The organism is Roseateles aquatilis, from assembly GCF_002205645.1.
Lineage (GTDB): Bacteria > Pseudomonadota > Gammaproteobacteria > Burkholderiales > Burkholderiaceae_C > Roseateles > Roseateles aquatilis.
This window is the reverse complement of record NZ_NIOF01000004.1, coordinates 57672-115342: the sequence shown is the minus strand read 5'-3', so window position 1 is coordinate 115342 and position 57671 is coordinate 57672. Positions and strand designations below refer to the sequence as shown.

At 71.9% G+C, this 57671-nt stretch carries 31 protein-coding genes and 2 pseudogenes (2 of these 33 cut by a window edge); 22 read left to right on the top strand and 11 right to left on the bottom strand.

Features of this window, described 5'->3' with window-relative positions; translation table 11 throughout:
- The 11 genes from CDN99_RS11070 to CDN99_RS11020 all read left to right on the top strand — a co-directional run.
- On the top strand, positions 1-974 hold the 3' portion of the coding sequence (locus CDN99_RS11070) for an LLM class flavin-dependent oxidoreductase (RefSeq protein ID WP_088384920.1). It extends 622 nt beyond the left edge of the window; the window shows 974 of its 1596 coding nt (coding positions 623-1596); its start codon lies beyond the left edge, outside the window; it ends in the stop codon at positions 972-974.
- Entirely contained in the window at positions 971-2047 is a 1077-nt protein-coding gene (locus tag CDN99_RS11065) for an aliphatic sulfonate ABC transporter substrate-binding protein (RefSeq protein WP_088384919.1), read from the top strand. The genes CDN99_RS11070 and CDN99_RS11065 overlap by 4 nt, the downstream gene beginning before the upstream one ends.
- A 7-nt stretch (positions 2048-2054) precedes the next feature.
- Positions 2055-3032 (top strand): ABC transporter permease, encoded by a 978-nt coding sequence (locus tag CDN99_RS11060; RefSeq protein ID WP_238139479.1) that lies wholly within the window; start codon positions 2055-2057, stop codon positions 3030-3032.
- Complete coding sequence (locus CDN99_RS11055; RefSeq protein ID WP_088385210.1) at positions 3029-3784, top strand: ABC transporter ATP-binding protein; 756 nt, start codon at positions 3029-3031, stop codon at positions 3782-3784. Before CDN99_RS11060 ends, CDN99_RS11055 begins: the two co-directional genes overlap by 4 nt.
- A 301-nt stretch (positions 3785-4085) precedes the next feature.
- Positions 4086-4646, top strand: coding sequence for an NADPH-dependent FMN reductase (ssuE, locus tag CDN99_RS11050; protein WP_088384918.1), 561 nt, complete (start codon positions 4086-4088; stop codon positions 4644-4646).
- 130 nt (positions 4647-4776) lie between these two features.
- The gene (locus tag CDN99_RS11045) at positions 4777-5769 is read left to right on the top strand and encodes a sulfonate ABC transporter substrate-binding protein (RefSeq protein ID WP_169727043.1); all 993 of its coding nucleotides are present in this window, start codon (positions 4777-4779) and stop codon (positions 5767-5769) included.
- Between the two features lie 76 nt (positions 5770-5845).
- Positions 5846-7027 (top strand): FMNH2-dependent alkanesulfonate monooxygenase, encoded by a 1182-nt coding sequence (ssuD, locus tag CDN99_RS11040; protein WP_088384916.1) that lies wholly within the window; start codon positions 5846-5848, stop codon positions 7025-7027.
- A 1-nt stretch (position 7028) separates the two neighbouring features.
- Entirely contained in the window at positions 7029-7823 is a 795-nt protein-coding gene (gene ssuC, locus CDN99_RS11035; RefSeq protein WP_088384915.1) for an aliphatic sulfonate ABC transporter permease SsuC, read from the top strand.
- Entirely contained in the window at positions 7823-8746 is a 924-nt protein-coding gene (locus CDN99_RS11030; protein ID WP_088384914.1) for an ATP-binding cassette domain-containing protein, read from the top strand. The genes ssuC and CDN99_RS11030 overlap by 1 nt, the downstream gene beginning before the upstream one ends.
- Positions 8747-8974: 228 nt before the next feature.
- Entirely contained in the window at positions 8975-10276 is a 1302-nt protein-coding gene (locus tag CDN99_RS11025) for an MgtC/SapB family protein (RefSeq protein WP_158218821.1), read from the top strand.
- A 264-nt stretch (positions 10277-10540) separates the two neighbouring features.
- Positions 10541-10909, top strand: a complete 369-nt coding sequence (locus CDN99_RS11020; protein WP_088384912.1) for a hypothetical protein — start codon at positions 10541-10543, stop codon at positions 10907-10909.
- 13 nt (positions 10910-10922) lie between these two features.
- On the opposite strand, the gene CDN99_RS11015 is transcribed toward CDN99_RS11020, so the two are convergent.
- The 8 genes and pseudogenes from CDN99_RS11015 to cydD form a co-directional block, all read right to left on the bottom strand.
- Positions 10923-11888, bottom strand: a complete 966-nt coding sequence (locus CDN99_RS11015) for a lysylphosphatidylglycerol synthase domain-containing protein (protein ID WP_238139478.1) — start codon at positions 11886-11888, stop codon at positions 10923-10925.
- Positions 11885-13177: a cardiolipin synthase ClsB gene (gene clsB, locus CDN99_RS11010; protein ID WP_088384910.1), complete on the bottom strand. Its 1293-nt coding sequence runs from the start codon at positions 13175-13177 to the stop codon at positions 11885-11887. Before clsB ends, CDN99_RS11015 begins: the two co-directional genes overlap by 4 nt.
- A complete protein-coding gene (locus tag CDN99_RS11005; protein WP_088384909.1) occupies positions 13174-13911 on the bottom strand; it encodes an endonuclease/exonuclease/phosphatase family protein in 738 nt (245 codons plus the stop codon). The genes clsB and CDN99_RS11005 overlap by 4 nt, the downstream gene beginning before the upstream one ends.
- 427 nt (positions 13912-14338) lie before the next feature.
- Positions 14339-14485, bottom strand: a complete 147-nt coding sequence (cydX, locus tag CDN99_RS11000) for a cytochrome bd-I oxidase subunit CydX (protein ID WP_088384908.1) — start codon at positions 14483-14485, stop codon at positions 14339-14341.
- Between the two features lie 116 nt (positions 14486-14601).
- Positions 14602-15756, bottom strand: coding sequence for a cytochrome d ubiquinol oxidase subunit II (gene cydB / locus CDN99_RS10995; protein ID WP_088384907.1), 1155 nt, complete (start codon positions 15754-15756; stop codon positions 14602-14604).
- Between the two features lie 40 nt (positions 15757-15796).
- The gene (locus tag CDN99_RS10990; protein WP_088384906.1) at positions 15797-17380 is read right to left on the bottom strand and encodes a cytochrome ubiquinol oxidase subunit I; all 1584 of its coding nucleotides are present in this window, start codon (positions 17378-17380) and stop codon (positions 15797-15799) included.
- A 213-nt stretch (positions 17381-17593) separates the two neighbouring features.
- Positions 17594-19270 (bottom strand): annotated as a pseudogene (locus tag CDN99_RS10985) (amino acid ABC transporter ATP-binding/permease protein); the annotation flags it as partial.
- A 267-nt stretch (positions 19271-19537) separates the two neighbouring features.
- Positions 19538-21166 (bottom strand): annotated as a pseudogene (gene cydD / locus CDN99_RS10980) (thiol reductant ABC exporter subunit CydD); the annotation flags it as partial.
- A gap of 504 nt (positions 21167-21670) precedes the next feature.
- Between cydD and CDN99_RS10975 the strand changes: the two are divergent.
- From CDN99_RS10975 to CDN99_RS10925, 10 genes are all read left to right on the top strand, one after another.
- Positions 21671-22192: a sigma-70 family RNA polymerase sigma factor gene (locus CDN99_RS10975; protein WP_158218820.1), complete on the top strand. Its 522-nt coding sequence runs from the start codon at positions 21671-21673 to the stop codon at positions 22190-22192.
- 158 nt (positions 22193-22350) lie between these two features.
- Positions 22351-22647 carry a FecR/PupR family sigma factor regulator gene (locus CDN99_RS10970; protein WP_088385207.1) on the top strand — a complete coding sequence of 99 codons (297 nt, stop codon included), beginning with the start codon at positions 22351-22353 and terminating at the stop codon, positions 22645-22647.
- Positions 22648-22814: 167 nt separating this feature from the next.
- Positions 22815-23087 carry an MbtH family protein gene (locus CDN99_RS10965; protein ID WP_088384904.1) on the top strand — a complete coding sequence of 91 codons (273 nt, stop codon included), beginning with the start codon at positions 22815-22817 and terminating at the stop codon, positions 23085-23087.
- Positions 23084-23848 (top strand): thioesterase II family protein, encoded by a 765-nt coding sequence (locus tag CDN99_RS10960; RefSeq protein WP_310732473.1) that lies wholly within the window; start codon positions 23084-23086, stop codon positions 23846-23848. Before CDN99_RS10965 ends, CDN99_RS10960 begins: the two co-directional genes overlap by 4 nt.
- Positions 23849-23986: 138 nt before the next feature.
- The gene (locus tag CDN99_RS10955; RefSeq protein WP_088384902.1) at positions 23987-24964 is read left to right on the top strand and encodes a TauD/TfdA family dioxygenase; all 978 of its coding nucleotides are present in this window, start codon (positions 23987-23989) and stop codon (positions 24962-24964) included.
- Between the two features lie 26 nt (positions 24965-24990).
- Positions 24991-30813 (top strand): non-ribosomal peptide synthetase, encoded by a 5823-nt coding sequence (locus tag CDN99_RS10950; RefSeq protein WP_141100736.1) that lies wholly within the window; start codon positions 24991-24993, stop codon positions 30811-30813.
- Positions 30813-35693: a type I polyketide synthase gene (locus CDN99_RS29260; protein ID WP_238139476.1), complete on the top strand. Its 4881-nt coding sequence runs from the start codon at positions 30813-30815 to the stop codon at positions 35691-35693. Before CDN99_RS10950 ends, CDN99_RS29260 begins: the two co-directional genes overlap by 1 nt.
- The gene (locus tag CDN99_RS10935; RefSeq protein WP_088384900.1) at positions 35690-39175 is read left to right on the top strand and encodes a non-ribosomal peptide synthetase; all 3486 of its coding nucleotides are present in this window, start codon (positions 35690-35692) and stop codon (positions 39173-39175) included. The genes CDN99_RS29260 and CDN99_RS10935 overlap by 4 nt, the downstream gene beginning before the upstream one ends.
- Positions 39175-47424, top strand: a complete 8250-nt coding sequence (locus CDN99_RS10930; protein ID WP_088384899.1) for a non-ribosomal peptide synthetase — start codon at positions 39175-39177, stop codon at positions 47422-47424. The genes CDN99_RS10935 and CDN99_RS10930 overlap by 1 nt, the downstream gene beginning before the upstream one ends.
- Positions 47425-47426: 2 nt before the next feature.
- Positions 47427-51707 (top strand): non-ribosomal peptide synthetase, encoded by a 4281-nt coding sequence (locus CDN99_RS10925; protein ID WP_088384898.1) that lies wholly within the window; start codon positions 47427-47429, stop codon positions 51705-51707.
- Between the two features lie 182 nt (positions 51708-51889).
- Here CDN99_RS10925 and CDN99_RS10920 read toward each other — a convergent pair whose 3' ends face one another.
- The 3 genes from CDN99_RS10920 to CDN99_RS10910 all read right to left on the bottom strand — a co-directional run bounded on the left by CDN99_RS10920 (position 51890) and on the right by CDN99_RS10910 (position 56671).
- Positions 51890-54124 (bottom strand): TonB-dependent siderophore receptor, encoded by a 2235-nt coding sequence (locus CDN99_RS10920; protein WP_088384897.1) that lies wholly within the window; start codon positions 54122-54124, stop codon positions 51890-51892.
- 122 nt (positions 54125-54246) lie between these two features.
- On the bottom strand, positions 54247-55527 hold the full coding sequence (locus CDN99_RS10915; RefSeq protein ID WP_088385205.1) for a lysine N(6)-hydroxylase/L-ornithine N(5)-oxygenase family protein: 1281 nt from the start codon (positions 55525-55527) through the stop codon (positions 54247-54249).
- Positions 55528-55534: 7 nt separating this feature from the next.
- On the bottom strand, positions 55535-56671 hold the full coding sequence (locus CDN99_RS10910) for a GNAT family N-acetyltransferase (protein ID WP_238139475.1): 1137 nt from the start codon (positions 56669-56671) through the stop codon (positions 55535-55537).
- 234 nt (positions 56672-56905) lie between these two features.
- Between CDN99_RS10910 and CDN99_RS10905 the strand changes: the two genes are divergently transcribed.
- Positions 56906-57671: the 5' portion of a penicillin acylase family protein gene (locus tag CDN99_RS10905; RefSeq protein WP_238139474.1), read on the top strand. The gene runs 1976 nt beyond the window's last position; only the first 766 of its 2742 coding nucleotides appear in the window; it begins with the start codon at positions 56906-56908; its stop codon lies off the right edge, out of view.

The following is a 57671-nucleotide window of genomic DNA, read 5'->3' as shown; positions in this document are numbered from 1 at the left end:
CCAAGGTCCATCCGATCCGTCATCAGGGCGAGCACTACCGCGTGCCGGGCCCGCACCTGTGCGAGCCCTCGCCGCAGCGCACCCCGGTGCTGTTCCAGGCCGGTACGTCCAGCCGCGGCCGGGCCTTCGCGGGCCGCCACGCCGAATGCATCTTCGTCAGCGGGCCCAGCGTCGCCGTGGTGAAGGGCTACGTGGACGGGCTGCGCGGCGCGGCGCGCGAGGCGGGCCGATCGCCCGACGACGTACTGATCTACGGTCAGGCGCTGATCGTCACCGCGCCCACGCGCGAGGAGGCGCTGGCCAAGCACGAGGACCTGAAGCGGCATGTCGACATCGACGCCGCGCTGACCTTGCTGTCGGGGTGGACCGGCGTCGACTTCAGCCGCCATCCGCTGGACGCCACCATCGACTACCTCGACACGCAGGCCGGCCGCAGCGCGCTGGCCTCGTTCAGCAGCGCCGATCCGACGCGGCGCTGGACGGTCGGCGAGGCGGCGGCCTTCATCGGTCTGGGCGGGCGCGGTCCCGTGTTCATCGGCGATCCGGCGGAGATCGCCGATCAGTTGATCGCGTGGCTGGACGCGACCGGGCTGGACGGCTTCAACCTGACCTACGCGCTGGCGCACGAAACCTTCCGCGACGTCGTTGATCTCGTCGTGCCGGAACTGCGTCGGCGTGGGCGCTATCGCGAGGCAGCGACCGCCGACGACGGGCCGCGGACCTTGCGCCATCGACTGTTCGGCGAAGGCGACGGGCTCAAGGCCACGCACGCCGGACGACGGGTCACGCTGAGCACGCCCGACGGCGGGGCCGAGGTCGTCACGGTCGCGGCGTTGTCCACCGTCGCTGGCGGGGCCGCGGCCTCGACTGCCGTCGAGACCGCGGTTCTGCTCGATCCCGATCCGGCGTCGGCGTCGCCTTCCTCTCCCACCTTGTTTTCCCTATCCATCCCGTTGACGGAGCCCGTTGCATGACCGACCAGAAGAACGAATCGACCCGCAGGACGAGCTCGCCGAGCGCGGTGCATGCGGCGCATGCGACGACGTCCGCACGGCCCAGCCGCCGCGACGCGCTGATCCTCGGTGCCGGCGTGGCCGCCGGATGGACGGGCCTGGTCGGCGCGGCCAACGCGCAGACATCGAAGGACGCGCCGAAGGAGGTGCGCCTGGACTACGCGTATTACTCGCCGACCAGTCTGGTGCTGCGCCGCTTCGGCTGGCTGGAGGAGGACCTGGCCAAGGACGGCATCGGCGTGCGCTGGGTGCTCAGCGCCGGCAGCAATCGCGCGCTCGAATACCTGAACGCGGGCAGCATCGACATCGGCTCCACCGCCGGGCTGGCGGCGCTGCTGGCGCGCGCGAACGGCAATCCGATCCGCGCGCCCTACATCTTCTCGCGGCCCGAGTGGACGGCGCTGGTCGTGCGCGGGGACTCCGGCATCCGCTCGCTGGCGGACCTGAAGGGCAAGAAGGTCGCCGCGACCAAGGGCACCGATCCCTACCTCTTCCTGCTGCGCGCGTTGCACACGGCCGGGCTCAAGCGCGCCGACATCGAGCATGTCGGCCTGCAGCACGCCGACGGCCGCGCGGCGCTGGAGCAGGGCCGCGTCGACGCCTGGGCCGGGCTGGATCCGCTGATGGCGGCAAGCGAGCTCGACGCCGGATCGCGGCTGCTGTACCGCAACGTCGGCTTCAACACCTACGGCTTCCTCAACGTGCGAGAGGACTTCCTGGCGCGCCATCCCCGCGAGGTGCAACGCGTGATCCTGGCCTATGAGCGGGCGCGCCAATGGACGATCGCCCATCCGTCGGACGCCGCGAAGATCCTGTCCGAGGAGGCCAAGGTCAGCCTGCCGGTGGCCTTGCTGCAGGTCAAGCTGCGCACCGATTTTTCCCAGCCCCGGCCGTCCGACGAGCACGTCAAGGCGCTGCAGGCGGCCGCGCCCATCCTGACCGCCGAGCAGTTGGTCAGGCCCGGCGTGGACCTGAACCGCGCGATCGCGGAGCTGGTTGACACACGCTTCGCGGCGGGGCTGGTGAAGGCCTGATGCCACCATGACCGCGAATCACGATCTGATCGCGCGCGCGATCGCCTCGACCCGGGTGCCGCGAGACCCGTGGATGCCGAAGGGCGGCGCAGTGCCGAAGCCGGCGTCCGGTATCGCGGCGGCGCGCTGCGACTGCGCCTCGGCGCCCGGCGTCGACGTCGACGTCGCGGCTTCGCCCTTCCGGCACGGCGCGCGGCGCGCGGCCGCGAGCGCACCGTGGCGCCTGCCGACATGGCTGTTGGGCGCGGCGCTCCCGGTCGCGACGCTCGCGCTGGCCGAGGCCGCGGTGCGGCTGGGCTGGATCGCGCCGAATCTGCTGCCGGCGCCGAGTGACGTCGCGGAGGCGCTCACGCAGATGGTGCGCGACGGCGTGCTGGCGCAGCACATCGTGGCGAGCACCTTGCGGGTGGCGGCGGGTTTTGCGCTGGGCGCCGCGCTCGCGGTGCTGCTGGGCGCGCTGGTGGGGCTGTCCGGCTTCGCCGCGGCGCTGTTGACGCCCAGCTTCCAGGCGCTGCGGGCCATCCCGTCGCTGGCGTGGGTGCCGTTGCTGCTGCTGTGGCTGGGGATCGACGAGGCGTCCAAGGTCGCGCTGATCGCGATCGGCGCGTTCTTTCCGGTCTACATGGGGGTCTCGGCGGGCTTCCGGGACGTGGATCGCAAGTTGGTCGAGGTCGCCCGCCTGCGCGGCCTGGGCCGCGTCGCGCTGGCACGGCGCGTGTTGTTGCCCGCCGCGTTGCCCTCGGTGCTGACGGGCTTGCGCAACGGCTTGAGCCTGGCGTGGATGTTCATGGTCGCGGCGGAGCTGATCGCCGCGAGCCGAGGGCTCGGTTACCTGCTCACCGACGGCAGGGAAACGGGACGGGCCGACCTCGTGATGGCGGCCATTGTGTTGCTGGCGGTGCTGGGCAAGCTCAGCGACGGTGCGATGGCGGCGGTGGAACGACGCGCGCTGAGATGGCGCGACAGCTTCGGGGGCGCGACATGAGCTTGCTGGACGTAAGCGTGAGGACCAAGCGCTTCGGCGGCGAAGGGCAGGGCGGCGAGGCGCGCGAGGGTGCGGCGCCGGTGCTGTCGGACGTCCGCTTCCAACTGGCGGTGGGCGAAGTGCTCGGCCTGGTCGGCGCGAGCGGCTGCGGCAAGAGCACGCTGCTGCGCATCGTGGCCGGGCTGGATCCTGACTTCGACGGCGAGGTGCGGCTCGACGGGCGCACTCGACATGGACCGGACCGCGACATCGGCGTCGTCTTCCAGGAGCCGCGACTGTTTCCCTGGCTGACCGTGGCCGAGAACGTCGGCTTCGACCTCGGGCAGGGACACGACGAGCGATGGGTCGAGACGCTGCTCGACGAAGTCGGCCTGCGCGGCCTCGGTGACGCCTTGCCGCGCCAGCTGTCGGGCGGCCAGGCGCAACGCGCCGCGATCGCGCGGGCGCTGTACACGAAGCCGCGCGTGCTGTTGCTGGACGAGCCGTTCTCCGCGCTCGACGCCTTCACGCGCATGCGCCTGCAGGACCTGGTGCGCGAGGTCGCGCGGGCGCACCACACCAGCCTGCTGCTGGTGACGCACGACGTCGAGGAAGCGGTGCTGCTCTCGGACCGCGTGCTGGTGCTCGGCGCCGCGCCGGGGCGTGTGGTGCGACGCATCGACGTGCCGCTGGTGCACCCGAGAGGACGAGGCAGCGCCGCCGTGGCGGACCTGCGAGGCGAGGTGCTGCGCGAACTCGAACGGCAGCAATAGAGATTGCGACGACGGCGACGATGCAACGAAGGTCTTGATCGAACCTCGATGGTGACCAGGGCGGCGGGACCCGGGGCCGCCTGACCGACTTTGGGACTTAGGAGGGCAGGCGGCCCCGGGTTCCGCTGACCGTGCTCGGTGATTGCGCTCGCCGGTCGTGCTAGGTGATGCGCTCGTCGATGGTGCTCGGTGACCGACGTCGATAGCCATAAACCACCTAAGCAACGGCGAAGTTCTTCGTTCGGCACGGAAGGGGCGCTTCGCAGAATGGGGCGATTCCTGCTTCCCCTCAAACGTCGCCATGTCCGTCCTCCTGATCGCCGCCAGTCCCAGCCAGCGGTCCCGTTCCGGGGCCTTGCTGGGCGCCGCCGCCGAGCGTCTTCACCACCATGGCCTGCCGGCGCGCACGCTGCGGTTGCGCGACTTGCCGGCGCAGCCCTTGCTGCACGCGGACTTCGAGGATCCCGTGCTGAAGGAGGCGCTTGCCGCGGTGGCCCAGGCGCGTGTGATCGTGCTGTCGACGCCGATCTACAAGGCCGCGTACAGCGGCTTGTTGAAGGTCTTCCTGGACTTGCTGCCGCAGGACGGCCTGACGGGAAAGACCGTGTGGACGCTGGCCACGGGTGGCAGCCTCGCGCATTTGCTGGCGCTGGACTACGGCCTGCTTCCGGTGCTCTCGGCGCTGGGCGTACGCGCCCATGTCGACGGTGTCTATGCCGCTGACGCGCAGATCGCCAAGGACGCGGACGGTGAGTACCGCATCGGCGAGGACATCGCCCGGCGCTTGTCCACCGGCGCGTCGCAAGTGCTGGAGCGCGTGCCGCGTCCCGAGCCGGCCGTGCGTCCCGCGCTGGTCCTCTGAGGTCCGCGCGAATCCCGCCCCGGCTTCAATCCCGGCCCCGCCCGAGTTCAGCCCGAATTCAACCCAACATCAACCCGACAGCAACCCGCCGCCCGCACCCGCGCGCGTCACCTTCGAAGGATCGCCGACCGTGAACTTCCGACTCCAACGCCGCCATTCCCTGGCCATCGCCGCCGCCGCGCTGACGTTCCTCTCCGGCGCGTGCGGCCTGATCGGCGCGGCACGGGCACAGACGCCCGCCGCGCCGACGGAGATCCGCATCGGCTTCCAGAAATACGGCACCCTGACCGTGCTCAAGGCCAAGGGCGATCTGGAGAAGCGCCTCGCGCCGCTGGGCGTGACCGTGAAGTGGAACGAGTTTCCCGCCGGGCCGCAGTTGCTCGAAGGCCTGAACGTCGGCTCCATCGACTTCGGCACCGTCGGCGAGGCGCCGCCGATCTTCGCGCAGGCGGCCGGCGCCGATTTCGTCTACGTCGCCAACCAGCCGCCCGCGCCTGCCGCCGAGGCGCTGGTCGTGCCCAAGGACTCGACCATCCGCACGCTCGCCGACCTGAAGGGCAAGAAGGTCGCGCTCAACAAGGGCTCCAACGTCCACTACCTGCTGGTCAAGCTGCTGGAGAAGCAGGGCCTGAAGTACGGCGACATTCAGGTCGTCTACCTGCCGCCGGCGGACGCGCGCGCCGCCTTCGAGCGCGGCGCGGTCGACGCGTGGGTGATCTGGGATCCGTTCCTGGCCGCGGCCGAGCGGCAACTCGGTGTGCGCGTCCTGGCCGACGGCAAGGGCGTGGTCGCGAATCACCAGTTCTATCTGGCCGCGCGCGCCTACGCGGACAAACATCCGCAGGTCGTGCAGGCGATCGTCGATGAACTGGCGCGACTGGACCGCTGGTCCGAGGGCAACACCAAGGCCGTCGCGACGCTGCTGGCGCCGCAGATCGGCCTGGACCTGGCCACCACCGAGCTGGCGGCCGGTCGTTTCTCCTACGGCATCCAGCCCATCACGCCGGCGATCGCCGCCGAGCAGCAAAAGATCGCCGACGCCTTCCACGAGCTCAAGCTGATCCCCAAGCCGATCCGCATCGCCGACGCGCTGCCCAAGTCGGTCCGCACCGCGGCCAGGTGATCGCTTCCTGAAGTCCCGGCGCCGCCTTCGGGCCGCGCCGAGCCCGCCCCGCTTCCTCCGTCAGACAAGCCTCCCCATGAAGATCCTCTGGTTCATCCCCACCCATGGCGACTCGCGTTACCTCGGCACCTCCAAGGGCGCGCGCGTGGCCGACTTCGACTATTACCGGCAAGTCGCGATCGCCGCGGACAGCCTCGGCTACGAGGGCGTGCTGCTGCCCACGGGCCGCAGTTGCGAGGACAGCTGGATCGTGGCGGCCAGCCTGATCGAGGCCACGCGCCGGCTGAAGTTCCTCGTCGCGTTGCGGCCCGGGCTGGTGCAGCCGGTGCAGTCGGCGCGCATGGCGGCGACGCTGGACCGGCTCTCCGGCGGGCGGCTGCTGGTCAACCTGGTGACCGGCGGCGACCCCGACGAGCTGGCCGGGGACGGGCTGTTCCTCCCGCACGCGGAGCGGTATGCGCTGTCGGAGGAGTTCCTGCGGGTCTGGCGCGACGTGCTGTCCGCCAGCCACGACGGCGAGGCCATCGACTTCGACGGCGAGCAACTGCGCGTGAAGGGCGGCAAGCTGCTCTATCCGCCGGTGAGCCGGCCCTATCCGCCGGTGTTCTTCGGTGGGTCCTCGGACCCGGCGCTGGCGCTGGCCGCCGAGCAGGTGGACACCTACCTGACCTGGGGCGAGCCGCCGGAGGCCGTCGCCGGGAAGATCGGCGCAGTGCGCGCCCTGGCCGAGACCCGCGGCCGCAAGCTCGAATACGGCATCCGCCTGCACGTCATCGTGCGCGAGACCGAGGAAGAGGCCTGGGCCGCCGCCGGCGATCTGGTGCGGCACCTGGACGAGGACGTCGTCGCCGCGGCGCAGGCCAAGTTCGCGTCCATGGACTCGGTCGGGCAACGGCGCATGGCGGAGCTGCACGGCGGCCGTTTCGACAAGCGGGACATCCGCGCGGGGCTGGAGATCTCGCCCAACCTGTGGGCGGGCGTGGGCCTGGTGCGCGGCGGCGCCGGCACGGCGCTGGTGGGCGATCCGCAGCAGGTCGCGGACCGCATCAAGGCGTATGCCGAGCTGGGTCTGGAGTATTTCGTGCTCAGCGGCTACCCGCATCTGGAAGAGGCCTACCGCTTCGCCGAGCTCGTCTTCCCGCTGCTGCCGCTGGACGTGCGCGAGAAGCTGAGCTCGCCCAGGCTGACCGGGCCGTTCGGAGAGATCGTCGCCAACAACTATGTGCCGGGGCCGGCCAAGCTGGCCGCCGCGAGCTGAGATGAGCGGCGCGAGCCATTCTTCGAGGCGCCTGCCGGGTTCCGTCGCGGCGCTGCTGCCGTGGGTGGTGCCCACGCTGGTGCTGGCGATCTGGCAATTGAGCGCGCAGGCCGGCTGGCTGTCGACCCGCGTGTTGCCGGCACCCACCGCGGTGGCGCAGGCGGCGTGGAACCTGGCGGTCTCGGGCGAGCTCTGGCGGCATCTGGCCGTCAGCACCGGCCGGGCCTTCCTGGGCTTCGCCGTGGGCGGTGGGCTCGGCCTGCTGTTGGGGCTACTGACCGGCTCGCAGCGCTGGGCCGAGACGGCGCTGGACACGACGCTGCAGATGCTGCGCAACATCCCGCCGCTGGCGCTGATCCCGCTGGTGATCCTGTGGTTCGGCATCGACGAGACGGCCAAGCTGTTCCTGGTCGCGCTGGGCGTGTTCTTCCCGGTCTACCTCAACACCTTCCACGGCATCCGCGGCGTGGACCGCGACCTGATCGAGATGGCGCGGTCCTACGGGCTGAACGGTTGGGCGCTGTACCGGCGCGTGATCCTGCCGGGGGCGACGGCGTCCATCCTGGTGGGACTGCGCTTTTCGCTCGGACTGATGTGGGTGTTGCTGATCGTGGCGGAGACCATCTCCGCGCAGAGCGGCATCGGCTACATGACGATGAACGCGCGGGAGTTCCTGCAGACGGATGTGGTGCTGGTGGGCATCCTCATCTATGCGCTGCTGGGCAAGCTGGCCGACGTCGCGGCGCAGGCGCTGGAGCGCGCCTGGCTGCGCTGGCATCCGGGGTACCAGACATGATGAGCGTGACCGAGATCGACGTCCTGGGCGAATGGCAGGATTCGCAGAACTCGCGGGAGTCGCAGGCCTCCCGACCCTTGCGACCCGCCGTGCCGTCGCCCGCCCGCCGTGCCGCGTCCGCCGTGCTGCGGGAGGCCGTGCCGACAGGGCCGGGTGGACAGGCCGTGCGCCTGGACGGGCTGTCCAAGTCCTTCGGGGAGCGCCAGGTGCTGCATGGCATCGACCTGCGGGTCGGTGCCGGCGAGTTCGTCGCGGTGATCGGCCGCAGCGGCTGCGGCAAGAGCACGCTGCTGCGCTTGCTGGCCGGGCTGGACGCGCCGAGCGCGGGCCGGCTGGAGGCGGGCGACGCAGCCGACCTGCGCTTCATGTTCCAGGACGCGCGGCTGCTGCCGTGGGCGCGGGTGCTGGACAACGTCGCGCTCGGCCTGGACGGGCCGCAGGCGCGGGACCAGGCGCTGGAGGCGCTGGCGCAGGTGGGCCTGGCGGATCGCGCGCTGGAGTGGCCGGCGCGCCTGTCCGGCGGGCAGCGGCAGCGGGTCGCGCTGGCGCGGGCGTTGGTGCACGCGCCGCGGCTGCTGCTGCTGGACGAGCCGCTCGGCGCGCTGGACGCACTGACGCGCATCGACATGCAGCGCCTGATCGAGACGTTGTGGGCGCGCCATCGGTTCACCGCGTTGCTGGTCACGCATGACGTGGCGGAAGCCGTCGCGCTGGCTGACCGCGTGCTGCTGATCGAGGACGGGCGGCTGGCACTGGACCTGCGCATCGATCTGCCGCGGCCGCGACGCCGCGATGCCGCCTTCGCGGCACTGGAGCAGCAGTTGCTCGACCGCGTGCTGAAGACGCCGGGACAGGAGACGCATGACCCGACCCCGCGCGTGCCGCTGGCGGTGCCGGCGCCGATGCTGCGCTGGGCGGTCTGAGCGATCGGGTCGAACGATCGGGTCGAGCGGTTGATCTGAACGGTCGATCTGAGCGATGGTCGGACCGGCGCCTGCGTTCGAGGCGGACTTCCACCCAGACCGCCGCGCCGACGTCGCCGGGATGGCACCGTGGGCTCCGTCGGTGCAGGTGGCGCAAGTGGCGCGGCGATGCCGGGCATGGGCTTGAGCCTCGCCCCTGCCTTGCGTTACCCTGAATCGATGACATCGATGGTGACCCCGCTTCCGAACGCGGAATGGCCTTATCTTGAGATCCTCGTCCGCCTCGCGCTGGCGCTGTCCCTGGGGCTGCTGCTCGGGCTGGAGCGCGAGCGGCGCGGCAAGGAAGCGGGGCTGCGGACCTTCGGCTTCATCGCGTTGCTGGGCGCGCTGGGCGGCTCGCTGGGCGAGAACTACGCGCTGCTGAGCCTGCTGCTGGCCGCGGGCCTGGCCGTCCCGCTCAACGTGCACACGCTGCGCGCGGGCGTCGGGCCGGAGCTGACGACCTCCGCGGCGATGCTGGTGACCTGCATGGCGGGCATCCTGTGCGGCCTGGGCCACACGGTGACGCCGGCGGCGGTGATGGTCAGCACGACGGCGCTGCTGGCGTGGAAGGAGCGGCTGTCGGGTCTGTCGATGGGACTGTCGGAGGGCGAGGTGCGTTCCGCACTGCTGCTCGCCATCCTGGCCATCGTCATCTATCCGGCGTTGCCCACCGGCGCGGTCGGTCCCTGGCACCTGATCGAGCCGCGCGCCGCGTGGGTCACGGTGATTCTTATCGCCAGCATCGGCTTCGTGAATTACATCCTGTGGAAGCTGTACGGCAGCAAGGGCTCCGAGCTGTCGGCCTTCTTCGGCGGGCTGGTCAACAGCAACTTCACCGTCGTGGAGATGGCCACGCGGGTGCGCGAGACGCAGGGCCGTTTCGCCGAGGGCGCCTATCGGGCCGTGCTGGTGGCGGTGGCCGCGATGGTGATGCGCAACGGGGTGCTGCTGCTGATACTGACGCCGCTGGCCTTCGTCAACGCCGCCGCGGCCTTCCTGCTGATGGTGGCGGGGGCGGCGGGTTTCGTCCTGCTGAGCCTGCTGCACCGGCGCGGCATCGCGGCGGACGACGTGTCCGACATCAAGCTGGAGCTGCCGTTCTCGCTGCCCGTGGCGTTGCGCTACGGGCTGCTGTTCCTGGCGCTGCACGTGGTGGGCCGGTTGATGCAGCGGGAGTTCGGCGAGTCCGGCTTCTACCTCGTCACCATCGTCGGCGGCCTGCTGTCGAGCGCCAGCGCCGTGGCCGCCGCGGCCAGCATGGCCGCGCAAGGCGCGATCGGTTTCGACGTCGCGGCCAACGGCGCGGTGCTGGCGTCGTTGACCAGCCTGGCGTTCAGCCTGTCCTTCATCGTCCGCACCGGTCACCCCAAGCTGATCGCGCGGCTGGCGCTGGCGATGATCGCGATCGCGGCGTTCGGCGGGCTCGGCATCATGGTGCGCGAGCTGGTCGCGCCGCTGGTGATCCGTCTGCTGCCGCCGGGCGGCTGAGCCGGCCCGGCGACCGCGTCCCCTATTGCCCACGCGTGACGTTCGCCGTATCGTCCAACCCCGGCAGGCGCCCACGGCGCCGCCGATAAGAACGAGCCGGACGAACCGGCGCCAGGGAGGATCAGCATCGAGCGCCGCCACCGGCCCGTCCGGGCCAGGTGCGTGAGCTGGGTCGTGCGAGGGAAACTTCCGGTGTCGGGCAGGGCGGCTCGCCCATCGATCGCTCGTCGCCCGCGTGGCGACGGACTTCACCGGAACAGCTTCATGCGACTCTCGATCCGTTTCGCCAGACGCGCCGCGCTGGCCCTTCTCGTCGTCTCCAACACCGCGATGGCAGATCCCCAGTGGTGCACGGGCAAGGTGCAGCGGGTGCTGCACGAGGTCAACGGCGCGGTGTCCGTCTTCATGTCGTATCGCAATGACTGGACTTACCTGTGCAGTACCGAGAGCGTCCGGGGAGGCGTGCCCGTCGCCGTGTGCAAGAGTTGGCTGGCGTCCTCACAGCTCGCGATCAGCACCAACATGACGGCGGTGGTCCAGTACCCGGAAGCGCCGGCCTGCCACCTGCTCCCGAGCTACAACAACGCGCCCGCGCCCAGCTACTTCCAACTGGTGTCCCCGACGGTCCAGTGAGACGCCTGGCGCGTCACCGCCTTGCCTTCGCCTCCAGCACGAAGTAGGCCCCCGTGGCCACCATCAGCGGGGCGAGGTAGTACAGCGCCCGATACGCGATCAACGCCGCGAGCACCTTGCCGGGCCCCAGCGTGGGGCCCAGCAGCCCCACGAACACGGCCTCCAGCACCCCCAACCCCGCGGGCACGTGGGTGACGACGCCGGCCACCGCCGCGACCAGCAGCACGGCCAGCGTCTCCGGGTAGGTCGCGCCTTGCCGCAACAGCACCCACAACACCGCGCCCATCGTCAACCAGTTGGCCGACGAGATCACCAGTTGCATCAACGCGAGCCGGAAGCTGGGCAGGAAGAATTCGTGGCCGCGCAGCGTCGCCTCGCGCCGGGTGGCGAAGGCGCACAGCGCGAGGTAACCGCCGACCAGCACCCACATCAGCGCGCCCAGCCCGCGCAGTGCGGCGGCGCCGACCTGCCAGTCGGCCGGCGGAGACAGCTCGCCCAGCAGGAACAGACCGCCCGCCAGCACGCCGTAGCCCAGCCAGTTGGACGCCATGCTGAGCGCGAGGATCTGCGTCGGCACCGGTTGCGCGAGACCCTCGCGCGCATACAGCCGCAGCCGCATCGCGACGGCGCCGACCAGCGAGCCGAGGTTGAGGTTGAACGCGTAGCTGATGAACGTGATCAGCATCACCCGGCGCGTGGGGACCCGATGGCCGGTCCAGCGCTTGCCGATCAGGTCGTAGCCGCTGTAGATCAGATGGCTGAGCACGCACAGCGCCGCGGCGCCCACGAGCACGTCGACCGGCATGCCGCGCAGCGCGGCGATGACCTCGGGCCATTCGATCTTGCGTCCGGCCCACGCCAGCAGCGCGAGCACGGCGATGCCGAACAGCGCGCCCAGCCATCGGCCCCAGCGATGCCGGCTCGCGGAAAACGAGGCCGGAGCCGCCGGAGCGACGGGGGAGCCCGGCGCGGCGCTCAATCGACGGCCTTTCCGCTCAAGGGGTCGATCTGCCACTGCCAGGCCTGCGCCGGCGGCGATTGCGGCGCGCTGACCAGCACCGGCGTCTCCGCCACCGGCATGACCGGCTGCGTCATCCGGGGCAGGCGCGCGAGCCAGCGCGGGAAGTGCCGCATCACGTGGAAGACCACCGCGCCGACGCCCAGCCGCCACCACCAGCGATGCATCGTCGTGTCCTCCAGCTTCAGCTTGCGGCAGCGGTCCCGCATCAACGGCTGCAGCTTGTCGCGCAGCGCGCGATTGAAATCGGCGTCCTCGATGATCAGGTTGGCTTCCAGGTTCAGCGACAGGCTCAGCGGATCCAGGTTGCTGGAGCCCACCGTCGCCCAGGCGTCGTCCACCAGCGCGACCTTGCCGTGCATCGGCCGCTCGCAGTACTCGTGGATGTGGACCCCCGACCGCATCAGCTGCCCATAGACCATCCGCGCCGCCCACCTTGCCCAGGCGATGTCCGGCTGGCCCTGCAGGATCAGGTGGACGTCCACGCCGCGCCGCGCGGCGCGCTGCATGCTGCGCAGCAACAGGAAGCCGGGGAAGAAGTAGGCGTTGGCGATGATCACCTCGCGCCGGGCCGCGTGCAGGGCGAGCCGGTACATGCGCTCGATGTCGTCGCGGTGCCGGTGGTTATCACGCGTGACCACGACGGCCTTGGCCCGCTCGGCGTGCGCAGGCGTCGTGACGCGCGCGCCCCGAGCGGCATTCTTCGTCGCGCCGCGCAGGGACCACCAATGGCGGGGCGCGGCGTGCTCGACGATCTCGCTGGTGACGCGCCGCAACTGGTCCACCGCCGGGCCGTGCACGCGCACCGCGTAGTCCTGCTTGGCCTCGGGCCCGAAGTCGATCAGGTGATCGGCCGAGAAGTTGATGCCGCCGATGAAGCCGACCTCGCCGTCGACGACGACGATCTTGCGATGCAGCCGCCGGAACGGCCGCAGCCGACGCGAGAGCCGCGGCGGCGGATCGAAGACGTGGATGCGCACGCCCGCGTCGATCAGGCCGCGCACGAACGGCTCCGACAGTTCCGGCGAGCCGAAGCCGTCCACCGTCATGTCGACCCGCACGCCGCGCCGCGCCGCCGCCATCAGCACCTCGCGCAGGGCCAGCCCGACCTTGTCCTCGAAGAGGATGAAGGTCTCGACCCGGACCTCGTGACGCGCCGCCTCGATCGCGGCGAAGACGGCCGGGAAGTACTCCTCGCCGTTCTCGAGCAGTTCGAGGCGGTTGCCGTCGGTCCAGTCGGGGCGCTTCACAGCGAGATCTCCGCCGCCAGCGGCGCATGGTCGGACAGGTGCGACCAGGGCCGGCGCGGCAGCACGATCGGATGCTGGACCGTCGCCCCGCGCACATAGATGCGATCCAGCGCCAGCAGCGGCAACCGCGCCGGGAAGGTCCGCGCCGCGGCGCCGTAAGCCTTCACGAAGACCTCGGCCAGGCCTGCGCAGCGGCTCAGCATGTGGTGGGCGCGCTGGCGCCAGTCGTTGAAGTCGCCGGCGACGATCACCGGCTCGTCGCCGGGGATGCCGTCGATGAGCTGGCACAGGCGCTGGACCTGCCGCTGGCGGTGCGATTCCCGCAGCCCCAGGTGCACGCAGATGGCGTGCAGCGGGCGTCCATCGGCCAGCCGCAGCACGCTGTGCAGCATGCCGCGGCGCTCGGGCCCCTCGATCGAGACGTCGTGGTTGGTGTGATGGGTGATCGCGAACTTGGACAGCAACGCGTTGCCGTGATGTCCCTGCGGATAGACCGCGTTGCGGCCGTACGCGAAGTCGCTCCACAGGCTGTCGGCCAGGAATTCGTAATGGGGCGTTCGCGGCCAGCTCGGGATGCGGGTGGCGTGCAGTTCATGCTCGCCCAGCACTTCCTGCAGGAAGACCACGTCGGCGGACACCGCCCGGACCGCTTCCCGCAGCTCGTGCAGGATGAAGCGGCGATTGAAGAAGCCGAAGCCCTTGTGGAGGTTGACGGTCAGGACGGTGATTTTCATGGCCTGCCGGAGTGGCAAGCCTTGTGCCCGCACGCCCGGTCGATAGCCGACCGCTATGAGCGGTGGCGCCGACCGGCGGCGGACCTCACGCGGTCACAGGTCTTCGGAGTTCAGCATCATCGGTCCGACGCACAGGACCATGAAGGTGAGGGCGAACGCCCCCACCAGAATCGCGCCGATCACTTCAAGCATGGACTGCTCCTGGTGGCGGGGCCGCAAGGCCGTTGCTGCGATGCCCGACGCCCCGGGCGCTGAGCCCGAAACGTCGGGAGGAGCGATCAATACTAGTCCCGTCCGCCCGCCCGCATCAATCGCGAGAACCGGTGACCCACCATCGGTTCGGGGGATTCCGGGCCCCCGGTTGCGGAAAGTTGCCGGGCGTGCTGCGGTTGTGGTGTCCGGAATGCGGACATTCGGATGCGCCCCCTCAGCGGGGGTGTCGGGCGCCCGGGTCGGATAACGGCGGCGGCGCGCGCTTGTGCGCCTCGTCGTCCATCAGCTCGAACCACATCGCGTTCAGTACCGCGAAGCCGGCGGCCAGCGGCAGGCCCAGGAGCCAGGCGAAGTACCACATGAGAAGTCCTCTCTCCGGTCAGGGACCGGCATGTTGAATCCAGGCCGCGACCCGCGGGCGGGTCGCGGCGCGCCGCCACCGCGCGGCTACTCGGCGTGACCGCGCGACGGCCGCGATCAATACGCGTGGTCGCCGTGCGTGATGTCGCGCGGCCGGACCTTGCCCCAGATGACGCTGTAGACCCAGGCGGTGTAGATCAGGATCAGGGGCACGAAGACCACCGCGCAGACCAGCATGATGAACAGCGTCAGGTGGCTGGACGACGCGTCCCACACCGTCAGCGCCGACGCCAGGTGCGTCGACGACGGCACGATGAACGGGAACATCGAGGCGCCCACGCTCAGGATGATCCCCGCGATGGACAGGCCGCTGAAGATCAGCGTCAGGCCCTCCCAGCGCGCCCGCAGGCCGACGAAGGCCAGCAGCGCCCCGGCGAAGCCCAGCACCGGTGCCAGCAGCGTCCACGGGTGGTTGGCGTAGTTGGTCAGCCAGCCGCCCGCGATGCCCGCCTGCACCGTCTTGGCCAGCGGATTGGACGGCCCGTTGGGCAGGTGCGTGCTGGTCCACTGGTAGCCGGTCACGTACTTCCAGATCAGCAGGCCGGCCAGCGCGTACAGCACGATGGTGACCAGCGCCGCGACGCTCGCCGCGCCGCGCGCGCGGGCGGCCACCGCGCCCTCGGTCTTGAGCGCCAGCCAGGCGCCGCCGTGCATCACCAGCATCGCCACCGAGACCAGCCCGCACAGCACCGCGAACGGGTTCAGCAGGCCCAGGAAACTGCCCTCGTAGGTCATGCGCATGTCCGGCGAGAAGTTGAACGGCACGCCCTGCAGCACGTTGCCGATCGCCACGCCGAAGATCAGCGACGGCACGAAACCGCCGATGAACAGGCACCAGTCCCAGGTGGCGCGCCAGGCCGGGCTCTCCTTCTTGCTGCGGTACTTGAAGCCGACCGGCCGCAGGATCAGCGCGAGGAGCGCCGCGAACATCGCCAGGTAGAAGCCCGAGAAGGACATCGCGTAGATGTGCGGCCAGGCCGCGAAGATGGCGCCGCCGCCCAGCACCAGCCAGACCTGGTTGCCCTCCCAGATCGGGCCGATGGTGTTGATGACGATGCGCCGCTCGACGTCCTCCCGGGCGACGAAAGGCAGCAGCGTGCCCACGCCCAGGTCGAAGCCGTCGGTGACGGCGAAGCCGATCAGCAGGATGCCCAGCAGCAGCCACCAGATGACGCGCAAGACGTCGTAGTCCAAGAGCGTGTGAAGAATCATGAGTTGCTCCGCGAGTTGCGTGAAGTCAGGCGCACCGCGCTCAGACGGCGCGGACCTTGCCGATCAGCGGCACGTCGGCGCCGTCGCCGTGGACCGGCTCGGGCTGCGGCCCTTTGCGGATCGCGGCCAGCATCAGCTTCATCTCCACCACGATCAGCACCGTGTAGAGCGCCACGAAACCCAGCAGCGTGAACAGCACGGTCTCGATGCCCAGGTTGGAGACGGCCACCGCGGTCGGCAGCACGCCCTCGACCGCCCAGGGCTGGCGCCCCAGCTCGGCGACGATCCAGCCGCACTCCGCCGCGATCCAGGGCAGCGGGATGGACCACACCGCCACCTTCAGCAGCCACGGGTGCGCGTCCAGCTTGCGGCGCGCCGAGAGCACGAAGAAGGTGCCCGTCAGCACGATGAAGAACAGCCCCAGCCCGACCATCACGCGGAAGGACCAGTACAGCGGCGCGACCTGCGGCACCGTGTCCCAGGCGGCCTTGGCGATCTGCTCCTCGGTGGCCAGGCGCGGATCGTCGACGTAGCGCTTGAGCAGCAGCGCGTAGCCCAGCGACGGGCTCAGGCCGTCGAAGGTCCGGGTCAACGCCGCCGACGCCGCCGCGCCCGGCGGCAGCGAGCGGATCTGCTGCAGCGCGTCGTAGGCGCGCTGGCCCTCGCGGATGCGGCGCTCGGCGAGCTTGACCAGGTCCAGGATGCCGGGAATCTCCTCGGTCAGCGAGCGCGTGCCGATCAGGCCCATCACCCATGGGATCTGGATCGCGTAATGGGTCTCGCGCGCCGCCTGGTCGGGGAAGCCGAAGGCGGTGAAGGGCGCGGGCGCGGGCTCGGTGTGCCACATCGCCTCGATGGCGGCGAGCTTCATCTTCTGGTGCTCGGAGGACAGGTAGCCGCTCTCGTCGCCCAGCACCACCACCGACAGCGAGGACGCGAGCCCGAACGATGCCGCCACCGTCATCGAGCGCCGCGCCAGGTCGATGTGGCGTCCCTTGAGCAGGTACCAGGCCGAGACCCCCAGCACGAAGATCGACGCGACGACATACCCGGCCGACACGGTGTGCACGAACTTGGCCTGCGCGACCGGGTTGAACAGCACCTGGGCGAAGTCGCTGACCTCCATCCGCAGCGTCTGCGGGTTGAGCCGCGCGCCGACCGGGTTCTGCATCCAGCCGTTGGCGATCAGGATCCACAGCGCCGAGAAGTTGGTGCCCAGCGCGGTCAACCAGGTCACGATGCAGTGCGCCACGCGCGACATGCGGTCCCAGCCGAAGAAGAACATGCCGACGAAGGTGGCTTCGAGGAAGAAGGCCATCAGGCCCTCGATCGCGAGCGGCGCGCCGAAGATGTCGCCGACATAGTGGCTGTAGTAGCTCCAGTTCATGCCGAACTGGAATTCCATCACCAGGCCGGTGGAGACACCCAGCGCGAAGTTGATGCCGAACAGCACCCCCCAGAACTTGGTCATCTGCCGCCAGATGGGCCGTCCGGTCATCACGTAGACGGTCTCCATGATGGCCAGCAGGATGGACAGTCCGAGCGTCAGCGGCACGAACAGGAAGTGATAGAGCGCGGTCATCGCGAACTGCAGTCGGGATAAACCGACGATGTCCAGGTCCATGTTGAGATCCTCCTGGTGATGTGATGGATGTGATGCGAGACGGGGTCAGGTCTTGGCGAGGGCGGAAACGGGGTCGGGCGCGCGGTGGGGCGCGGCGACGCGGCCGGGCTCCAGGGCGGCAGCTGAAACGGGCTCGACAACAGGTTCGGCGACGGCACCGGAACGAGGCGTGGCAACGGCATCCGGCGCGGGCGCGCACGCGGGATCGATGCGATCGGCGCGCAACGCCCGCAGTGCCCGATCGAAGGCGGGCGTGCCGCGGCGCAGATCGGCGACGAGCCGGCCGTGTTCGAGCTGGAGCAGCCGGTCGGCCAGCTCGGCCTCGCGGCGCAGATGGGTGGCGATCAGCAGCGTGCGATCGCCGGCATGGCGGCGCAGTCGCGCCAGCACGTCGCGCGCGACGTCGGCGTCCAGGGCCTCGGTGGGCTCGTCCAGCAGCCACAGCCGGGTCGGTCGCAACAGCAGGCGGGCCAGCGACAGGCGACGCGCCTGGCCGCCGGACAGCCCCAGCCCGCCTTCGCCCAGCGGCGTGTCCAGTCCGTGCGCGAAGCGCGACACGTCGCGGCCGAGGCCGCAGGCGTGCAGGACGTCGAGCAGGCGCTCGTCCGACGCGTCGAGGTCGGCGAGCCGCAGGTTCTCCGCCAGACTGTCCTGGAACAGCTCGGTCCGCTGCGTGAGCCAGGTGCAGGGCAGGGCGCTCGCGGCGCCCGAGGCGGGACGCAGTTCGCCGGCGACCAGCGCGAGCAGCGTGGACTTGCCGGCGCCGCTGGGGCCGATCACGGCGACCCGTTCACCGCGGCGGATGCACAGGTCCAGCGCGCCTAGGACGACGCGCGAGGACTCGTCGTGCGCGGCGCTCGCCCCGACGAGGTCGATCGCGAGGCCCTCGTCGGGACGCGGCACCGCGGGCGCGGTGTCCGCATCCGCCGCGTCCACGTCGTCATCCCTGAGCCGCGGTGACAGACGACGAGCGGCCAGCGCGCCACGGCCCGCTTCGATCGCGCCGCGGCGCAGCGCCGCGAAAGGCTCCATCGCCGCCAGCGCGACGAGCAGCGCGAGCGCCGCCGAGGGGACGTCGATCAGGCCGCGCGCCACCAGCGCTCCCGCGGCCAGCAGCACGCCGGACAGCGTCAGGCTGCCCGCGGCGGTGAAGGCGCCCCCCGCGTGGACTTCCAGCCGCTGCAGCGCCCGGTCCGCCTTGGCGAGCCGGGCGTCGGTGCCGCGCAGCGCCGCGCATTGCGCCGGAAGGCGGCCGGCCATCGCCAGATCGGTCTGCCCGGCGACGAGATCGACGGCGCGCTCGCGCAAGCGCTCCAGCGCGACGGCGCGCCGCAGCGCCAGCGGTCGCGCGCGTCGCGCCACGTGCATCGTCACCGCGGCGCCGACGATCAACAGCCCGGTGGCGACGGCGATGCCCAGCCACGGGTTGAGCGCGCCCAGCAGTGCCCCGGTGAGCAACGCCGCGCCCGCGGCCGAGGCGACGGGCACGGCCACGCGCAGGTAGAGCGATTCCAGCGCGTCGATGTCCGCCGTCAGCCGGAACAACAGCCGTGCCGGACGGCGCAGCAGCGCGCGCGCCGCGCCGGGGCGGGCCCAGCGCCGGAACAGTCGCTCCCGCAGCGCAGCGAGCACCGCCAGCGTGGCGTCGTGCGTGACGACGCGTTCACCGTAGCGCCCGGCGGTCCGCGCCAGCGCGAGCAGCCGCACGCCCGCGCTCGGCAGGAAGACATTGAAGGCGAGGGCGCCGGCGGTCAGCCCGGCCAGGCCCGCCGCGGCGATGAACCAGCCGGAGAGGCCCAGCAGCGCGATGCCGGCGAGGACCGTCAGCAGCGCCAGCAAGGCGCCCAGCAGCAGGCGGCGACCGGCGGTGCGGGAGAACAGCGCCACGATGGCGCCGAGATCGCCGGAGCGCCTGCGCGTGGGGCGGCCCTGGCGACCGGTGTGACCGGGGCGATCAGCGTGATCACGGCGATCAGGCGGCTCGGGGGGGGCGCGATCGAGGTGCTCGCCCTGGCGGGCCTGCCGGCCTTGTTCCCCGAGAAGCGTCATGCGATGCGCCGCCGCCGGCGCGGCGGTGGTTGATCGTCGCGCGAGCGGACTCGGGAGGGGAGTCGCGGTTGGGCTGGCGGTTGGACTGGCGATCGGGCTCGCCGTCGGCAGCGCGATGGCGCGATCCAGTCGCGCGATCAAGGCGGCATCGTGCGTCGCCACGATCAGGGTGCGGCCCGTCGCCAGGTGGAGCAGCGCATCGGCGACGCGCTCGGCGGTCTCCGGGTCGAGGTGGGCGGTGGGTTCGTCGACCAGCAGCAGGCCCGCGTCGCGATGCGCCGCCGCGCGCGCGAGCGCCAACCGGACCTGCTCGCCGCCGGACAGGCCCGTGCCGCGCTCACCGAGGGCGTCGTCCAGCGAGGCGTTGGTCACCGCGTCCAGCGCCGCGACCCGCAGCGCCGCGACCACATCGTCGCGGTTCACGCCGGGCCGGTCCATCGCCACGTTGCGCCGCACCGAGCCGGCGAAGACATGCGGTTGTTGGCCGATCCACGCCATGCGTGCCCGCAGCGCGGCCGCGTTGCCGGGGGTCAGGCGTGCACCGCCGATGTGCAGTGCGCCGTCGGTCGCCGGGACCAGTCCGGCCAGCAGCGCGAGCAACGTCGTCTTGCCCGCGCCGCTGGCGCCGACGAGCGCGACGTGTTCGCCCGCGCGGATGTCGAGATCGAGGCCGGCGAAGACGTCGTGCTCGGTCCCATGACGGAAATGGAGGCCGCGAATCGACACGTCGACGGCGCGCGCCGGCTCGATGCGATCCGGGGCGCCGTGGCCCGATGGCTCGTGAGGGGCGTCGTCCAGCGCGCCGGGCAGCGACGGGCCGTCGCGGTGGAGCTGTCCGATGAGCGCCATCGCGGCCTCGCCCGCCGCCTTGTCGTGCCAGACGGCGGCGAGCTCGCGCAGCGGCTCGAAGAACGCCGGCGCGAGCATCAGGATGAACAGGCCCTCGCCCAGGCTCAGCCGGCCGGACCAGGTGCCCCAGGGCAACGGCCCCAGCAGATGGAAGCCGACGTAGACCGCCGTCAACGCCACCGCGAGCGCGGAGAACAGCTCCAGCGCCGCCGAGGACAGGAACGCGATGCGCAGCACGCGCATGCCGCGCTGCCGGAGCGACTCCGCCGACGCGCGCAGGCGACGCGCGGTGATCTCGGTCGCGTCGAGCGAGCGGATCGTCGACAGGCCGCGCAGGCGGTCGAGCAGGAAGGCATTCATCTGGCCGAGCTCGACCATCTGCGCCTGACTGGCGGCCTTCGCGCGCCAGCCGATCAGGGCCATGAAGAGCGGGATCAGCGGCATCGCCAGGACCAGGATCAGCGCCGCGACCCAGGACAGGCCCAGCACCACCAGCGCGATCAGCGGCGGCACCAGCATCACGCGCCACTGTGCGCCGCGGTACCGCGCGAGCCAGGGCACCACGGCCTCGGCCTGCTCGGCCAGGACGCTGGCGGCGAGGCCGGACGCGGGCCGGTCGCGATCCAGCGGCGAGCGGCCGGCCAGCGCGGCGGCGGTGGCCAGGCGGAGTTCGGTGACGAAGTCGCGGGCGCGGTCGAAGACGCGCCGGGCGCCCCAGCCGTCCAGCACCGCGCGCAGCAGGCCGAGCACGGCGATACCGACGGCCGGCATCACGACGCCGCGCAGGCCGCCGCCATCGGCCAGTCGCTGCACGGCCATTGCCAGCAGCGCGGCTTGCGGCACCCACAGCAACGACGAGGCGCCCTGCGCGAACGCGCCGACCCCCATCGCGGGCAAGCGACCGGATGTGCTGGCGCTGGCACTGGCTTTCACGCGTCGACCTCCACGGGGGTGGCGAGGTGAGGACCTGGGGCAGGGGGCAGGCGGGGCGCGATCCGATGGACGGTCGGATCGCCAACGCGCGAGGGCCGGATATCGGAGGAGTCAAGACCCGGCACCGCGCGGCTGCGGCCGATTGTGGGCGAAAAATTTGGAGAGGCAAACATCGGCGTGGGCGAAGCGGGCTGCGGAGAATTTTGCGTGGCGGCCCGCCACTGCCCGAGCCGGAGCGTCGAATCCGTCAAAAGCGGTGCCGCGCGTTGTGCGCAGAGAGCGCCAGCACCGAACCGGCCGTCGTGTGCGTGTCCTCGGTGTGAAGCCCCTCTTGCGGCCATTGACGAGTCACGTGGGGCGGTTGTCGTGCTACATAATGAGAATGATTCCTATTATTGAAAAAAGACTCGGGAAGCCAACAAGGGGGTTTCAGGGATGCCATGCCCAGAGGACGAGAACATGGTCGCGGAAGCCGAACGATGCGACCTCACTGAAATATTCGTCACGAATCGACAGCGGCTGCGCCGCATTGCGTCGTCCATTGTTCAGAGCACGTCCGGCGCCGACGACGTGCTGCAGGACGCCTACCTGAAGCTGCTGGGCGCGCAGACCGCGGTGGAGGTCAAGCAGCCGCTGGCGTACTGCTGCCAGATCGTGCGCAACATGGCGCGTGACCACTTGCGGCGCCTGAGCTTCGAGTCCGGCCTGATGGCGCTGGAGGAAGAGGGCCAGTACGTGCCCGCGACCCACGGGCAGCCGGAGCTGCAGGCGATGCGGCGTCAGAACCTCGCGATCCTCAGCGACGCGCTGGACGAGGTGCCGGTGCGCACGCGCATCGCGTACGAGATGTACATCGTGCGCGGCATGACGCAGCGAGACATCGGCAAGGCGCTGGAAGTTTCGGTGGGGCTGGTGAACGCGCTCATCGCCGAAGCCGGCGAGGTATTGACGCGGCAGCGGCACCTGATGACCTGGGATTGACCGTACCCCGTTCAACAAGTCAGCGGAGTTACCATCGATCGGTCTTGTCCCGACCATTTGTGTAGCTTCGTGATCGTCCTCCCCCCTTGTCGAGATGGCCGGCCCCTTGCGCAGGATGCCGGCCGTTGCCCGTGCGCCCCGATGTGGGCGGCTCGGTCATGAACGGACCTGCGATCCCCCGCGGTCGTGGCGACGATCCCTTGTGGCGGACCGCCTGGGGGTGGCTGTGCCGCGCGCACGATGGCCCGTTGAGCGACGCCGAGCAGGCCGGGTTCCGCGCCTGGCTCCATGAAGACGCCGCGCATCGCCAGTGCTACGACGAAGCCTTGAAGCTGTGGGCCGAGGCCTCCCTCGTGCCGACGATCCACGTCGACCCGGACCCCGACGTGCCGCTGGACCTGGACGCGCTGCGCCAGGCCTTCCACGGCCGGGGCGGCTCGTCCTCGGAGGCCTGATCCGCGCCGCTCGCCGCGCGGCCGATCGCGCCGCGCATCGGATCGAACGCCGCTGTTGAACATCCCCGGGCGCTCGTTCGTCATGGACGGATGAGCAGCCTGGCCGAGGACCCCGTGGTCCGACGCGACTTCGCTGGCTGCTCGCTGTTCACAGAACGGGGAGCCCCATGTCCAGCAGTTGTTTCGATCGCGATGGCGAGATCTTCATCGTCCTCGTCAACCACGAGGACCAGTATTCGATCTGGCCGCATTGGAAGCCGGTGCCCGGCGGTTGGCAGGCCGTCGAAGGCGTGAAGGGCGACAAGCAGGCCGTCACCGAATTCGTCGACAGGACCTGGACCGACATGCGTCCGCGCTCGTTGCGCGAATGGATGGCGGCGCAGTCCGGTGCCGCCGAAGGCCAAGGCGGCCATGGCGGCGAGGGCGTCGTCGCGCCGTGACGTCGCCGGCCGTACCTTCCCCCATCGACCTGCTGCTGCTGCCCTGCGCGGGTGCCAGCGCGACGATGTACCTGCGCTGGCGCCGCAGCCTGCCGGCCTGGATCCGCCTGGTGCCGCTGGAGCTGCCCGGCCGAGGGGCTCGCCATGGCGAGCCGTTCGTCGAGGACTACGACGTGCTGGTGGGCCAGCTGTGCGATGCCGTCGATGCGCCGGCGGTCGCGCCGACGGGGCGATACGTCCTGCTCGGGCACAGCATGGGCGCGCTGCTGGCCCACGGTCTGGCACGGCGCCTGCGCGAGCGGTCGCGACCGCTGCCGGACGCGCTGATCGTGAGCGCGAGCGCCGCGCCCGCGATGCGCGAATCTATCCGCTTCCAGGGCCCGCTGGACGACGCCTCGCTGATCGCCGACCTGCGCCGCCAGGGCGGCACGCCGGACGCGGTGTTCGAGAACCCCGAACTGCTCCGCATGACGCTGGACGCGCTGGCCGCCGATTACCGCGTATGTGCGAGCTTCCGGCACGAGGCCCCGGGCGTGCCGCTGCCGATGCCCGTGCACGTGCTGGCCGGACGCGCCGATGCGATTCCGCCCGCCAGCCTCGCCGCCTGGGCGGCCGAAACCACGGGGCGCTTCACGCTCGACTGGTTCGACGGCGGCCACTTCTTCATCCGCCAGCAGGAGTCGCTGGTGCTGGCCGCGCTGGAGCGCGCGCTCCGGCCCCTGGCATCGGGAGCGAGCCATGCGGGCGTCGTCGCTGCCTGAATTCATGGCGCCGCGCGTCGACGTCTTCCAGCCCGACCTGGACCCGGGTGCGCCGACCGCGCGCCGATCGCCGGCGCCCGCCGGTCGTGCCGCCTCCCTCGCGTGGCGGGACCTGTCGCCTCTCAAGGAAGTTGTTGCATGAATGCAGGAATGGGAACTCTCGATCGCCGCGGTCCGGCGGGATCGCTGCTGCCGGTGCTGATCGCGCCGGCCTCGCCTGGCGAGCCGCTGATGGACGCGCTGGCGCGGCGCCGCGCGGAGATCGACGCGGCGCTGGCCACGGTGGGCGGCGTGCTGCTGCGGGGCTTCGACGTGGCGGACGCGGCGGCGTTCCGCGCCTTCGCCGCGGGCTTCGGCCATCCGCTGCTGTCCTACGAATTCGGCTCCACGCCGCGCTCGGAGGTCGGCGGCGGCGTCTACACCTCGACGGAGTACCCCGCGCATCAATCGATCCCGCTGCACAACGAGCAGGCCTACACGCGGGAGTGGCCGATGAAGATCTGGTTCCACTGCGTCACCGCGGCGCCCGAGGGCGGCGACACGCCGATCGCCGACAGCCGCGCCATCCACCGCCGCATGCCCGCGGCCATCCTCGATCGCTTCGCGCCGGGGATCCTGTACGTGCGCAACTACGGCGACTTCGACGTGCCGTGGCAGAAGGTCTTCAACACCGCCGATCGGGCCGATGTCGAGCGCTTCTGCCGCGATGCCGGCATCCGCTGGGCGTGGAAGCCCGACGGCGGCCTGCGCACCTCGCAGCTGTGCCAGGCGGTGGAGACGCACCCGGTCACTGGCGAGAAGGTCTGGTTCAACCAGGCCCACCTGTTCCATCGCTCCAACCTGCCGGCGGAGGTGCGCGAATCGCTGGAGGACCTGCTCGGCGAAGAGAACCTGCCGCGGGACACCTTCTTCGCCGACGGCTCGCCGATTCCTGACGGCGTGCTCGACGAGGTGCGGGCCGTGCTGGACGAGGAGACGGTGTCCTTCACCTGGCGGGCCGGCGACGTGCTGATGCTGGACAACATGCTGGCGGCGCACGCGCGCGGCCCGTTCCGCGGCCCGCGCAAGGTCATCGTCGCGATGGCCGAGCCCCACGGCAATCAAGGCCGCTTCTGAGACCGACCGCGATGACAGGACCGCACATGAACCAGCCCTCCGTCGCGACGGATTTCCCGCCGCACTTCGTCGCCCATCTGCGCGCGCTCGCCGAGCGGCGTCCCGAGGACATCGCGCTGATCGCGATCCGTGATCGGGAGGGGCGCGAGGAAGACATCGGCGTCGGCTACGCCGCGCTCGACCGGCGCGTCCGCGCGCTGGCGGCGACGCTGCAACGGCGCTTCGACGCTGGTGACCGGGCATTGATCCTCCTCGAGAACGGCGATCACTACGTCGTCGCTTTCCTGGCCTGTCTCTACGCCGGCATCATCGCGGTCCCGGCCTTCCCGCCGGAAAGCACCCGCCCGCAACACCTGGCGCGTCTGCAAGGCATGGCGGCGGATTCGCAGGCGCGCTGCGTCCTCACGACACGCGACCTGGCCGACCGCTTCGGCGCTACGTTGTGCGAGCTGTCGGGCATCGACACGGAAGCCGCGGTCGCGGGCGGCGGCGGCAGGGACGGCCGGAGCAAGGTCGACGGCAATGCCGATATCGACGTTGATGCCGACGCCGACGCCGACGCCGACACCGATGGCGATGGCGATACCGATGGCGACAGTGCCGCGATCGCCAAGGTCGTCGCTCGGATCGAGGTCGTGGCGGTGGACGAGTTCGACCACGCTGGCGAGGATGCCGCCGCGCGCTGGCGCGTCCACGCGCCGCGCGGCGGCGACATCGCCTTCCTGCAGTACACCTCCGGATCGACGTCGGCGCCCAAGGGCGTGATGGTGAGTCACGACAGCCTGATGGCCAACGAGCGCGCCATCGAGGAAGGCCTGTCGGTCGGCCCCGACGACGTATTCGTGACCTGGCTGCCGCTGTTCCACGACATGGGCCTGATCGGCGGCATGCTGCAGCCGCTGCATCGCGGCATCAAGCTGGTGCTGATGCCGACACGGCTGATGCTGGAGCGGCCGGTGCGGTGGCTGCAGGCGCTCTCACGCCATCGCGGCACGATCAGCGGCGGCCCGGACTTCGCGTTCCGGCTCTGCGTCGACCGCGTGCGCGACACGCAACTGCAGACGCTGGACCTGTCGAGCTGGCGGTTGGCCTTCTCCGGCGCGGAACCGGTGCGTCACGACACGCTGCGGGCCTTCGTCGACCGCTTCGCGCCGGCCGGTTTCTCCGCGGCGGCGCCTTATCCCTGTTACGGCCTGGCGGAAGCGACGCTGTTCGTCACCGGCGGCACGCGCGGCGAAGGGTTGGTCGCGACCGCCTTCGATGCCGAGGCCTTGGCGCGGGGGCGGGCCGAGCCGCATGCGGGCGGCACGCGGCTGGTGGCCTGCGGCCGGGCGCCCACGGCGCATGGGGTGCTGATCGTGGACGCCGCGTCGGGCGCCGCCTTGCCACCGGGCCGGGTAGGCGAGATCTGGGCGTCGGGCCCCAGCATCGCATCGGGGTACTGGCAGAAACCGAGGGCGAGCGCCGAGACCTTCGTCGAGCGCGACGGCCGGCGCTGGCTGCGCACCGGCGATCTCGGTTTCGAGCACGACGGGCGGCTGTACGTGGCCGGGCGTCTGAAGGACATGATCATCGTGCGCGGCCACAACGTCTATCCGCAGGACGTCGAGCGCGCGGTGGAGGCCGGCGTGGAGGCCGTGCGCAAGGGCCGCGTGGCGGCCTTCCGGGTCGAGGTCGACGGCGTGGAGGGCATCGGCGTCGCGGCCGAGGTCTCGCGCGGACTGCAGAAGCTCGTGACGCCGCAGGCCCTGTCCGACCTGCTGTGCGAGGTCGTCGTCGCGCAGGCCGGCGAGGCGCCGCTGGCGATCGCCTTGCTTCAGCCGGGCGGACTGCCCAAGACGTCGAGCGGCAAATTGCAGCGGGCCGCGTGCCGGCAGGGCTGGACCCAGCGATCGCTGGAGGCTTACGCGCTGTTCGAGCGCGGGCAGCCGTTGATGAGCGCTGAACCCCAAGGCGTCTGGCGCACGGACGCGGGTTTCACGTCCGGCGCTGACGCGGGCGCCGATCCCGGCCTGGACGCGGGACAGGGCGCGGGAGCGGCGGCTCCTGCGGCAGCGTTGGACGCGCCGCTCGACGAAACCACCGCGGCCCTGGTGGCGTTGTGGCGAGATGTGCTCGGCCTCGCGCCGACGCGCCCTTGCGGCGCGGACTCCCATTTCTTCGCCCTCGGCGGCAACTCGCTGCTGGCGGTGCAACTGGCCGCGCGCATCGGGCAGCAATGGCGGATCGATTTCCCGGCGCGCCAGGTGTTCGAGCACGCACGGTTGCGGGCGCAGGTCGAGGCGATCCGCGCCGCCGCGCCGGTCGCGCACGAGACCGCCACCATCGTGGCGCTGGCGCCGGCAGTGCGCCGGGGGCCGCTGCCGTTGTCCTCCGCCCAGCGGCAGCACTACTTCCTCTGGCAGCTGGATCCGGGCAGCAGCGCCTATCACGTGCCGTGCGTGCTGCGCATCGACGGCGATGTCGATCCGGAGCGTCTGCGGCGCGCCTTCGCCAGGCTGCTGGCGCGGCACGACGTCTTGCGCTCGGTGTTCCGTGTCCGCGAGGACGGGGAGATCGAGCAATCGGTCGAGGCAGGCGCGACCGCGGCGCTGCATTGCATCGGCCTCGCGGATGTGGACGGTGCCGACCGCGAGGATCGCGCCCGTCGGATCGTCACGCGGCTGATCGCGGAGCCCTTCGACCTCGCGCGCGGTCCGCTGGTGCGCGCGGTGCTGGTGAAGCTATCCGGGCGGGATCACCTGCTGGCCCTGGTCGTGCATCACATCGCCGTGGACGGTGCCTCGATGCAGATGCTCATGGACGAGCTGGCCGCGCGCTACGGGAGCCCCTGCGGCGACTCGGACGTCTCGCCACCCTCGCCGCTCCAGTACGCCGACTACGCCGTCTGGCAGCGCGAAGCCGTGGACCCGGCGCGCGAGGCGCTGCAGATGGCCTTCTGGCGCGACCAACTGCGCACGGCCGGCGGAGAGCCCGCGCCAGACTTGGTCCTCCCGACGGACCATCCACGCTCCCGACACCAGCGTCAGCACGCGGACTCGATCGAGGTCGAGCTGCCGGCGGACATCGTCGCCCGCCTGCGCGCCCAGGCCGGCGCCGAGGGCACGACGCTCTTCATGAGCCTGCTGGCCGGCTTCCAGGTGCTGCTGCACCGCTACACCGGGCAGCGCGAGATCCGCGTCGGCGCCCCCTTCGCGAATCGGCCGCTGCCGCAGTTGCAGGACATGGTGGGCTGCTTCGTCAACACGCTGGTGCTGCGCGCCGACATCGACGGCGGCGATTGCCTGGACGCGGTGGTCCGCCAGGTGCGGCAGGTTGTGCTGGAGGCGCAGGCCCATCAGGGGGTGCCGCTGGATCGTCTGATGCGGGAGCTGCAGCCGCAGCGCGGCCTCGACGCGCAGTCGCCGTTCCAGGTCGTGTTCAACCACTTGCAGGTCAGCCACGATCGCGCGGAGCGCCAGACCGGCTGGTCGATCGCGGAAGTCGCGGTGCTGCCCGAGCACGCGCAATTCGAGCTCGTGCTCGAAACGCGCGAGATCGCGGACGGTGCCGTGCGGGCGCGGCTGGTCTGGTCGAGCGAGCGCTTCGAGGCGGCGACCATGGCCCGACTGGTCGGGCATTACCTGGCGGTGTTGCGCGCGCTGTCCGACCGACCGGACCTGGCGGTGCGGGACGTCGACCTGATCGGCGCGCAGGAGCGCGACACGCTGCACCGCTGGGGTGGCAACCCCGACGCCCGCCGCGACGCGCAGCCGGTGCATCGCCTGTTCGAGCGCCACGCGGCGGCGCGACCCGATGCGCCGGCCTTGCTCTTCGGCGACGAGGTCGTCCCCTATGGCGACCTCAACCGCCGGGCCAACCGGCTGGCGCGGCGCCTGCGGTCGCTGGGCGTGGGGTCGGAGGTCCAGGTCGGCATCGCGATGGATCGATCGCCCGAGCTGATCGTGGCCCTGCTGGCAGTACTCAAGGCCGGGGGGGCCTATGTGCCACTGGAGCCGTCGCACCCCGCCGCGCGCCTGCGGTCGATGATCGAGGACAGCGGCATGCGCCTGCTGTTGACGCAGAGGGGGCAGGCGAAGCGGCTGCTGGCCGGGCACGCCGCGCGGGTGCTCGTGCTCGACGAGGCCGATGTCGCGCGGCAGCCTGGGGCCGGGATCGACGGTGAGCCCCACGCGGAGCTGGATGCCGGGCTCGACGCTGGCCTGGAGGTCGAGCTGGAGGCCCAGCCGGACGTCGACGTTGACCTCGACCAGGCGCTGGACCTGGATCTAGACCTCGCCGTCGATCCGGGCCAGCTGGCCTACGTCATCTACACCTCCGGCTCCACCGGCGCGCCCAAGGGCGTCGCGGTGGCGCACGGTCCGTTCGCGATGCATTGCGTGGAGACGGCCACGCTCTACGAGATGGGGCCGCACTCGCGCGAGCTGCACTTCCTGTCCTTCGCCTTCGACGGCGCGCACGAGCGCCTGTTCACCGCGCTGGGCTGTGGGGCCTCGTTGGTGCTGAGGGACGGCGCGCTCTGGTCGCCGCGCGACACGCTCGGCGCCATCGGTCGGCATGGCGTCACCAACGGCGGCTTCCCGGCGGTCTATCTGCAGGAGCTCGCGCATGCCGCCGCGGGGCCGGGCGGGGCGCCCGCCGTCCACCTGTACTCCTTCGGCGGCGAGGCGATGCCGAGGGAAGGGCTGGAGCTGGCGCAACGCCACCTCGGCGCGAAGGTCCTGATCAACGGCTACGGCCCGACGGAGACCGTCGTGACGCCCACGCTGTGGAAGGCCCGCACCGACGAGCCGCTGCCCACCGCTGCCTACGCGCCCATCGGCCGGCCCGTCGGCGACCGCAAGGCGCTGGTGCTCGATGCCGGGCTCGACCTGCTGCCGCAAGGCCTGGTGGGGGAGCTCTACCTGGGCGGCAGCGGCCTCGCGCGTGGCTATCCGGCGCGCGGCGGGCTGACCGCCGAACGCTTCGTCGCGGATCCCTTCGATGCCGCCGGTGGTCGCCTCTATCGCACCGGGGACCTGGTGCGCTGGAACGCGCAAGGGCAATTGGAGTACCTCGGCCGGGCGGACCAGCAGATCAAGATCCGCGGCTTCCGCATCGAGCCTGGCGAGGTGGAGGCGGCGCTGCTGGCGCAGCCCGGCGTGCGCCAGGCCGCGGTGGTGGTCCGCGCGGGTCCGGGCGGACCGCGCCTGCTGGGCTACGTCGCGCCGCGGCCTGGGCAGGCGTTGCACGCCGCGGCGCTGCGCGAGCGGCTCGCGGATCGCCTGCCCGACTACATGGTGCCCGCGGCCGTCGTCGTGCTGGAGGCGCTGCCCGTCAACGTCAACGGCAAGGTGGACCGGTCGGCGCTGCCCGAGCCGCGGGCCGTCGACGGCGGGCGTGGCGCGAGCGGCGAGGGCCACGCCGTCCGCATGGGCGGCGGTGCGACCTCCGACGGTGCCGGCGAGAACGATGCGACCTCCGACGACCTTGAACGGCAACTGTCGCTCGTGCTCGCCGAGGTGCTGGGCGTCGCGCACGTGGGGCTCACCGACAACTTCTTCGATCTGGGCGGTCATTCGCTGCTGCTGATCCGGCTGCACCGTCTGCTGGAAGACCGATTGCATGCGGGCCTGAGCGTGGTGGACCTGTTCCGCCATCCCAACGTCGAAGCCCTGGCGCGGCGCATCCGGCAAGACCGGGCCGCCCGCGACGGCAATCACTCCCCGAGCGCCGGAAGTGGCAGCCCCACGGATGAACGCGCCGATGCGGCCGTGCCTCTCCTGGCCGCTCCCATCGACGACGCCGACCACCGGCGCCGCGCCGCGCTGCTGCAGCGACGCAAGCGCCTCGCCGAAAGGACCCACTGATGCATTCGAACGCTGATCCGCTGAACGGTCAGGACCACGGCCTGGAGATCGCTGTCGTCGGCATGGCCGGACGTTTCCCCGACGCCCCCGACATCGAGACCTTCTGGCGCAACCTGCGCGACGGTGTCGAATCGGTGCGGTGCTACGACGACGAGGAACTGCGTCGGCGCGGTGTCCCCGAGGCGCTGCTGAGCGATCCGCACTACGTGAAGGCCGGCGTGCCGCTGGCCGACATGGCGCTTTTCGATGCCGAGTTCTTCGGCTACACGCCGCGCGACGCCGAGACGCTGGATCCGCAGCATCGCGTCTTCCTCGAATGCGCCTGGGCGGCGCTGGAGCACGCCGGGTACGACGCGCAGCGCCAGGACGGGCGCGTGGGCGTGTACGCCGGCTGCGGCGCGGCGACCTACCTGATGCGGCACCTGCTGCCGCGCGAGCGGCTCGCGCAGGGCGGGCAGATCGCCGATCTGCTGGGGCTGCTCGGCGGCAACATGGCGGACGCGCTGTGCACGCGCGTGGCCTACAAGCTCGATCTGCGCGGACCGGCGGTGACGATCCAGACGGCCTGCTCGACCTCGCTGGCGGCGGTGCACGGCGCCGTGCAGGCGCTGCTGGGCCATGAATGCGACATGGCGCTGGCGGGCGGTGTGTCGCTGAACCTGTTGCAGACGGCCGGTTATCGCCATCAGCCGGGCGCGATCTTCTCGCCCGACGGCCATTGCCGCGCCTTCGACGCCGAGGCGGCCGGCACGGTGCTGGGCAGCGGCGCCGGCGTGGTGGTGCTCAAGCGGCTGGAGGACGCCTGGCGCGACGGCGACACCATCCATGCGGTGATCAAGGGCAGCGCCGCCAACAATGACGGCGCGGACAAGGTCGGCTTCACCGCGCCCGGCGTGAGCGGCCAGACGGCGGTGATCCGCGCGGCGCAGGCGGTGGCCGGCGTCGCGGCGCGCAGCATCGGCTACGTCGAGGCGCACGGCACCGGCACCGCCCTGGGCGATCCGATCGAGATCGAGGCCCTCACCGCCGCCTTCCGCGGCGACGGCGACGCGTCGCGCCCCGGCGAGCCGTGGTGCGCCATCGGCTCGGTCAAGACCAACGTCGGCCACCTCGACGCCGCCGCCGGCGTGACGGGCCTGATCAAGACGGTGCTGGCGCTGCGTCACCGGACCTTGCCGCCCAGCCTGCACTTCGAGCGGCCCAACCCGCGCATCGATTTCGAGCGCAGCCCGTTCCGCGTCAACACCGAAACTCGTCCGTGGCCGCGAGGCGGGACGCCGCGTCGCGCGGGCGTCAGCGCCTTCGGCATCGGCGGGACCAATGTGCACGTCGTGCTGGAGGAGGCTCCCGACGCCGCGCCGCGCGATGACGCCACGCCGGGCGATGACCTCAGGTCGCGTGATGGCCCCTGGCCGGAGGATGACGCCGCGCCGCGCGACGACGCCGTGCTGTCCGGCGCCTGGCAGGTGCTGCCGCTTTCCGCCCGCGACGAGACGGCGCTTTCCGAGCAACGCACCCGCCTGGCCGCCTGGCTGCGCGATCATCCCGAGCAGCCGCTGGCCGACGTGGCCCACACGCTGCGCCATGGCCGGCGCGTCTTCCCGTGGCGCGCCGCCGCCGTGGCCGATGGACACGGCCTCGCGGCGGATCTGCTCGACGCGCCGGGGCCCGGCGCGCGGGCGGGGCGAGCGCCGGAGGTGGTCTTCCTGTTCCCTGGCGGCGGCACGCAGCATGTGCGGATGGGGCAGGCGCTGTACCGGCGAAGCGACTTCTTCCGCGCCGAACTCGACGCCTGCCTGGACCTGCTGCGCCAGCGCGGCGGCCCGGACCTGCGGGAGGTGCTGTTCCCCGCGTCCGGCGCCGAGGCTGCCGCCACGGCGGGGCTCTCGCGGATGTCGATGGCGCAGCCGGCGCTGTTCGTCGTCGGGTACGCGCTGGCGAAGTGGTGGATGCACCTGGGCGTGACACCGGCGCTGATGCTGGGTCACAGCCTCGGGGAATACGTGGCCGCCTGCCTGGCCGGTGTCTTCGGCCTGGGGGACGCGCTGCAGGTCGTGGCGACGCGAGGCCGGTTGATGGAAAGCGTCGCGGGCGGCGCGATGATCGCCGTGCCGCTGCCCGAGGCGGAGCTGCGACCGTTCCTCGACGATGGCTGCGACCTGGCGGCGGTGAACGGCGAATCGCTGTGCGTGCTGGCCGGGCCGGTCGACGCCATCGACCGCGCCGAGCGCGCGCTGGCCGTGCATTGCCTGCCGCGCCGGCTGCATATCCAGGTGGCGTCGCATTCCGCGATGGTTGAGCCCATCGTGGCGGAACTGGAGCGCGCCATCGCCGCCGTGCCGCGGCAGGCGCCGTCGATCCCGTTCGTGTCCAACGTCACCGGCCGTCCGATCACGGCGGAGGAGGCGTGTGATCCCGCGTACTGGGGCCGGCACTTGCGCGGCGCCGTGCGCTTCGCCGACGGCCTGACGACCGTGCTGGGCACGCCGGGCCGCGTGCTGCTGGACATCGGCCCCGGCGAGACGCTCGCCGGGCTGGCCCGCCTGCATCCGGACCGCGCGTCGGCCGCGGGCATCTGGTCGTGCCAGGCGCACCCGCAGCAGCCCGAGCGCGACGAGCGCCAACTGGCCCTGGCAGTGGCCGGGGCGTGGACCGCGGGCGTCGATGTCGATTGGAACGCGCTGCAGCCCGCGGCCGGCCGCCGGCGCGTGCCGCTGCCGACCTATCCGTTCCAGCGCCGACGTCATTGGGTCGAGGCGCCGGACGCGTCCACGGACGAGGCTCCGGGTCCGTCGGCCGGCGTGGCGCCGACCCACGCGGCCGCGGAGGACGGGCTCTACCTGCCCGATTGGGAGCGTCAATCGCTGCCCGCGATCGCGACCGCGATGTCTGCGACCACCACGAGGTCCGCGATGCTCAAGGCCACCACGGCCACCACGGCCACCACGGCCACCACGGCCACCACGGCCACCGCGATGCCCGCAACGAGCGCGGTGTCCGGGAAGACCGCGATGTCGACGACGACCGAGACGGCCGTCGCGCCGCGCGATGGCGTGGCGCTCGTGCTGGCCAACGCCGACGCCACCGCCACACAGCTCGTCGATGCGCTCGTCGCGCGGCTGACGGGGCAGGGCTGGCAGGTCGTGCGCGCGGTGCCGGGCCGTGAGTTCGCGCATGCCGAGCCGGGCGTCTATCAGCTGCGCGCCGACCGCGTGGAAGACATCGCGGCCCTGCTGGTCGCCCTCGGCGACAGGGGGCCGGTGATGCGGGTGTTCCACCTCGGCGGCCTGGGGCCGCGCATCGCGCCGGGCACGGGGGACGATGCCTATTTCGGTCTGCTCGCCCTGTTGCAGGCGCTGGAGGGGGCGCCGGCGTCCCATGGCGCCGAGGCTCGGCCCGTGGTGGCGGTCGTCGCCGACGGACTGGGGGACGTGTCCGGCTGCGAGGCTCTGGCGCCGGGCAAGGCGACGCTGCTGGGCCTGGCCAAGGTGGCGGGCCAGGAGTATCCCGGACTCGATTGCCGCGTGATCGACGCGCCGCGCGTGGCGAGCGCCGCGGCGGCCGTCGCGCTGGCAGCGGCGCTGGCAGCGGCGCTGGTGGACGAGGCCGATCGTGGCCGCGACTTCCTCGTCGCGTTGCGCGGCGCGCAGCGCTGGGTCCGACGCTACCGGCCCGTGCCGGCGGACCTGCCTCGCCACGAGCGCCTGCGCCGAGGCGGCACCTACCTGATCACCGGCGGCATGGGCGCGGTGGGCCTGGCCCTGGCGCGCTATCTGGCCGGCACGTGGGGCGCGCGGCTGGTGCTGCTGGGACGCACGCCGCTGCCGCCGCGATCGGACTGGCCCGCGTTGGCCGAGGCCGCGGATCAGCCTGCGACCTTGCGCCGCACGCTGCGCCAACTGCTGGACCTGGAAGCCGCGGGTGCCGAGGTGATGACGGTGGTGGCGGACGTGCTCGTCGCCGCCGAGCTGCAGGCGGCGCTGGCGCGGGCACACGCGCGCTTCGGCCCCGTCCACGGCGTCGTGCACGCGGTCGTGCATCCGGGGCGCGGCCTGATCGGCCGGCGCGCACGCGCGGACGTCGAGGCCGCCTGGGCATCGAAGATCGCCGGGACGGACTGCGTGCTGCGCGCGGTGGCCGGCGAGCCGCTGGACTTCGTGATGCTCTGCTCCTCGGTGGCCGCGCTGATCGGCGGCCTGAGCCGCAGTGACTACGCCGCGGCCAATGCCGGCATGGACGCGCTGGCGGCGGCCCGTCGACGCGAGACGGGCTTGCCGGTCGTCTCCGTCAACTGGGACGCCTGGCGCGACGTCGGCGTGGCCGTCGACCTGGACCTGCCGGGCGGTGTCGGGCTGGACGAGGCCGGCGGCGTGCGCGCCTTCGAGCGCATCCTGCTCGGTCCGGACCTGCCGCAGGTGGTGGTGTCCACCACGCCGCTGGAGGCACGGCTCGGGCCCCTCGACCAGGGCCTGCTCGCCGCGCTGGAGGAACTGCCCGCGACCACCGCAGCCACCGCCGTCGGCCAGCCGCGTCCGGTGCTGCCCACGCCGTACGTGGCGCCGGACGGCGTGCTGCAGGAAGGGCTGTCGGCGATCTGGACCGAGATGCTGGGCATCGCGCCGCTCGGCGTCGACGACAGCCTGTTCGACCTGGGCGGCGACTCGCTGCTGGCCATCCGCCTGCTGTCGCGGGTGCGCAAGGTCTATGGCGTCGAGCTGCATCCGGCCGACTTCTTCCGCGCCCCCACGATCGCCCGCCAGGCCGACGAGATCGAACGTCGCCTGCTGGACGAGATCGAACAGACGGACCCACTGGGCCTGACGCCGGACGCGGACGGCGCGATGTCCGGCTCCCCCGACTCCTTGAGCGTTGCGACATGAACAGTCCCTCCGACCTTTCCCAACGCCGCGCGCGGCTGTCCGACGCGCAACTGCAGCGGCTGCGGCAACGCATGGCCGGCACGGCGGCGCCGAATGACCCGTCGAACGCGACATCAATCGCGACGTCGACCGCCACGGCGGCCGGCGCGACCGGCATCGCGCGCGGTACCGACCCCACCGGCCCCGCCACGCCCGCCCAGCGCGGCCAGTGGTTCCTGTGGCGCATGAATCCCGACAGCACCGCGTATCACGTGGGCGGCGGCCTGAGGCTCGCGGGAACGCTCGATGTCGCCGCGCTGCGTCGGGCGCTGGCGCAGGTGATCGACCGCCACGATGCGCTGCGCACCGTCTTTCACTCAGGCGACGGGGGGGACGACACGTTGACCCAACGGGTACGGCCGGCGATGCCGCTGGACCTGCCGTGCCTCGACCTGAGCGGCCTCGACGCCGATGCGCGCGAGGTCCGGCGGCGGCAGGCCGTGCGGGAGGTTTGCACCTCGGCGTTCGACCTGGAGCGAGGGCCGCTGCTGCGCGCCGTGCTGTTGAAGACCGAGCCGGCGGCGCACGACCTGCTGTTGTGCCTGCATCACGCGATCTCGGACGCGTGGTCGGTCGAGCTGATCCTGGCGGAACTGCCCGCGCTGTACGTGGCGGCCCTGCGCGGCCAGGACGTCGATCTGGCGCCGCCCGAGATCCGTTTCGTGGACTTCGCGCGCTGGCAGCGGCAATGGCTGGACGGCGCGCAGGGCGAGCGCCAGCTTGCCTACTGGCGCGACCGTCTCGACCCCGAATCACCGCCGCTGTCGCTGCCGACGGACCATCCGCGCGGCGCCCCGGACGGCCCTCCTGCGGCCGTATCGCTGACCTTGCCCGCCGAGCTCGTCGTCGGTCTGCGCGAGACCGCGCGGCGCCACGGTGGCACGCTGTTCATGGTGCTGGCCGCGGCCTTTCACGCGCTGCTGTTCCGCCACACCGGACAGGCGGAGATCCGCTCCGGTCTGCCCGTGGCCAACCGCAACCGGCCCGAGGTCGCGCGCGTGGTCGGCTTCTTCGTCAACACGGTGGTGCTGCGCAGCGAGGTCGGACCGCGCATGACCCTGACCGAGCTGCTGCGGCAGATGCAGGAGACGGTGCTAGGCGCACTGGCGCATCAGGAGCTGCCGTTCGAGCGCCTGGTCGAGGTGCTCAAGCCGTCCCGGGCGGCCGGCGCGACGCCGCTGTTCCAGGTGCTGTTCAATCATTTGCGCCTGGACGAGCACGCGGCGCCGGCCTGGCCGGGCCTGGCGGTGCGGCGTGTCGACTTCGGCGAGCGCAGCGCGCCGTTCGAGCTGACGCTGGAAACGGCCGAGTCGGGCGACGGCCAGGTGCAGGCGTGGTTCCGGTATGCCAGCGCGTTGTACGAGCGCGCCACGATCGAGCGGATGGCCGGGCATTACCTGGCGCTGCTGCGGGCCTTGCACGAGGCGCCGGAAACGGCCGTGGGCGACGTGGCGCTGCTGGACGCCGATGAGGAACGCCAGCTCGCGCGATGGAGCCGCCGCGAGGACCTCGTCGTCACGGACCTGATCCACCAGCGCTTCGAGGCGCAAGTCCGGCAGCGGCCCGATGCGACGGCCCTGGCGCTGGGACAGGAACGCATCAGCTACGCGGCGCTCGACCGCGCGGCCAATCGGCTGGCGCATCGGCTGCGGCGGCTGGGCGTAGGCCCAGAGACCCGCGTCGGGCTTGCGGCGGGGCGGTCGCTCGCGATGGTCGTGGGCATGCTGGCGACCCTGAAGGCGGGCGGCGCCTACGTGCCGCTCGATCCGGCCTATCCCGCGGATCGACTCGGCTTCATGGCACAGGACAGCGGCATGGCCCTGCTGCTGTGCGACGACGATCACCCCGCGTTGGCCGAAGTCCACGTGCCGCGTGTCGACTTGCGCGTCGATCTGCCCGGCGACGACCGCGAGCGCGGCGAGGACTTCGCCGACGAGTCGAGCCGCGCCCCGAGCGTCGCGCTGCGACCGGATCACCTGGCCTACGTGATCTACACCTCCGGCTCGACCGGTCGACCCAAGGGCGCGCAGCTCACGCACCGCAACGTGCTGCGGCTGCTCGACGCCAGCGCCGGCCACTTCGACTTCGGCCCGGACGACGTGTGGACGCTGTTCCATTCCTACGCCTTCGACTTCTCGGTGTGGGAGCTGTTCGGGCCGCTGTGCACCGGGGGACGCGTCGTCATCGTGCCGCACCTCGTCAGCCGCTCGCCGCGCGAGTTCCTGACATTGCTGCGCGAGCATCGCGTGACGGTGCTCAACCAGACACCTTCCGCCTTCAAGCAACTGATGCACGTGGCGGTGCAGTCGGGGCCGGTGGACGCGCCGGCCGAGGCGGCGCTCGACGGGCAAGACCTGGCCCTGCGGCTGGTGATCTTCGGCGGCGAGGCTCTGGAGCCGCGCAGCCTGCGGCCCTGGGCCGATCGCTTCGGGCTGGAACACCCTCGGCTGGTCAACATGTACGGCATCACGGAAACCACGGTGCACGTGACCTGCCGTCCGCTCGACGCGTCGGACCTGGAGGACGGCGGCAGCCCGATGGGGCGGGCGTTGCCCGACCTCGGCCTGCGGCTGCTGGACAGCGAGCTGCGACCGGTGCCCATCGGCGTGCCGGGCGAGCTCCACGTGAGCGGCGCCGGCCTGGCGCGGGGTTACCTGCACCGGCCCGGTCTGACCGCCTCGCGATTCATCGCCGATCCCGACGACGCGGCGGGCGGCCGGCTGTACCGCACCGGCGACCTGGCGCGTTGGCGCGCCGACGGTGACATCGACTATCTCGGCCGCATCGACGAGCAGGTCAAGATCCGCGGCTTCCGGATCGAGCTGGGCGAGATCGAAGCCCGGCTCACGGCCTTGCCCGAGGTCCGTGAAGCGACGGTGCAGGTCGCCAACGGCGCGGGCGGGGCGCGCCTGGTCGCCTTCGTCAGCGCGCGCGGGGGCCTGGCCATCGATCCCGAAGCGCTGCGTCGCCGGCTTGCCGCCGACTTGCCCGAGCACATGCTGCCGTCGTCCGTGCAGGTGCTGGATGCGCTGCCGTTGAACGCCAACGGCAAGCTGGACCGTCGCGCGTTGCCGATGCCCGAGCCCGGCAGGGGGCGCGGCTCGACGCTGCCGGAGGGGCCGGCGGAGACGGCGCTGGCCGCGATCTGGTCCGCCGTGCTCGGCGTCTCGCGGGTCGGTCGCGACGACGATTTCTTCGATCTCGGTGGGCATTCGCTGGCCCTGGTGCAAGTCCAGGCCAAGGCCGAGTCGCACTGGGGCGTGCGGTTGCCGCTGCGCCGCTTCTTCGAGCTGAGGACGCTGTCGGCGCTGGCCGGCGAGCTGGCCGCACAGCAGCCACGGGCCGCGCAGGCGCTGGGGCGGGAGCTCGACGAGATGGACCGCCTGCTGGCGGCGTTGGAACCCCCCGAGACCTTCAAGAAGCTGGAAGAGCTGGAGCCCTGATGGAACAGAAGAAGCGAGAGATCGCCGAGCGCTTCGCGCGTCTGCCGGCGGAGCGGCAGGCCGCGTTCATCCAGGCGCTCGACGCGCAGGGGATTGCTTTCGCCGGCCTGCCGATCGTGCCGCTGCCCGCGGACCAGGTCGCGCCGCTGTCCTACGCGCAGCGGCGGCAGTGGTTCCTGTGGCGCATGGATCCGACCAGCGGCGCTTACCACGTCGCGGGCGCCGTCGCGCTCGACGGCGCGTTGAACGTCGAGGCCTTGACGGACGCCTTCACGGCCATCGTCGCGCGGCACGAGTCGTTGCGCACGGTGGTCCAGGCGGACGAGGACGGCCTCGCGCGGCCCGCGGTGCTGCCCGCCGCGCCGGTGGATCTGCGTCTTGTGGAATGCGGCGACGGCCACGACACGCGGGCGGCCGAGGCCATCCGCGATCTGGCGCAGGAGCCGTTCGATCTCACCCGGGGCCCGCTGCTGCGGATCGGGTTGGTGCGGACGCGTCCGGAGCGCCGGGTGCTGGTGCTGGTCATGCATCACATCGTGTCGGACGGCGCGTCCATCCAGTTGATCGTCGACGAGTTCGTGCGCGAGTACCGCGCCCGCGTGATCGGGACCACGCCCGACCTGTCGCCGCCGCCGCTGCGCTATGTCGACTACGCCGCCTGGCAACGGCGCTGGATGGAGGCGGGCGGCAAGCACCGGCAACTGGCCTACTGGACGGCGCAGCTCGGCGCCGAGCAGCCCGTGCTGCAACTGCCCGCCGATCATCCCCGCCGCGCCGACGGGCGTTATCGGGCCGCGTCGCACACGCTGGCCGTGCCGCGCCCGTTGCTGGACGCGCTGCGCGAGCGGGCGCGCAGCGCCGACGCGACGCTGTTCATGGTGCTGCTGGCCGGCTACCAGGCGCTGCTGCATCGCCTCACCGGTCAGCCGGACATCCGCGTGGGGTCGCCGGTGGCCAACCGCCATCGCGCGGAGACGGCCGGCATCGTCGGCCTCTTCGTCAACACGCAGGTGCTGCGCGCGGTCTTCGACGGCCGTACCCGGCTGGACGCGCTGATCGCCGCCACGCGGGAGGCGGTGCTGGGCGCGCAGACCCACCAGGACCTGCCGTTCGAGCACCTCGTCGAGGCGTTGCAGCCGGAGCGCAGCCTCGGCACGTCGCCGCTGTTCCAGGCGATCTTCAACCACCAGCGCCGCGATCTGGGCGGACTGCGCGACCTGCCTGGCCTGAGGCTGAGCGAGCAGGCGCTGGCGCCGACGTCGGCGCAATTCGAGCTCGCGCTCGACATCGTGGAGGCGCCCGACGGCACGGCCACCGCGACCTTCTCCTACGCGGCCGAGCTCTTCGAGCCAGCCAGCGTCGAACGTTTCGCCGGCCACTACCTGCGCCTGCTCGACGCGATCGCCAAATCGCCTGAACGACGGCTGGCCGACGTTGTGCTGCCGGGCGAGGCGGAGCAGGCGCTGCTGCGCGACTGGGGCGTCAACGCGCCGCGACACGACGTATCCGCCCCGGTGCACGAGCTGTTCGAGACGCAAGTCCGCGCGCGTCCCCGGGCCACGGCGCTGATCCTTGGCGACCAGCGCATCGACTACGACACGCTGAACCGCCGCGCCAATCGCCTCGCGCATCGGCTGTTGGCGCTCGGCCTCGCGCCGGAGACGCGGGTGGGCGTGTTGCTGGAGCGGTCCATCGACCTGGTCGTCGCGCTGCTGGCCGTGTGCAAGGCGGGCGGCACCTATGTGCCGATGGATCCGGCCTACCCGGCGCAGCGGCTCGCCTTCATGGCGCAGGACAGCGGCATCGGGCTGCTGCTGACCCAGTCCTCGTTGGCCGAGGCGCATGGCGGCGCGGCGCCACGATGGCTGGTGGACAGGCTGGCGTCGGATGGCGAGCTGGACGCCGAGCCCGACGGCAATCCCGGCGTGCCCGTTCACGTCGATCAGCTGGTCTACGTGATCTACACCTCGGGCTCGACCGGCCTGCCCAAGGGCGTGGCGGTGGCCCATGCGCCCTTCGGCATGCATTGCGTGGAGACGGCGGCGCTCTACGAGATGGATGCCGGCTCGCTGGAGCTGCATTTCCTGTCCTTCTCGTTCGACGGCGCGCAGGAGCGCCTGTTCACCGCGCTGTGCTGCGGCGCCGGGCTGGTGCTGCGCGACGCGTCGCCGTGGACGCCCGACCAGACGCTGGCCGCCATGCGCGCGCACGGCGTCACCAACGCCGGTTTCCCACCCGCCTACCTGCAGGCGCTGGCCGCCGAGGCGCGGCATGGCGGCGCGGTGCCGACGCTGCGCCTGTGCTCGTTCGGTGGCGAGGCGATGCCGCGCGCGGGCCTGGCGCTGGTCGACGACCGGCTCGGGCCGGCGCTGCTGATCAACGGCTACGGCCCCACCGAGACGGTGGTGACGCCGGTGGCGTGGAAGGCGCGCCGCGGCACCACCGTGACCTCCGCCTACGCCCCGATCGGCCGCCCGGTGGGCGATCGCACGGCGCGGGTGCTGGACGCCGATCTGTGCCTGCTGCCGCCCGGCGTGCCCGGCGAGCTGTACCTCGGCGGGCAAGGCATCGCGCGGGGCTATCTGGGTCGCGCGGGCCTGACGGCGGAGCGTTTCGTCGCGGACCCGTTCGACCTTGCCGGCGGGCGCCTCTATCGCACCGGCGACCGCGTGCGCTGGAGCGAGGACGGCCAGCTCGAATACCTGGGGCGCATCGATCAACAGCTCAAGATCCAGGGCTTCCGCATCGAGCCGGGCGAGATCGAATCGCGGCTGCGCCAGCAGCCCGAGGTCGGCGATGCCGCGGTCATCGCGGGGCAGGGCGCGACGGGGGCGCGGCTGATCGCCTACGTATCGCCGCGCGCCGGGCGGCGGGTCGAGGCGGAGGTGCTCCGCGCGCGCCTGGGCCAGGTCTTGCCGGAGCACATGGTGCCGGCGGCCCTGGTCGTGCTGGAGGCGCTGCCGCGGACCGTGAACGGCAAGCTCGACCGCGAGGCGCTGCCCGAGCCCGCGCTGGCGGCGACGCGCGACTACGCCGCACCGCAAGGCGACGCGGAGCAGGCCCTGGCCGCGATCTGGGCCAACCTGCTGGGCGTGCCACGCGTCGGCCGCAACGACAACTTCTTCGAGCTGGGCGGGGATTCGATCCTCAGCCTGCAGGTCGTGGCGCGCGCGCGCCGGGCCGGCTGGCGACTGGCGCCGCGCCAGCTCTTCGAGCATCAGAGCATCGCCGCGCTGGCGTCGGTGACGGTCGTGGTGGCCGTCGATGCGCCGGCGACCACCGAGTCGGCCGTGCCGGCCACCGGCGAGGTGCCGTTGCTGCCGATCCAGGCGGCATTCTTCGCCACGCCCGTGGCGGATCGCCATCACTGGAACCAGGCCGTGCTGCTGCGCAGCGACGATCCGCTGGCGCGGCCGGCGCTGCAGGAGGCGCTGGAGGCGCTGCTTCATCAGCACGACGGCCTGCGCCTGCGTTATCGCCAGACGCCGGATGGCGCATGGCGCCAGACCTATGGCGACGTACCCGACGGGCAGCGGCGGGAGCTGCTGTGGTGGCGCCGCGCGGCGGACGCGACCGCGCTGACGGCGCTGTGCGACGAAGTCCAGCGCAGCCTGGACCTGGCGAACGGGCCGCTGCTGCGCGCGTTGGCCGTCGAGATGGCGGACGGCTCCTGGCGCCTGCTGCTGGTGGTCCACCACCTGGTGGTGGACGGCGTGTCGTGGCGTGTGTTGCTGGAGGACCTGCAGACCGCCTATGCCCGGCGCCTGGCGGGGCAGCCCTGCGTGCCGCCGCCCAGGACCGCCGGCATGCGGGACTGGGCGCTCGCGTTGAGCCGCCGCGTCGCGGGTCTCGATGGCGAGCTCGACCATTGGCGCGCGCTGATCGACGTGCCGGCCTCGATGCCGTGCGACCGGCCCGAGGGATCCAATCGCCTGACGGCGATCGACACCATCGAGTTGCGCCTGGATCCGGCCGCCACCGAGGCACTGCTCAAGCGCGCGCCGGCGGCCTATCGCACGCAGGTCAACGACTTGCTGTTGACGGCGCTGGGCCGCGCGCTGTGCGCCTGGAGCGGCCACGAGCGCGTGCTGGTGGACCTGGAAGGCCACGGGCGCGAGGACTGGGGCGATGCGCCGGACGTCTCCCGCACCGTGGGCTGGTTCACCAGCATGTTTCCGTTTGCGCTCGACCCGCTGGGCGAGCCGGGGGCCGCGCTCAAGCGCGTGAAGGAGGCGCTGCGCCGCGTGCCCTTGCGGGGCCTGGGCTTCGGCCTGCTGCGCCACATGGGCAGCGAGGCGCAACGCGTGGCCCTGGCGGACGTGCCGCGGGCGCAGGTCGTCTTCAACTACCTGGGCCAGGTGGACAGCGGTTTCGACGCCGGCCGCTGGCGCATGGCGACGGAGAGCGCCGGCACGCCCATGGACGAGACGGCGGAGCAGTCGCACGAGTTCGCCGTCAACGGCCAGGTGCTGGACGGCGAGCTGGCGCTGCGGGTCGGCTACAGCCGCGAGCGCCACGACGCCGCTGTCGTGCGGGCCTGGGTCGACCGATTCGAGGTCGAGCTGCGCGCGCTGATCGATCACTGCCGCGGCGGCGCCCGCGGGCTGACGCCGTCGGACGTGCCGCTGGCCGGTCTGGATCAGGCGCGGCTGGATGCGTTGCCATTGCCGATGGACCGGATCGAGGACCTGTACCCGCTTTCGCCGATGCAGTCGGGCATGCTCTTCCACGTGCTGGCCCAGCCCGACACGGGGCAGTACCTGACGCAACTGCGGGTCGACATCGACGGCCTGGATCCCGCGCGTTTCCGGCGGGCCTGGGCCGGGGTGCTCGCCGCGCACGAGGTGCTGCGCACCGGATTCCTGACCGATCTTGAACGTCCGTTGCAATGGGTGGCGCGCGTGGTGGACACGCCGCTGCGCGAGCTCGACGGGCTCCGTGACGCGGCGGACATGGAGGTGCTGGCGATCGACGAGATGGCCGCGGGAGTCGACCTCTCGCGCCCGCCGCTGATGCGGCTCGCGCTGGCACGCACCGGCGCGGACAGGCATCACCTGGTCTGGACCAGCCATCACCTGCTGCTCGACGGCTGGAGCGCGTCGCAGTTGATGGGCGAGGTGCTGCGGCGCTACGACGGCCAGACGCCGCTGGCGCCCCCGGCGCGCTACCGTGACCACATCCGGGCCCTGCTGGCGCGCGACGCGCAAGCCGACGAAACGTTCTGGCGCGCGCAACTCGCGCGGCTCGACGGTCCTAGTCTGTTGACGCTCGCGGTGCCGCGGCCCTCGCCGACATCGGCGCCGGAGTCCACGTCGGCATCGAACGCCGCACCGACACCGGCACCGACACCGACGTCCGCATCCGCATCCGCATCCGCATCGGCGCCCACATCCGCCTCCCCGCCGACGGCGACCGGCATCGCCCATCTGATTCACCGACTCGATCCCGACGCGACGCGCCGGTTGAGCGACGCGGCGCGCGCGCAGCGGGTGACGCTCAACACGCTGGTGCAGGCCGCGTGGGCGTTGCTGCTGGCCCGCCACACCGGCCAGTCGGCGGTGGTGTTCGGGACCACCGTGTCCGGTCGTCCGCCGGAGTTGGCGGGGTCCCAGGAGATGCTGGGCCTGTTCATCAACACGTTGCCGCAGGTCGTTGTGCCGGGTCCGGCGGATCGGCCGGTCGGCGACTGGTTGCGCCAATTGCAGGCCGACGGCGTGGCCGCGCGCGAGCACGAACAGACGCCGCTCTACGACATCCAGCGCTGGGCGGGGCAGGGCGGCCAGGCGCTGTTCGACAGCCTGCTCGTCTTCGAGAACTACCCGATCGACGCCGCGTTGCGGCAGGCGGCACCGGGCGGCCTGCGCTTCGGCGAGGTCCGCAGCCAGGACGACACCAACTATCCGATGACGGTCTCGGTCCACCTGGACCACTCGCTGACGCTGGACTACGGCTATGACCGCGCCTGCTTCGACGAGGCCACCGTGCGGGCGCTGTCGGCGCAGGTGGAGCGCCTGCTGGCCCGGCTGGCGGAGGCGGCCGACCGTCCGATCGGCCGGATCGACGCGATCGACGAGCACGGTCGCCGACAGCTGGAGCGATGGGGCCGCGGGGCCGAGGCGCATGCCGGGCCGGACGAGCGCATCCATCGCCACCTTGCTCGACATGCCGCGCGGCGGCCCGATGCGATGGCGCTGCGCTGCGGCGCGGGGCAACTGACTTACGCGCAGCTCGACGAGCGCGTCAATCGCCTGGCCCATCGTCTGATCGGCCTGGGCGTGCGACCCGAGGCGCGGGTCGGCATCGCCACCGAGCGTTCGATCGACATGATCGTGGCGGTGCTGGCCACGCTGAAGGCCGGGGGCGTCTACGTGCCGCTCGATCCGTCCTACCCGGCCGCGCGGCTGGAGGCCATGATCGAGGACAGCGGCATCGGCCTGCTGCTGACGCAGCGCCGCGTCCTGGGCACCTTGCCGGTGCCGGCGTCGGTGGTGCCGGTGCTGGTCGACGAGCCGGCGCATGAACCGGCCGGCGGGCCCGGCGCTGGACCGGCGGAAGTTCCGGACGCACCGGAGGCCAAGCAGGCACGGGAGGCACCGGATGCCCGGGATGATCGACAAGCCGGCGAGTCGGCCGACGGCGCGCGGCGGCGCGCAGCGGTCCACGATCCCGATGTGCCCACCCACGGCGATCAACTGGCCTACCTGATCTACACCTCGGGATCGACCGGCCGCCCCAAGGGCGTCGGTATCTCCCATGCCGCGCTGATGCGGCATGCGCGGGTGGCGGCCGGCTTCTTCGACCTGACGGAGCGGGACCGCGTGCTGCAGTTCGCGACGCTCAACTTCGACGGCTTCGTGGAGCAGCTGTTCGCGCCGCTGCTGGCGGGCGCGGCGATCGTGCTGCGGGGGCCGACCTTGTGGGACAGCGCAGAGTTCCATGCCCAGGTGACCGAGCACGGCGTGACCGTGGCGGACCTCAGCACGGCGTACTGGCTGCTGCTGGCCCAGGACTTCGCGCGCATGGGCCTGTCGCCGCCGGCGGCGCTGCGCCAGGTACACGCCGGTGGCGAGGCGATGTCGCCCGAGGGCATCAGGGCCTGGCGCGAGGCAGGCCTGGGCGGCGTGCGTCTACTCAATACCTATGGGCCGACGGAGGCCACGGTGACGGCGTCGGTGCTCGACTGCTCGCCGCCGGCGCGTGGCGACGAGGAGGTGCCGGCGCAGGTCCCCATCGGCAAGCCGCTGGCGGGGCGGGTGATGCGCGTGGTCGATACCGACATGAACCTCGCGCCGCCCGGCGCGGCGGGGGAGCTCTGCATCGGCGGCGAGCTGCTGGCGCGCGGCTATTGGCGACGCCCGGGGTTGAGCGCCGAGCGCTTCGTGGCCGATCCCTTCGATGGCGACGGCGGACGGCTCTATCGCACCGGTGATCTGGTGCGTTGGAATCGGCGGGGCGAGCTGGTGTACCTCGGCCGCATCGACCATCAGGTCAAGATCCGCGGCTTCCGCATCGAGCTTGGCGAGGTGGAGGCACAGTTGCTCGCCCAACCCGAGGTGCGCGAGGCCGTGGTCGTGGCGGACACCACGCCGGATGGCGCGCGGTTGCTGGCCTACGTGTCGACGAAGCCAGGCGTCGTCCGGCGTGTCGACACGGATGGGAATGGTGCGAAGGCCTGCACGCGTGGCGGCGATCAGTCCGCTTCGGACGAAGACCCGCGCGGCGATGACGACGGTCTCGCAGGCGGCGGCATGCAGGCCTGCGGCGGCGTGGTCGGCATCGACGGCAGCGTGCTGCGCGAGCGGCTGTCGCGCTCGCTGCCGGACTACATGCTGCCTGCCGTGATCACGGTGTTGCCGGCGCTGCCGCTCAACGCGAACGGGAAGATCGATCGCAAGGCGCTGCCCGCGCCCACGCTCGTGCCGGCGAGCGGCGGCGAGCCGCCGCGCGAGGGGATCGAGAGCGCGCTGGCCGCGATCTGGGGTGACGTGCTGGGCGGGGGGCGCATCACGCGGCAGGACCACTTCTTCGAGCGCGGCGGGCATTCGCTGCTCGCGGTCCGATTGACGACGCGGCTGCGCCAGCAGTTCGCGGTCGAGCTCTCGTTGCAGGCGGTGTTCGACCACCCCCGGTTCGCCGACCTCGCGCGGTGGCTCGTGGAGCAGGGCGCCTCGGCCGCGCGGACCGATGCGCCGGCCACCGACGCAGGCCGCTTCGCGGCGCTGCTGGATGATTTGGAGACACAGGATTGACGATGACTGCGGAGCTTGTTTCCCTCGCGCGCCGGTTCGCGCAACTGAGCGCGCCCAAGCGGCGGATCTTTCTGGAGCGCCTGACGGGCGAAGGGCTCGATTTCGCGACGCTGCCGATCGTGAAGCGGCCTCTGGGCGATCCCGAGGACCCGGCCGCCCCTGCGCCGCTGGCCTGCGCGCAGCGGGCGCTGTGGCTGGCCTGGCAAGGCGCGCCGCAGTCGCCGGCGTACAACCTGGCGGGTCGCCTGAGCCTGCGCGGCGCGGTGACGCCCGAGCGCGTGGCGGCCGCGGTGCGTCGGCTGGCCGCGTGTCATCCGGCGCTGCGGAGCTGCTTCGGCACCGATGCCGACGGGCAGCCGGTGCAGCGCGTGCGGCCGATGTCGGACGGGCAGTCCTTCGAGTGGGCCCGACGGGACTGGGTCGCCAATGAGGAGGACGCCGGCGCGTTGGCGAGCAGATCGGCCGACGGGTCGATCGGTGTGTCGACCGATGGGCCAACCGGTGGACCCGCCAAGCGACCGCCCGATGCCTTGGCCGACGAAGAGCGAGCCTTCGCCGCGCGGCCTTTCGACCTCGAGAACGGCCCGCTGTTTCGCGCGGCGCTGCATGTACTCACCGACGGGCGGTTGGAGCTGTTGCTCGGCGTGCATCACATCGTCGCGGACGGCAGCTCGGTGGATCTGCTGATGCGCGAGCTGGTGGCCGATCTGCAGGGCGCCGGGGCAGCCGAAGGCGGCAACGGCGCCTGGCCGGCCATCGACTACGCCGACTACGCGACCTGGCAGCACCACTGGCTCGAAGCCGGCGAGCAGGACCGGCAACTGGCCTACTGGCGCGAGCGACTCGACGGACTGCCGCCCGCGACCGCGTTGCCGCTGGACCGACCGCGGGGTCGCGGCCAGGACGCGCGCGGCGCGCTGCTGAGCTTCGATCTCGATCGCCACGTGGCCGCGGCGTTGACGGGTCTCGCGCGCCGGCAGGCGGCCTCGCCCTACATGGTCACGGTGGCGCTGCTCAAGCTGCTGGTGATGCGTTATGGCGGCGACACCGACCTCTGCATCGGCCTGCCGACGGTCAATCGGGACCGCGCCGAACTGGAGACGGTCGTCGGCCATTTCACCAACGTGCTGCCGCTGCGCACGCGCATCGATCCACGGGCCGGGTTCTCGGCCCTGCTGCGGCAGGTCCGCAACGGGTTGCTGGAGGCCAAGCGCCACGCGGAGCTGCCGCTGGACCTGCTGGTCGACCAGCTCGGCGTCGAAAGGCAGCCGGGGCTGCATCCGTTCTTCCAGATCAAATGCGCGCAGCAGACGGCCGGCGACGCGCTCACCGGCACCAGCGATCTGCAGGTCGCGGCGCGGGCGGTGGCCGTCGACGACATCCATTTCGACCTCAGCCTGGACGTCGTGTCCGACGGCGATCGACTCGGCTTCGATCTCGCCTACGCCACGCAGCGTTTCGATCGCGCGACGATCGATCGTCTGGTCGAAGCGTTCCACGCGTTGGCCGCGCAAGTGGCGCGCGATCCTGATCGGGCGGTCGCCGAGCTGACGTTGCCGGGCGAAGGCACGGTCCTGGTGGGCGAGCAGGCCGCGACGACGCCCAGTCACACGAGCGTGCCGGCGCTGTTCGCCGCCATTGCGGCAAAGCATGGCGACGCCCCCGCGCTGGTCCAGCGCGAGCGGGCGCACAGCTACGCGGAACTCGCGGAAGCCGCCCAGCGATGGGCGGCGCATCTGCGCGGGCTGGGCGTGGGGCCGGAGCGCCGCGTGGCGATCTGCCTGGACCGGTCGCCGGAGTTCGTGCTGGCCGTGATGGCGGTGCTGATGGCCGGCGGGGCCTTCGTGCCGCTCGATCCGTCGGCGCCGGCGCGGCGGCTGGGGCAGGTGCTGGCGGACTGCGGCGCGTCCGTGCTGATGAGCACGTCGGCCCCCGAGTGGGCCGGGGCGGTGCGGACCGTCGTTCCTCGCTTCGACGCGTTGCCGGACACGCCACCGGCCGCAACGGCGGCGCGAGCGCGGGCGGCGAGGCCTGCGCCGCCGCATCCGGACCAGGCCGCCTACGTCATCTACACGTCCGGCTCCACCGGCCAGCCCAAGGGCGTCGTGGTTTCGCACGGTGCGCTGGCCAGCTACGTGTCGGGGCTGCTGACGCGCCTGGCGCTGCCGTCCGGCGCCAGCTTCGCGATGGCGTCGACGGTGGCGGCGGACCTGGGCCACACCTCGCTGTTCGGCGCGCTGTGCGGCGGGGGCGCGCTGCATCTGCCGGACACCGCCGAGGCCTTCGATCCGGACGCGTTCGCGGCGCACATGACGCGGCATCCGGCGGACGTGCTGAAGATCGTGCCCAGCCATCTGCGCGGCCTGCTCAACGCGCGCGACGCGGCGGCGGTGCTGCCGGCGCGGGTGCTCGTGCTGGGTGGCGAAGCGACGGACGAGGCGTTGCTGCGGCAGATCCGGCAACTGCGGCCGGACCTGCGCGTCTTCAATCACTACGGGCCGACGGAGACCACCGTGGGTGTCCTGACCCATGCGCTCGCGCCGACCGACCCGGCGCCGGACGTGCTGCCGCTGGGCCGCCCGTTGCCGCGCATGGCGGCCTACGCGCTGGACGCGGACCTGCGCGTGGTGCGGCCGGGCATGACCGGCGAGCTCTACCTCGGCGGCCCCGGCGTGGCGCGTGGTTACGCGGGCCAGCCGGGCCTGACCGCGAGCCGTTTCGTCGCGTCCCCGTTCACCGACGGCGCGCGGCTCTACCGGACCGGCGACGGCGTGCGACTGCGCAGCGACGGCACGCTCGCCTTCCTCGGCCGGCAGGACGATCAGGTCAAGATCCGCGGCCATCGCGTCGAACCGGGCGAGCTGCAAGGCGTGCTGCGCGACTGTCCGGATGTGGCCGATGCCTTCGTGCTGGCCGGTGTCGGCGATCAGGGGCGGGCAGAGTTGTGGGCCTACGTGGTCCCGAGGACGGGCCGCGTGCTGGACGTCGATGCCTTGAAGGACGGGCTCGGACACCGCGTGCCCGCCTACTTGCTGCCCGCCACGCTGCGGGTGCTGCCCGCGCTGCCGCTCAACGCCAACGGCAAGGTGGACCGGCGCGCGTTGCCGCGGCCCGAGCCGGCCATGGACGAGCGCGACGCCAGGCATGCCCTGGTCGATCCCGGCGAGAAGGCGCTGGCGGCGCTCTGGGCCGACCTGCTCGGCATCGAGCCGCGACGGATCGGGCGCGAGGACAGCTTCTTCGACCTGGGCGGGGACTCGGTGCTCAGCCTCAAGCTGATCGCCCGCATTCGCCGGCAACTGCCGGGCGGCGCGCGGCTGTCGCTGCCGGCGGTGATGCAGGCAGCCAACCTGGGAGAGCTGGCCGCCTCGCTGCGGCGGGGGCTGGAGGCCACGCACGATGCCGTGTGCCTGAACCCCGGCCGTACCGGCATCGGCGCCAGCACCAGCAGTGGCAGCGCCAGCAGCAGCGGCAGCGGCAGCGACGTGGGCAATGGCTCCGGTACGCCGCTGTACTGCATCCCCGGAATGATCGTGAACACGCGCGAGTTCACCGCGTTGGCCGACGCCGTCGGTGCCAGCCGTCCCGTGCACGCCTTCGTGAGCCACGTCTACACCGACAAGCGCTGGCGCGGCTTCTCCATTCCGGCGCTGGCGGCGGAGTACGCCGACTTCATCGCGGCCACCGCGCCCGCCGGCCGTTGCGCGCTGCTGGGCTGGTCCTCGGGCGGGGACCTCGCCCATGAGGTGGCGCGCCTGCTGCGGGGTCGCGTCGAGGTCGCGTTCGTCGCCATGGTCGATGTCTTCGAGACGGAGCCGCTGCGACCCGAGCGCCGGCTCGACGATGCGCGGCGCGAGCAGGCGCAGGCCAGGATCGATGCCTGGCTGGCGCGCTCCGAGATGGCGGACCGCTGGCGGGATCTGTTCGGCCGCATGGACGAGGACGAGCGCGCCTGCATCGCGGATCACGCGGGTCGCGATCAGCCGTTGCCACTGGACGGCGCCGGCGAGGATGCGGCGGAGTACCTGCTGTGGGCCACGCTGGACAAGCGCGTCCAGGCGGCGCGATACCGCCACGATCGCGGCGATACGCCGGTCCACGTCTACCAGGCCGAGGACTCGCTGAGCGCCGAAGGGACCTTGCGGGATTGGACGACGTCCGCGCCGGTCGTGGCCACGCGCCGCATTGCGGCGGCCACCCATCTGGACATCATCCGCAGCCCCGCGTTGCTGGCGGATCTGGTGGAACGACTCGCCGAGACGGACCGTCTCGCGCGCGCATGAAAAAGGCTGCCCGGGCGGAATCCCGGGCAGCCTGCGATGGCATGCGCGATGGCATGCGCGATGGCACGGGCGATGGCCCCGCGGCCGCCGCCGCGAGGCCATGCCGACGATGCCTGCACAGGCGCTCGGACCTTGCCGACACCGACGCCGACGCCGTGGCGGCCGCTGGCTTCAGCGCGTGCTCAGAAGTGGTACTTCGCGCTCAGCAGCAGGCTGCGCTGCTCGCCGCGGAAGTAGCTGCCATAGGCCACGGCCGAGTAGTAGCGCTTGTCGAAGAGGTTGCTGCCGCTGAGGGAGAAACGCCACGGCCCGGTGACGTAGCGGACGGAGGCGTCCACCAGCGTGTAGTCCGGCTGCGACGAGGTGTTGGCCTCGTTGTTCCAGCGCTTGCCCACGTAGCGCAGGCCGGCGCCGAAGCCCAGCCCGGCGAGCGTGCCGTCGGCGACGCTGTAGTCCAGCCACAGCGATCCCGTGCGCTCCGGCACCAGGATGGGCGTGTGGCCGACCTCGGCGCTGTTGGCGCTGGACAGCACCTTCAGGTCCAGCGCCGTGTACGACGCCATCAGGCGCAGCTGACGCGTCAGCTCCGCGTTGGCCGACAGCTCGATGCCGCGCGAGCGGACGCTGCCGATCTGGTGCGCGTCGAAGGTGACCGGGTCATAACCGACCACGTTGGTCTTCCTGAGGTTGAAGACCGCGGCGGTGAAGGCGTAGGGCTTGTCCTTGGGCAGGTACTTGATGCCGGCCTCGACCTGGCGGCCGTCGCTGGGCACGAAGGTCTTGCCGCTGAAGTCGGTGCCGACGTTGGGCACGAAGGACTCGGCATAGCTGACGTAGGGCGACCAGCCGTCGCCCAGCAGGTAGTTGACGCCCACGCGTCCGGTCGTGGCGCTGTCCTGCTGCCGCGCCTGGGTGGCCCCCAATCGGTCATCGCTGTCGGTCTTGACGCGGTCGTGCCGCGCGCCGATCGTGAAGCGCCAGTGCTCGCCCCACCTCAACTGGTCCTGCGCGTAGAAGCCCAGCTGCGTCGTCGTGATGACGTTGTCGGCCACCGGCGTGGTGGGCGAGGCGATGTCGATGCCATAGACCGGGCGGTTCATGTCCAGCGGGCGGGTCATGTCCTGCCAGCGCTGCCAGCGCGCCTTGCTGCGGTCCCAGTCCACGCCGAACAGCAGGCCGTGCTGCAGCGCGCCGGTGGTCACCGTGCCTTGCAGCGTGGTGTCGGTGGTGGTCTCGTTGACGGACTCGACGTCGTGGCGGGCCTGGCGCTGCAGCGTGACGCCGTCCGCGTCCAGCCAGGACAGGATGTGGTGCTTGTCCATCGTGCGCCGCGCCACGCGCAGCTTGTGGCTCAGGCGCCAGTCGCCGGGCGCGTCGCCGAAGCGGTGCTCGAACTGGTAGCCGCCCGCGTCGGAGCCCGTCTTGATGCGGCTGTAGCGCGGGTCGCCTTCCTTGACGCTGGTCGGCTGGCCGTCCGCGCCGGTCACGTATTGCACGTCGTCCGAGGCGTCGTCCTGCAGATGCTCGGCCTGCAGGATCAGCGAGGTGCGCGGCGCCAGGTCCCAGCGCAGCGACGGTGCCAGGTAGTTGCGGCGGCGCTCCATGCGCTGGCCGTTGGGGTACTTCTCCTGCGTGCCGGTGTCCAGGTACAGGCCGACCAGGCGGTAGCGCAGGCTGCCGTCCTGATCGAGCGAGCCGCCCACGTCCGCGGCCGCCTGCTTGCGGCCGAAGCTGCCGGTCTGCAGCTCGATCTCGGGGACCATGTCGTCGGTGGGCACCTTGCTGACGCGATTGACCACGCCGCCTACGTCGCCCTTGCCGAACAGCACCGACGACGGGCCCAGCAGGATCTCCAGGCGCTCCAGGCCGTAGACCTCGGTCTGCACGCCCAGGAAGGTCTGGCCGACCGTCTGGATCAGGCCGTCGCGATAGCTGCTGGTGTACCAGCCGTCGAAGCCGCGCAGGATCACCCAGTCCGGCGCGCGCGAGTCGTTGCCGTAGGGGTTCACCGCCACGCCCGGCGTCTGCCGCACCGCCTCGGTGAGCGTGGTCAGTCCGCGGTCCTCCAACTCCCTGGCGGTGATGACGTGCACCGATTGCGGCACCTCGATCAGCGGCGTCTCGGTCTTGGTGCCGACGGCGGCGCGCTTGACGACGCGGCCCGAGTCCCCGGCGCGGCTGCCCTGCACGCGGACGGTGGGCAGCGCGGGCTTGGCGTCCTCCGCGGGCGCCGCCTCCTGCGCCCGCGCGGGCAGGCCCGCGGTCAGCGCGGCCAGGGCGGCGCAGGCCGCCAGCGCGGTCGGCACCAGTCGGGGACGCCGCGGGGCGGCGACGGCGGCGGAACGCAGGGTCGTTGGACGAAGGCTGGTCGGACGGAGGGAGGGAACCCGGACGGGGGAGATCATCGTGGTGCTCATGGTGGTGGTCGAAATTCTTGGGAAGCGCTGGATCGCTCCCCTTGTTCTTGAGGCCGGCGGCGCGGCTGTCGTCGGTGCGACGACCCGAAGCCGCGCCGGGCCGATGGGGCTCGGTTCAAGGCTCAGGCCCGGGCCGCCTCCGGCCAGGGCTGGCGCTGCGCGTGGAGCAGCGCGTCGCAGATCTCGCCGGTGCGCACGGCGGTGACGGACAGCAGCGTGTCGCTCAGGCCGTGCGTGTCCTCGCAGGCCCCCTGCAGGAAGATCGCGGGCCGGAAGTCGGCCGTGGCGCGCACCCGGTAGTTGCGGTCCACGGCGAAGTCGCCCAGCCACGGCGCCAGCGGCGCGAGCAGGCGGCGATGGAGGTCGCGCTCGTAGCCGGTGGCCAGCACCACCGCGTCGTAGCGCTCCAGCACCGGCGCGCCGCTGTGCAGGTTGCTCATGCGCAGGTGCAGGCCGTCGCGGTCGGCGGTCACGTCCTGGATCTCGTGGCGGCGCAGCAGGCGCAACCGCGTGTGGCCCCGCACCTTCTGCTCGTAGGAGACCTTGTAGATCTGCTGGATCAGCTCCAGGTCCGGGCAGGCGTAGTTGGTGTGCCAGAACTCCCGCAGCATGGCCGCGCGGTCGGCGTCGCTGGCGGCGTAGACGTCGTCGATGAACTCGGCGTTGAAGATCTCGTTGACGAAGGGGCTGTCGTCGGACGGCTTGATCGAGCGCGCCCGCATGATCAGGTCCACCTGCATGTCCTCGGCCCGGCCTTGCAGGTCCAGGAAGATCTCCGCGGCGCTCTGCCCGGCGCCCAGCACGGCGATCCGGCGCGCGCGCGGCAGCCGCTCGATACCGGCCAGGTAGCGGCTGGAGTGGAAGACCCGCGCGTCGCCGTGCAGCGGCCGGAAGGCCTCGGGGATGTTGGCGCTGCCGCCGGGGCTCACCACCAGGTGACGCGCCAGGCGCTCGCTGGTGCGGCCGTCGGCGTGGCGGGCGCGCACGCGCAGCGCGGAGACCGTGTCGCCGCTGCACTCGGGCCGCACCTCCAGCACCTCCTCGCCGTAGGCGCAGCAGTCGTCGAACTGCGCCGCGGCCCAGCCCAGGTAGTCGTTGAACTCCAGGCGGCTCGGATAGAAGGTCTTGAGGTTGATGAAGTCGGCGAGCCGGCGCTTCTCGTGCAGGTAGTTGAGGAAGCTGAAGCGGCTGGTCGGGTTGCGCAGCGTGGCCAGGTCCTTGATGAAGGAGATCTGCATGTGCGCCTGGTCCAGCAGCATGCCGGGATGCCAGGCGAAGGACGGCTGGCGCTCGATGAACAGGGCGTCCAGGCGGCGTCCGCCGTGGCGCTGCTCGTCGAGCGCGACCGCCAGCGCGATGTTGGACGGGCCGAAGCCGATGCCGACGAGGTCGTGGATCTGCATGGGCATCTCAGGCCTCCTGGCGCGATGGGGCAGGGACGTCGGCAGCGGCGACGGCGGGGATGCCGGCGCGGACCGGGGCGGGCACCGGCGCGTCCACGCGTGGCCACCACAAGGCGTCGTCGAAGAAGCGCTCGCGCAGCAGCGTGACCAGCAGCGCGCGCTTGTGCGGGAAGTCGAACTCCTTGACCTTGGCGTAGCCGGAGCGGTCCAGGTTGCGGATCTGCTGGGCGTGGTCGGCGCGCGGCTCGCCGATGGCGCGGCGCGTGCGCGGGTCGTCGAGGAAGAGGTAATGCGAGATCGACGTCAGCCACGCGGTGGCGATGCCCTTGCCGCGGAAGGACGGCTCGCCGATCAGCACGTGCCAGCCGCGGTCGTGGTCGTCGACGTCGTAGAACGGCGCGACGCGGTTTTCCTTGGCCCAGTAGACCTCGAAGTAGCCGAAGGGCTCGCCGTCGAGGCTGGCGATCATCGGGTAGATGTGCGGGTCGGCCGCCAGCTCGGCCAGGTAGCGGCGATGCTTGTCCAGATCGCCGGCCTCCTGCCAGACCTGCGCCACGGCGGGGTCGTTCATCCAGCGGTTGATGCGCGCCAGGTCGGCCTCCGGCTCAGCCATGCGGAAGCTGAAGGTCTTGCCCAGCCAGGGGATGAAGCGCTGGTAGACGAGGCCCTCGGGCTTGGGCGGCCGACGGGGATGCCGGCGCCCGTGGCTGAGCACGTACTGCGGCGGCATGACGGGGGCGACGGCCGGTTTCCACAACGCGGGCAACTGCCACAGCAGCTCCCGGCTGGCGCGCACGGTCTGGCCGTCGCGCAGCAGCGCGCCCATCGGGAACAGCGCGGCGGGCCACGCGGTGGCGCCGGTCAATCGGCAGTCGCGCGCGGTGGGGTGGAAGGTGAACGCGGCTTCCAGCGCGGCGAGCACCTCCTCGACGCTCGGCGTGGCCGCGGTGGCCTTGGCGAGCGTCAGCCCCTGCGGGCCGGTGACGAGGTGCCAGCGTTGCTGCGAGGGCGACTCGGCGGCGCGCACCAGCAGCGCCTCGCCGTCGCGCAGGGCGACATGCGGAATCCCGCCGGGGTAGCAGCGCAGGGTGGTGGTTTCGTTCCAGTCCAGCTCGGAGGCCGCGGGAAAAGACATCGCAGACATCGGAAAACTCCTCAAGGTGGCCGATCCCTGTCACGACGATCCAGCCCGCCCGTTGTTCAGTCGCGGGCGGCCCGCGCGCCGGCCGCGCCGGCCGGTTGAACAAGCGCGGCGCTGGATCGTCTGGGCAGGGACGGGGGTTGCGTCCCGAGGGCGACGCATGCCCGGGCGGGACCGGCGATGGCTGGCCCTGGCCACCGGAAGAACGCAAACACGGCAAGCACGGCGAGGAACGAGATGACAGCGAGAACTGAATGGAGCGCCACGCGGCGCCTGGCCGGCCGCGGACGGTGGTGTCTGGCGGCGGCGACGGTCGTGGCGATGCTGGGCCTGCAGGGGCCGGCGCAGGGCCGCGATGCCGGGGGTGGCGCCGACGCGAGCGCGAGCACCAGCGCCCGAGGCAAGGCCAGGCCCGCCATCGGGCCGCGCGACGTGGAGATCCGCCGCACCACCGACGGCATTCCCCATGTGCGCGCCAACGGCTGGCGCGAGCTGGGGGCCGGCGTCGGTTACGTGCAGGCGCAGGACGCGCTGTGTACGCTGGCCGAGGCCTTCGTGACCTTCGAGGGGCGGCGGTCCTGGTTCTTCGGCCCGGACGAGCGACCGGCGCGCCACGCGACCTTCGGCCGCGCGAAGAACCTGGACCTGGACTTCTTCTTCCGCGGTTTCGCCGACGCGGCGATGACCACGCGTTACCGCGCCGAGCAGCCGCCAGAGCTCAACGCGCTGATCGACGGTTTCGCGGCTGGCTACAACCGCTATCTGGCCGAGTTCCGGTCCGATGCGCGCGCCCGGGCCCACCGGACCTGCGCCGGCGCCGAGTGGCTGCGAGAGATCGGTCCCGACGACGTGTACCGCCGCCTCTACGCCGCGCAGGTGGCGGCGGGGCTGGCGCGTTTCATTCCAGAGATCGTGAACGCCGCGCCGGCCGGCGCCGCGCGGGTCTCAGCCGCGCCGGGCGCCATCGGTGACAGCGGCGCGGGCTCCCGCGTGATCGCCAGCG

Bases quoted from the DNA above. Each gene is read 5' to 3' on its own strand.
- CDN99_RS11065 (WP_088384919.1), top strand. From the start codon at position 971: ATGACCGACCAGAAGAACGAATCGACCCGCAGGACGAGCTCGCCGAGC.
- CDN99_RS11060 (WP_238139479.1), top strand. From the start codon at position 2,055: ATGACCGCGAATCACGATCTGATCGCGCGCGCGATCGCCTCGACCCGG.
- CDN99_RS11055 (WP_088385210.1), top strand. From the start codon at position 3,029: ATGAGCTTGCTGGACGTAAGCGTGAGGACCAAGCGCTTCGGCGGCGAA.
- ssuE (WP_088384918.1), top strand. From the start codon at position 4,086: ATGTCCGTCCTCCTGATCGCCGCCAGTCCCAGCCAGCGGTCCCGTTCC.
- ssuD (WP_088384916.1), top strand. From the start codon at position 5,846: ATGAAGATCCTCTGGTTCATCCCCACCCATGGCGACTCGCGTTACCTC.
- ssuC (WP_088384915.1), top strand. From the start codon at position 7,029: ATGAGCGGCGCGAGCCATTCTTCGAGGCGCCTGCCGGGTTCCGTCGCG.
- CDN99_RS11030 (WP_088384914.1), top strand. From the start codon at position 7,823: ATGAGCGTGACCGAGATCGACGTCCTGGGCGAATGGCAGGATTCGCAG.
- CDN99_RS11025 (WP_158218821.1), top strand. From the start codon at position 8,975: ATGGTGACCCCGCTTCCGAACGCGGAATGGCCTTATCTTGAGATCCTC.
- CDN99_RS11020 (WP_088384912.1), top strand. From the start codon at position 10,541: ATGCGACTCTCGATCCGTTTCGCCAGACGCGCCGCGCTGGCCCTTCTC.
- CDN99_RS11005 (WP_088384909.1), bottom strand. From the start codon at position 13,911: ATGAAAATCACCGTCCTGACCGTCAACCTCCACAAGGGCTTCGGCTTC.
- cydX (WP_088384908.1), bottom strand. From the start codon at position 14,485: ATGTGGTACTTCGCCTGGCTCCTGGGCCTGCCGCTGGCCGCCGGCTTC.
- cydB (WP_088384907.1), bottom strand. From the start codon at position 15,756: ATGATTCTTCACACGCTCTTGGACTACGACGTCTTGCGCGTCATCTGG.
- CDN99_RS10990 (WP_088384906.1), bottom strand. From the start codon at position 17,380: ATGGACCTGGACATCGTCGGTTTATCCCGACTGCAGTTCGCGATGACC.
- CDN99_RS10975 (WP_158218820.1), top strand. From the start codon at position 21,671: ATGGTCGCGGAAGCCGAACGATGCGACCTCACTGAAATATTCGTCACG.
- CDN99_RS10970 (WP_088385207.1), top strand. From the start codon at position 22,351: ATGAACGGACCTGCGATCCCCCGCGGTCGTGGCGACGATCCCTTGTGG.
- CDN99_RS10965 (WP_088384904.1), top strand. From the start codon at position 22,815: ATGTCCAGCAGTTGTTTCGATCGCGATGGCGAGATCTTCATCGTCCTC.
- CDN99_RS10955 (WP_088384902.1), top strand. From the start codon at position 23,987: ATGAATGCAGGAATGGGAACTCTCGATCGCCGCGGTCCGGCGGGATCG.
- CDN99_RS10950 (WP_141100736.1), top strand. From the start codon at position 24,991: ATGAACCAGCCCTCCGTCGCGACGGATTTCCCGCCGCACTTCGTCGCC.
- CDN99_RS29260 (WP_238139476.1), top strand. From the start codon at position 30,813: ATGCATTCGAACGCTGATCCGCTGAACGGTCAGGACCACGGCCTGGAG.
- CDN99_RS10935 (WP_088384900.1), top strand. From the start codon at position 35,690: ATGAACAGTCCCTCCGACCTTTCCCAACGCCGCGCGCGGCTGTCCGAC.
- CDN99_RS10930 (WP_088384899.1), top strand. From the start codon at position 39,175: ATGGAACAGAAGAAGCGAGAGATCGCCGAGCGCTTCGCGCGTCTGCCG.
- CDN99_RS10925 (WP_088384898.1), top strand. From the start codon at position 47,427: ATGACTGCGGAGCTTGTTTCCCTCGCGCGCCGGTTCGCGCAACTGAGC.
- CDN99_RS10920 (WP_088384897.1), bottom strand. From the start codon at position 54,124: ATGAGCACCACGATGATCTCCCCCGTCCGGGTTCCCTCCCTCCGTCCG.
- CDN99_RS10915 (WP_088385205.1), bottom strand. From the start codon at position 55,527: ATGCAGATCCACGACCTCGTCGGCATCGGCTTCGGCCCGTCCAACATC.
- CDN99_RS10910 (WP_238139475.1), bottom strand. From the start codon at position 56,671: ATGTCTGCGATGTCTTTTCCCGCGGCCTCCGAGCTGGACTGGAACGAA.